The sequence below is a fragment of the Mycolicibacterium tusciae genome, assembly GCF_002086795.1.
In the GTDB taxonomy this organism is placed as follows: Bacteria; Actinomycetota; Actinomycetes; order Mycobacteriales; family Mycobacteriaceae; genus Mycobacterium; species Mycobacterium tusciae.
Genome location: NZ_MVIM01000026.1, coordinates 1 through 43,704, shown reverse-complemented (window position 1 = coordinate 43,704; position 43,704 = coordinate 1). Strand labels below are relative to the sequence as shown.

Genomic DNA, 43,704 nt, shown 5'->3' with positions numbered 1-43,704 from the left:
ATCCGCGGCAGCGCGTTCTCGGCCATCGGACGTCACCATAAGAGACCAGGCCTCAACCAATTTTCGTCAGGTCCCGTGTCCACCTCGGGGGCTCGGACCCCCGCGATCACGGACACACCTGCTGCTGTGGGCACCACGATCACGCTCGACATCACCCCCGGCACCAGCGCACCCCAAGTCACCGCAGACGCCGAACCGGCGAACCAACCGGGCGCGGCGACCGAGCAAGCATCTGCCCCAAGCGAGCTGGCGGCGTCCACGGCCGACACCATTGAGGACCGTCTTGTTGCACAGCAGACAGGCGAGGGTTCCGGGGACGCCGATGCGCGCGAGACCACCAGCACCACAGCTGGAGCCGAGGAGTCCATGGTGAGAGCGAGCCGATCGGGCACGCGGGGAAGCCGCGCCGCAGGGGAGCGCCGCGGGAACACGGCGGCGGATAGGTCGGCCGGCGAGTCCGATACGAGATCGATTCGTGGGGAGCCGAACGCCGAGCGGGATACCAGGACGCCGAAGGCTTCGTTGCGCGCGGACCGTGAGTCTGCGACCACCGACGGACCCACGAATGCGCGTTCGGACGCTGCCTCAGCCAGTGGGTCGCGTTCCATCTCAGGAGACCGCCCCAGAGTTAGAGGCTCAGACCGCGGCTCTGCGGGATGAGCGACTGCGCCCACTGGCGTTCTTGGTCAGTGACCTGTTCTGTAGTGCGTGGTTCTACGGTGTCCAGCAGCAGGGCAGTGAGGCGGCCGTAGTGTCCGGTGCTGTGCCCGTGGTAGCGGGCGCCGATGAACTCTTCACGCCGTGCAAGAAGTTGCACGCCATCGAGTGCGTAGCCGTACTTGCGGCATACGGTGGCCATCAGCATGGTCTGGCTGCGGGTGTTGCCCTCGCGAAAGGGGTGGACCTGATCCAGCTGGCCCCAATGCTGGGCGATCGTCGGGATAAATGATTGCGGGGCAAGGTTTGCCGGGTCGCTCAACGCCTGCTGGAGTCGGGCAAATACAGCTGTGGCTTGTTCCTCTACGAGGCGTCCCGCTGGGTACCGATAGGTGATCCACGGGGCGGACCGGTCGTCGGGTGCAAAGTTGACGACATCGCGCCACTGCTTTGCCATCGCATTTTCTGGAACGACGCGGGTGGTGCCGGCCCACGGGTAGACGTCTTGGAAGAGGCGATGGTGCACGCGTCGGTAGTAATCGAGGTCGACGGTCGCGGGAAGCGTGGACGGGTCATCGAGGATAATTCCGCGCATGCGAGGCGCTACAGCGTGTGCTTCGGCAACCGCTAGGTCGGGGTAGTTCTTGATGCCGAATTTGTTTTTGAGTACACCTGGTGCATCAGGCCAGAAGTAACTATCCCACGTGTCGTAGGACGTCACCTCTCACAGAATCCCGGCTGGGTGAAGCGCGCGACCACCTCTGCGGCAGCCTGCTCCTCGTCAAGTTCGCCACTGTCCATACGGGCCAGGAGTTCACGAACCGAGTCGCTGTCGGGGAAGCCCGCGAGGCCGGCGGCCGCGATCGCCAGAGACGACGCTTCCTCGGGTGTGTAGGACACCGGTCGGCGCTGGAGCTGGCTCATGACAGTCATTGTAGATTCTCCAGTTCGGTCGGGGTCAGAACAGCCGGTGGTGTCCGACTGCGGGGCGGATCGCTGCCCGTAGGCCTGCCGGGGTTAAGGCGTAGTCGATAGGCGAGTCGGGGTGCTCGTCACTGAGGGTGTAGTCGATCGGGGAGTCAGCGGACGGGTATGTGTCCATGGGAGATAGCGCCTTTCGCGTGGGAGGGGGACCTGGTGACCGCACATAGCGGTTGGCTATAACATACCATCGATGGTAGGCTATGACCACCACTCCCTAGAAAGGTGTCGCCTCGTATGTCAACCAGTGAGCCACTGAAATTGGACCTTCCTGAGGTGAATCAGCCCATGAGTGTTGGTGCGCCCTGCTCGGCGTGCGAAGCGCAGCAGGGGACAGGCGCGCTCAACATGTGCAGCCGCTGCGCGAACGCGACATGCGACCCAACCGACGAGAGCACCTGGCACAAGCCCTGCTACGCGTGCGGACATGTCCCCGGTTGCGCGTGGATGGACGACTGTGGGTATGCCTGCTGCCATGAATGCGGGGCGGACTGATGGGTTGGGTCCGATAGGCACCAGAGAGGACACTGCGCCCGCTTCCGACCTAGCGAGCTAGCCGCTGCGCAGGATGTCGGTGACGCGGTGCTGCACGGCGGTCCAATCCTCGGGTGAGAGGGCGGCGATAGCCGGGGTCCATCCGCTGTTGGGGTCGATGTGGTGGCGCAGTTCGGTGAAGCACACGACCTGGGGCAGCGCTCCAGTGGCGGTCAGTTCGCGGATGCGGGCTACAACGCCACGGGCGTGGTGGTCGATGTGAAGCCAGTAGGTCACTGGCCGGTGGGTGACGGCGGCCAGGTCATCGTGGCGGACGTGGTGCCAGCTGAGGTAGGTCAGGCCGTTGGTGAGGCGCACTCGGGCAACGGGGTGGTTGTCGTCGGCGCTGACCGCGTGGAAGGGCCGCACGGCCGCCACGTAGGGGGGAGAGCTGGCGGGTACCTGAGCGCTGCGGTCTGGCGGGGAGTCGAACGGGTCCATGTTGTTACTACCGTTTCGTTCGGGGACCGCGACCGCGCTGGGGCGAAGTCAAGAGTCCTGGGACGGCATGGCCATCGCTTGCTCGATGCCCCTGGTTAATGCAGCCACGGTGGTCTGCAGGGCCGGTGCGATCTTGGCCAGAAACACCACGGTGGGAGTGCGTTCGCCGGCTTCCACGCCGCGCAGGAAAATGCGATCAACGCTGGCCTGCTCACTGAGGGCGCGCTGGGACAGACCGAGTGTCTCTCGCCGCTGTGCGATGTTGCGGCCGACCACGGGCATGATGCGCGCCAGGAGCGCGCGGTCGGCTTGAGCTTGCAGTTCACGTGCGACCACGCCGGCGCGTTTGCGTTCCTCGGCGGTGGTGCTGGCCTGGGTAGGAGACATCGGCTGTGGTCCTTTCACTCGCGGTGATGACGCCGCGACTTCTTGCCGACAGCATACGCGCGGTGGAGGGCGAAAGGCTACCAGAGTGCGTGCGTGAGCCACGGCCTTCCCTTACTTGGGCTGTTGTCTTTCCAGCTTCGTCTCGGGTCCACCAATCACCCAGTTGTACACGCATCAGAAGTCCCAATCATCTTGGTGGGGTTCGGTGTTCGATGCGGAGATGGCCGGGTCGCATCCGCAGGTGAGCGGGTGCATCTCTCCAGACCGCTGGTAGTCGTTGATGTTCGCGACTTCGTCGTCGGTCCACGGAGGCAGATGCCATTCGGGTTCGGAGGTATACGTCATGTCGCGGCGGATGCTGGCTGGTCGATACACATCAAAAGCCTCCATTCCATATTTGTTGGCTATAGCCTACCGCCAGTGGCGGTGTATAACCACCCATGTTGGGTTGGTGCGCGGCGTTTGGTGATGATCACGCTGGGCAGGTCTCAGGTGACCACAGTCCACGGGATTCATCGGCAGCGGCGCTTTCGGCCGCTCGAAGTTCCGCCTGGTAGCGGTGGGGTGTCCTGTACGTGTATTCGTTGGCGTAGCCCTCGGCGATGAGGTCGAGATTGACAAGTCGCTCGGCGGTCGTCCAGACATACGCCAGGCCGCGCCCGTAGCGGTCGATACGGTCTTGGGTGGGGTCGTATTCCAGGTAGACCGACTGGCCAGTGAGCAGGGACTTGGTGTACTCGGATGCCTCACGCGAGAAACACTGAACCGGCTTTCGCGGGTCAAGGAGTTCGGGTGTGTCGACGCCGATCATGCGGATAGTCGTTGGCGTACCGTCGATTTCGACCACGATCGTATCGCCGTCGATAACGCGTACCACAGGAAACGGACCGTCGATCACATCCGTGGCCGGCATCGGCGGATAAGTGGCGGTAGTGGCAGTGTGCGCCGTCCACGATGAAGGGCTGTGACATCCAGCGAGCACTATCGCGGCCGCGCCCAGGAGTGCAGCAAGTGCGCGGCCGGAGGCAGATCGGGCGGTCATGAGGGCATGGTGACCGTTTCTGACGACGGATTCCAATGGATAGGCAGAGCGGTCAATCATGGTGTCTCCTAGTACTGTTGTCGCGGCGGGCGGTATCTCGTTGAGCGCGGGCTTTTCAGCGACACGTGATGCACCCGCGGTGGTCTTCGGATGGCTGGCAGTCATCACCCCACTCGCTTCCGGCGTGCAACCCCTCCATGCGGTCTGCGCACCCGCCGCAGCACCCGGCCCAGCCCTGCCCGTCGTCAAGGGATTCGCGACAGCCTTCATCGAACGGGTCGCGGCACGCAGCGTCGTCGTCGCTGATGTCGAATCCGTCGATGATCGTTGCTATGGCATCGGGTATCGATGAATGCGGGATGGCCGCGGAAAGGCGTTCGAGCTGACTTGACGTGAGCCGGGAACCGGCCCAGTCGTCGGCTTGATCGTGTGAAATCAATTGCAGGACTGTCATATCCAATGAACTCATAACAATTAGTGTAGTCGATAAATACGGGCTGTGTGAACGGTTTCGCGACATCATGTCGAATGACGCAGCAAGAGAACGGGTTCGGGGGCTGATTCGTTTGCGGCCGACTCCAGCCCGGTGACGGTTGCAGGAGGTATGCTCGGTGCGTGGCCCTGGTGCTTCATAGTCTGCGGGGATTTCCCCATACGGATATTGCTGCACGCCTGCCGCTGGAGCTGTCGGTGGCCGGACGGTTGCGCTCAGATATGCCGGGTCGGTTTTGGTTCTGCCGGGTAACGGCTGAGGTGTGGTGCCGGCTGGATGACTCCACGGAGCGGCGCCATATCAGTGATGCCCTCTTGTCCGAGGATGGTACTTCGTTGCGCGTGAGCGCACTGGTGGTGACTCCAGCGGCGAGTAATCAGGTTCTACAGGCCGGGATTCAGAACCTTGCAGTGCACGCTGGGGCGGTCCTCGACCCCGTTCTGGGCGAGTCGGGGGTTTTCAACGCCGCGCAGGTCGGTTACCTGGGCTGCGGACTGTTGGACGACGCGACGCAGGTGCCACCTCGGGTCTGAGTGGGTGATCCCGCGCCTGGTCAGGAGTGGCTTGACCACCAGGTATAAAGCTGTTCCAGAGTGGGTGTTTGCGGTGTGTCGGCGTGGATCGTCGCCAGCACGAGTGTCGATGCGGTGGTCCAGGCGACCATGGGTTGACCGGCAGGGTTGGTGCCACACAGCAGGGTTCCGGCGACACGTTCGGGGCTGGCGTTACGACGCCACGCGCCCGGGGACTGGTAGCCACCTGGGCAAACCTTCGCGGTGGTGGAGGAGGTGACTTCGGCGAACGCGGCATCGAGGTCTGTCGTGGCGTCATAGAGCGTGTAGTGCGCGGTGGTGGCCTCGGCGATGGCGGGGTGTGGTCCGCAGCGCAGGCCAGCCAGGGTTGGCGCGGGCTCCACGGTGGGAGTGCAGTCGGATGGTCGATATCCAGGTGGCAGGTTGCGGCGCAGGAGTTCCACAGCGACCGTCGTGGTGTCGGTGGCGGTGTCCGGGGCGCTGGTGGTCTGCGGCGGTGCTGGTGATGGCCATAGAAGGATCACCCACAGCACGACCGCGATGGTCGCAACAACGGCAAAGATCGACCACAGGATAACCAGAGGTCGTTGCATACGCGGTTGGCGTCGGTTCGGGGTGATAGCGATCGTGTGGTCGAAGCTCGCGCCCAGATGTGAGTCCTGGGCGCTGACGGATGTGCCGTGGGCGGCAGCGCTCACGCCGAGGTCAGTGGCCGGCGGCGGGTACGGGTGTGGGTCGTCGGCAGCAGACCAGGTGAAGAACTGGCTGAGTTCGGGAAGGGGACCAGTGGGCGCGTCGTCGGAAGTTGGTGTCATGAGTGCTCGGTTCGGTGCGCGGCAGTGCTGGCTTCCGCGCATGCCCGCTTGAGTAGATCGGCAACGTCGCCGTCGCCGCGTCGGCGAAGGATGTGCTCAGGGCTTGCTTGCGGGTTATCCAGTGCGGCGGACATGGCAGCGTTGGGGTCTCGGGGATCGCGCCCGGTGAGTTGAGCGATCTGTTCGGTGGCCGGTGCTGTCGGATCGAGTGTGGCAATCGAGTATGTGCGGCGGTGAGTGTTGAAGGTGATGATCAGTGTGTCCCCGAGCGTGGCGTTCAGCTCGTGGGCGTGGGTGCGGAGCGAGCCGATGCGTGCGTTGTTGCTCGCGTTGGTAACCCAGGTGACGGTGATCGGGCTATGGCGTGGATTGGTGAAAGTCTGGTGCCCGCCGAGAGTGATGTGCGCGGCCCGCGCGACGGACACGGCAATACCGCGGCCAGACCCCCGTTGTAGATCGGTGGTGACCGGTAGTGCAAGCCGGATGACTTGAGTGTTGGTGCGGTACACGCCCCGGGCCTGGTTGAGGGGTCTGCTGGATGGGGCAGGGTCGTCGGCGGTGCGGCGGCGGCTGTAGCCGTCTCGGGTGATGTATCGGGGTGTGGCGAGGTAGGTGCGCAGGGATCGTGCGCTGATGTCGGGGTATGCGGCCTGGAGGTCATTGAGTAGCTCGGTGGTGGGGACGTGCCCGCCATGGTCATCGATGTATCTCGCGATGGCTTCGTTGATGCTGGTGTACTGGGGTAGCTCCCATGCGCGCAGCGCCCAGGTGGTGCGGCTGGCCCGCGCGAATTCCTTGTGGGCCGAGAGCACGGTTGTCACCGAGCCGGGCGAGGCGGGAATGCCGATATCAGCGCGGAGCTCATCGACGGTGAGTGGCCGTTGGTGTGCGTGCAGTACCGCCGCCGCCATCTTGGCCGTGGTCTCTGCGGTGTGGGTGATGCGTCGGCCAGCGATGGTGGTGTGGAGGTAGGTCTCATCGAGGTAGGCGTCGATCGCGTCAGGGTGCATCCCCGCGGCCTGCAAGATGGCGGTCAGTTCGGTAGTCCGCAGCGCGCCTGCACCTGTTGTAAGGGCTTGCGCGGCAACGCGATCAATGGTTTCACGGCCGCAAAGTCCGGTGTTCTCCAGCCATTGGCGATGGCGGCGGTACGGTCCGGCGACGTACAGCAGCAGCGCTGTGGTGTCGGACGCAAGTGACTGGTCTGACTGGCCAAGTTCCTTGGTGGCCAGGTGGGCGGGCACATAGGGGCCAAGTCGCTGGGCGAGCAGCTGCGCGTGGCGGTGCAGGGGTTCGTGTTCGGCGTGCTCAAGGAGTCCGGTGAGTTTGCGTTCGGCCCGCCGAGTCCGTCGGGAGACGCTGGCTTTGGCGCAGCCCAGCATCGCTGCCACCTGCCCGGTCGACTGTGGATCGAGTGGAGTGACGCGGGTAGCGACGATGGTGCGGGTCTCGGGGTCAAGTTGGTCAAGCAGCTTGGCCGCCGCACCAGGGGCGGTATCGGGGTGGCCGGCTGTTGCGCTGCGAATCGCGCGGCGGGCAGCGCCGACGATCGCGTCGAGAGCACTGGCCCCGATGGCCGGTTGCGCAGCAAGGTGTTTGACGGTGTGAGCACCGATATCACGCCACGTTGGATACATCTTGGCGTATGCGGCCAGGCGTGGTGGAAGCTGACTGTAGGGAATCAATTGGTCAGCGATCACGTCGAAGTCCTCAATGAGCTCGCCCAGCGGTCGCGTCGAGTCTTCGACTATGGGTTGGGACATGCGGGAACCTGGCTATCGTGCCGGATGAGATTGCCCGACATGGAATCTAGGCATAGGACGCCTTTGAGGGAACTGGCCGCACGGTCGGGCCTACGATCGATGTTCGTGGGCCTCGGGCTTCCAGCGCATGGAGCGCCAGATGCGCCGCAAGGAGCACAGCCACAAAAATGCGACCATGGTAACGGTCGCAGCGATCATGACCACTGGGCTCCAGGCGCCCTTGTGCGTGCCTACAAACGCTATCGCCCATGCCGTGCACATCGCGAGGAGAAATAGCGTTCCGATGCGGGTAAACATCCAACGCTGCGTCCAGCGTTCCGCTTGATCCAGCCCACGCGTGACCGGATTGCTAGCCATTGTCGGCACCCCTCTGTGTTGCGGTGGGGTCGAACCAGCCCAGGAAGTCAGGCCCTGAGCTGACGCTCTCCAACGGCTGTTCCTGACCTGAGACCAGCACCTTGCCGTTGCCCAAGGCCATCACCTGGTGGTCCTTCCACATACCGACATCACCGGCCTGCAACTTCGTCGGCGGGATCGGCTCCGTCACCGGAGTCCCCGCAGGAGGCAACGTAACCCCAGCCTTCTGATACGACTCAGACACCGACGAACCCGCCAACGCCGCCCGCACCGCCTCGGCACCCACAGGCGACCGCGCCTCGAATACTTCACCGGCGACGTGCGGTTGTTTGCTGCTCTGATTGTCCATGTGACTTTGTCCCTTCTGCTCTGCTGCGAGGTGTTACGGATGAACGGTAGCGGTGTCGTCGGGGCCGCCTCCCGAGCTGGCCAGATCTCGTTGTCGTTGACGAATCCGCCGACGGACTGCCATCGTTCCCATGCGGCTGGGGTCGCTTGCTGAGGAATCCATTCTGATTACCGTTATCGTGTGGCCGCCCTCAACCCATGAATGCGTAGTCGTCACCTGCTCGATCAGCGGTGCAAACTCACGCGCGCGTTGCTTGGTTTCATTCTCGCGGTCACCTGCAATGGCGCCAAAGTCGTGAAGTGCCAGCGCGAGCCACCGGGCGGCGGACTCGGCTTTCACCCATTCCTCGGCCGGGGTGTAGTACCCGCCTGGGTATCCTGGACCTTCAATTTCGAACGTCCACAGTGACGTAGCTCCGTCAGCTCCCATGTCACTCTGTCTCCTTGTATCCGTTGGGTATTGAGTCGCGGTGTCGGTACCAGGCATGGCGCAGGAACCGTTGTGCGGGGTTACCTGCTGATCTGGGTGAGCCCACCGCGGCGTAGCAGTGTTTTCACTGCCTCGTGTTCGTTGTAGAGGTAGGCCCTGGCCAGGAGGTCGTTGAATGCTCTCGCTACACCTGGGTCGTTGTCATCGACCGGGATCGTGAGCAAGACACCGGCATCGGCGCCGATGAGCAGGCTGTTGGCGACAAACACGGCCGTGCGTTTGTTACCGTCCTCGAACGGCTGCGCTTTAGCGAGGTTCACGAACAAGTCCAGTGCGTTTTCTTCGGCGTCGGGGCTGCGGGTCGCGTTGTCCAGCAAGACTTGGAGCTGATCTTCGGTGAGCGCGTCGGGGGCGTGGCGACCGTAGGACGTAGTGACACCGATGGCCTGTTCCTGGGTTCGTAACCGTCCTGGATGCAGGGCTGCGCTGCGGGTGAGGGTGGCGTTAATGGCCTGCACGAATCCGGCGTCGATTCGATGCGCGGCGTGGTCGATGACGAACTGGGCCGCATCGCGTAGATCTTCCAGGAGTGCCAGGTCAGCGCGCGATGCCACGCCGTCAAGGCTGCCGGTCCGCAGGAAGTTCTCAGTGTCCAGCCGGCCGGTGGACAGTCCGTCGAACACTCTGCCCGACGAATAGACCACACCGGCGAGGTCAGTCACGGTGAGTCGACCCACGGCACGGTCGTCTTGGTCGGCTGCGTTCATGGCTTTTAGTGTAGTCGATTAATGAAGTCGGCGGATAGGGATTGTGTAGTCGATTATCATCGACGTATGCCGTCTCCCGGAAGACCGCCTTTGAAGGCGGGGCAACGCCGAAGCGCTGCCGTGCCGGTCCGGTTCACCGAGGAAGAGCGCGAAATCATCGACTCCGCAGCCGAAGCCGACGGACAGGCCGTATCGGCATGGGTCCGCGACCGCGCACTTGCCGCAGCTCGCCGGCGTTCTCGGGGCCGAGGAGAAGAGGGTTAGTTGCGCACGCCTGAGGGATGTGGGCCGTCGAGTTCGGCGTGCGCGGCGGTGATGTGGCCGACAGCTTCGTCGGCAAAGACGGTGGCAGCGTCGAGTTCAGAGGGTTGGGCATCGTCGGCCTCATTCACCATGACGTACATGGCGAAAGTCCAGGCCCTACGGGCGTGGACGATCCGCAGTCGCGGTTGAGCCATTGCCCTCACCGAGGCATGCAGGTTCGCACGGGCCTCACCGAGCCACACGCTGGGCAGCTGATTCGGGATCATGTGCTGTTTCTCACGCGCCTTCCTTCGGCAGGGGAGCAGTGCCGGTAGCTACTCGCGCGGGGCCTGCGGGGCGGGCGTCTTCTTGCTCGCAGGACGTTCCCGGGGTGCCTTCTTCTCGGGGCTGGCGGGGCCATCGCTGCTGGCGGTTCCGGTCGCTTGCCGCGCGAGGGTGAGCGCGTCGGTGAGGGCTTGCACTCTGTCATCTGCGCTGCGCTGTACGAGTGCGAGCTGCTCAGCGTGGGCAGTCTGCAAGCGTTCACGTTCGGATCGTTGCTCGACGCGGACACGATCAAGTTCGGCGGTAAGGGTGGACACTGTGGCGCGCTCGGTGTCTGCGGCTCGTTCTGCCGACTCGGCGCGTGCCTGAGCTGTAGCGAGTTCGACGCGTAGCGCCGCAGCGTCTGCCGTGGCCGCGCGGACTTCCTCGCGCGCAGTGTCGATCTGGCTGCGCAGGGTGGACTGCTTTTCCTCGGAATCCGTTCGAGCTTGGTCGAGTTGGCCGCGCAACTGCGCCGCGGTCTGCCGTTCACGCTCGGCCGATTCATTCGCCGCGGCCAGTGCTGCTTGGGCTGCGCTGGCCTCGATTTGTGCGGCTTTGGCTGCCTCGCGGGCGGTCTCGACGTGGCGGTCCCGTTCTGCGAGTTGCTCGCCGAACCGAGCGCGAGCATCGGCAAGGCTGGCTTCTGCCGCTGCGACAGCTGAGTCGGTCTGCGAGCGCAGTTCGGCCATTTCAGCCTCGGTAGCGTTGCGGAGTCGCTCAACCTCGGTGAGAGCGTCTTCGGCGAGCGCGTCGGCTTCCTCGCGTTCCTGGTGTGCCTGCGCTGCTCGCTCGTCGGCGGCCCGCGCGGTGCGCTCGGCAGTGGTGGCACGGCGCTCGGCTTCGGTGACTTTGGCAAGGGCGTCACGGTGGGCGTCCTCGACCTCGGCCCCGGCGGCTTCGACATCGCCGGCCGCGCGAATCCCGACCAGCACGTCATCGAGATATTGGCGGATCTCAGACACCCTCTGAGGGAACTCGGCAAGACGTTGTTCAAGGGTCGCCCGCGCCATCGAGACCGGTGCATCGGCTTGCTCGGTTTCAGTGTGTCGCGCTTCGCCCGAAGGGGCCTGCGTGCGGCGTGCCTTCCATGCGTTCGCGCGGTTGTGAACCGGCCCGCCACTGTCGTCGGCCCGCTCGCAGTAGCGAGAAGGACGGCCAGTGGCCGGGTCTGGGCGGCGAGGACGAGAGCAACCGGGGTAGTGACAGCGGTCAACGGCCGTCGCCGCGGCTGCGTTCGCATCAGTCATACCGCCATCTTATCACTTTCGTCACCGAATAGCACATAACGAAAGACGAAACGGAACGTAACGAAACGAAACATGGGCAGCCAGCGATTCGCACCTTTGAGCCAGGTACCAGGAACCAGGAACTACGGGGGGGCAACGTGGAAGTAGCGGTGGTGGCCTGGCTTCAACGCAGAAGACTCGCCGCCGCAGGTTTACGTGCAGGAATGAGATTCGGTGTCGTTTGATCGCGAAGTTTAGGGGTACTGAACTGTTCGTGAGAATGTGAGTATTCGTGATCGAATGTGTGTTTTAGTGAGTGTGTGAAGTTGGCTGAGTGGGCGCGTGCGAGTGGTGTGCATCCGCAGACGGCGTATCGGTGGTTTCGTGAGGGTCGGATGCCGGTGCCTGCTCGCCGGTTGGAGTCGGGGACGATCTGGGTCGATGCTCCGGCCAGCCGGGTGGCTGGCCGGACTGTGGTGTATGCGCGGGTGTCGTCGCATGATCAGCGGGCCGATCTGGACCGCCAGGTTGCACGGCTGACTGATTGGGCTACGTCGCACGGGTATGTGGTCGGTGAGGTCGTGACCGAGGTCGGGTCCGGTCTGAACGGCAAGCGGCCCAAGTTGCGTAGGATCCTGTCAGACCCGTCTGCTTCAGTGGTGGTCGTGGAACACCGTGATCGGCTCGCGCGCTTCGGGGTTGAGTATCTCGAAGCCGCGTTGTCTGCGCAGGGCCGCACGATCATCGTCGCCGACCAAGGCGAGACCGTCGATGATTTGGTGCGCGACATGATTGAGGTGCTGACCTCAATGTGCGCGCGCCTGTACGGACGCCGGGGGGCGCGCAACCGTGCGATGCGGGCGGTGACGGCCACCAAACAGACTGAGCCTGTCGGGGTGGTTGGTGGTGGCTAAGTTCGAGATACCCGAGGGTTGGACCGCGCAGGCCTACCGGTACGCACTGGATCCGACACCGACACAGTTGCGGGCGTTGGCTTCTCATGCTGGTGCTGCGCGGTTTGCCCACAATCACATGTTGGCGTTGGTGAAGGCAGTGATGGATCAGCGGGTCGCCGAACGCAGCTACGGCGTCCCTGAGGATCGGTTGACCTCGGTGTTGGGGTGGTCGTTGCCGGCGTTGCGCAAGGTGTGGAATCAGCGCAAACCGTCGTGCGCGCCATGGTGGGCCGAGAACTCCAAGGAGGCCTACAACACCGGCCTGGATGGGTTGGCCCACGGTCTGGACGCGTGGTCGAAGTCCCGAAAAGGTGAGCGGGCCGGCCGCGCAGCCGGTTTTCCGCGGTTCAAAACGGCCCGCGCCCCGCGCTCGGTGCGGTTCACCACCGGTGTCATCCGGTGCGAGGCCGATCGTCGCCACATCACGTTGCCGCGACTCGGCGCGGTCCGCAGCCATGAATCGACGCGCAAACTGGCCCGCCGGATAGAGGCCGGGACGGCGCGGATCTTGTCGGCCACCGTGCGCCAAGACAGTGCCGGACGCTGGTACTGCGCTCTGCAGGTCATCGTCGCGGTCAAGGCCCGGCCCGCGCACGCGCGGCGGTCAATCCATCCGATTGTGGGTGTCGATGTCGGGGTGAAAGCCGACAGCCTGCTCGTCGTGGCGACCCCCGGGGGGACCGAGATCGATCGCGTTGCTGCGCCGAAGTCGCTGACCGCTGCGCAGGGCCGGTTGCGGGCGCTGCAGCGCCGCGCCGCCCGCCAGCACGGCCCCTACGATCCGGCGACCAAGACCAAGCAGGTGCCGTCGAAGCGGTGGCGGCGCACCCAGGCCCGGATCGGCCGCACACACGTCCACGCCGCGGCCGTGCGTCGCGATGTCCTGCACAAGGCCACCACTGCACTGGCTCAGCAGCACCAGGTGGTGGTGGTCGAACTCTGAACGCCGCGGGCATGCGCGCCAAGGGCGGGGCTCGCAAGCGCGGGCTCAACCGCGCCTTGGCTGATGCCGCCCTGGCCGAGATCCGGCGCATGCTCGGATACAAGACACGTTGGTACGGCAGCCATCTAGTGGAGGCCGATCGGTTCTACCCGTCATCGAAGACGTGCACGGCCTGTGGGAGGCGAAAGTCAAACCTCACCCTGGCCGATCGAGTCTTCGAATGTGACGACTGCGGTATGCGGATCGATCGCGATCTGGGTGCCGCGACCAACCTCGCCCGACTCGGCGTACCCACACATCAGGGTGAACAGAGTCCCGCCGGGAGTGGCCCGGTGGCAGGACGTGGAGCCACGCGTGAGACCGAACCCGCACCAGCGGGCGACGCAGCGGGCGATGAAACGTCAACCCCGCACCACCACCCGGTGGACCAGACGGGGACCGCCTCACCGCAAGGCGAGGCTGCCTAATGAACGAGCACACTCACATTCGCTCAACAAAAGGCAACGGCAGGAACTGCCGGGCTCTGTACTTAAAGCGCTACTCAATGCGAGGGACGTGCCGCGGTGGCCGCGGTCCGTGCTCGGGTGGCATCGCGGCGCAGCGCCTGGGTTAATGCGTCGTTGTCGGTCAGATCGGCTGCGGTGGTCAACGTCCGCGCTATGCGGGCAAGCAGCGCCGGGGGAGCGGCGATGGGACCTTGGGTGTGCTCGGCTTGAATCATGCCTGCGATGGACAGCAGTTGCGCCGTCTCGCGTTGGCGCGCGGCTCGTTCTGCGGCGGTGGTTGCCGTCGTGCTCTGGTAGAACAGCAACGTCTCGGCCAGGCCGCTGATCAAGCGTCCGAACACCGACACGCTGATGTGCACCGTCCGGGCAAGGGCGAAGAGATTCTCGCCCGGTTCCTCATCGGTGAATGAGGCGACGATTTCGTCGGCGAGAGCATCGAGGGCGGCGTGATCGAGTAGAGGCTGTGCGGACCGTTCGCTGATACCTAGCTGGCTGGCCACGGTGGCGTGGCGCTCAGCAAGGAGCGTGCAGGCCGCCTCGTGGGAGAGCACCATGCCACGATCACTGATGCGGGCAATCAGGACCGCCGCGCGTTCATCTAGCCAAGCCTGTTTGTCCGGCAACGCGTTCCGCCTTTCAGATTTCCCAGGGGTCCTCCCCACGGCTAAAGCCGGGGGGATTCCAAGCACGGTTCATACTGCGGGTACAGCAGTGGTCTCCGAGAACATCCACGCACTGTCGGTCGGGCATTCCACGTGCGTGACCTTGCCTGCGAGGTCGAGAGTGGCTGGGCATTTGAAGTCGTGAAAATAGGTGGACGTCCCGCCGGGAGAGTCGACCGTCGCGGTGAACTGACATGTGACGAGCGCTCCGCCAGCGGCGGGGTCTAGGCAGGAGACTCTGCTGATCTGGATGTCGCTTCTAGTATTCGCCGACATCCACTCAGCGAACTGGGCCGGCAGCGACGGGCTAGGAGGCGATGTCGTGGTCGTGATCCTCTGAACAGCGACTACGCCGCCGAGCGCCACCACAAACACGGCGAGGGCAAGAATGGCCCACTTCGCCGGTGCACCGAGTCGCTGCGCCCGAGGCCATGGGCTCGGGCGTTCAAGTCTCATGTTTGACGAATCTCCTTGCTCTGCAACCAGGTCGGAATAGCCGAAGCGCAACCGCCCCTGCTGCTGTGGCAACCTCTCCGATGCAGATTCACACCGCCCACTGTCGAAGCCGGATCCAGTCATGCACGAATTCCGTTCTCTCCGTATTCTATTGCGGGCTGAGCGGGGTCGTCGCCCGAACACGGAACCTGAGGCATCGGAGGCATCGGCGCCGCGCCTTGTGTCTTCTCGGTCTCCCTGTCTTCGTCCGCCTGGCGCGCCATCGCTTTACGCAGCTTTTCGCGGTATTGCGAGGCTGCGGCTATTGCGGTCAAACGTGGCTCCACGGATGGCCGCTGGTTGAGAGCAACACAGATGGCGGCGAGCTGCGCGTCGAGCACGCCCTCTACATCGGGGACGAGCGTGTTTCTGTTGGTGGAGGTCGTGCTCATCTCAAACTCGATTCGGTCCTCATTGTTCTTGTCCTCACTCACCTATCGCTCTCTTCCTCTTGGTACGTTTCGCGGACTATGGCTTGCCGACGAGGGTGCGCAGTCGCTCGACTTCATCCGCCAGCTCCAGGTGCAACGCATCCCCGCCGCCCCACTCGTAGGTGTACCGAGCCCGCACAACCATGTCGATGTCCTCGCGCCGCTGGCCCGCCTCAAGTGCACGCTCGACCGTCGCCCTAACGTCGGGGTCTTTCACGAGTTTCCCGCCTTTCTCGTCTCCGGCTCGCTGCTCATCGTGCGTAGCGACGTATTGGGCGATGGCCTCGCGCATGAGATCGCTGGCGCTTCGGTTCTCGCGGTCGGCTAGCTGGTCGACACGCTCGCTAAGCGCACGGGGCAGCCGAACTTGCCGGCGTGGCGAGACTGCTCCCGGTTCGGAGGCGGGGTCAACGCTGGGCCGACCACCGGCCCGGCGGATCAGTTCACGGCTTGATCGCGTTGCCTCAGTGCCCGTTTCGCCGCGCTCGGGATGAATGCCGCGGTCGGCACTTTCGGCCCAATCCGCAAGCTTGTTGTATCGGTCCTCCTGGTCGATGTTCATCGGTCGCCCTCCTTTTGATCGAGTCGGTCGAGGAACTTCACGCGAACAGCCATGACATGGAAGATCCTCACGGTTGACGGCGGGATGACCTCTGCCATGACTTCAATCAGCGGACTCTCGGTGAACTCGATGGCCATACCCAGTAGTGTACTACACAACCGTGTAGTTGTGTAGTACATATCTCGGGTCTCGGGTTCGTTTCCTTCACCCACCCCCAGTTAACGCCGCTGCGTTGAGGTCTATGCCCTGGACGCTGTGCCACCCGCCAACCACAGCCGGTCAACTTGGCTGGCACCGGGTAGGGGAGTGAGAACTCGCTAAAACCATTGGCGCGGTGCCATATTGACGCCACCGAGGTCTGACATCGCGTGCTTGGCGGGCGTCGCGCAGCATGAGTAGTCCCCATGTTGGAAAAGTTCGGCGGAGAGTCCCACCGCCACGGATCGTTGAGCGCTCCATCGTGCACTCAATGTGTGCACTGCAAACGCTTGGTGCATTGCATCTAGTGTGTGCTTTCATGGTTGGTGTGGAGAACACAGACAAGCGGCGGACGACAATGATCGACCAAGCGCGGGATGTTTTGGCCGAAGCTAAGTATCGCGAAGAGCTCGCACGGACTGCGGCGGGTTGCATCGCTGGCGCCCTGGCGTGGGGCCTGCGCGAACAGGGCCTCACCGATAAAGCGATCGGTGAAACTCTCGGCGTTTCGCGTAATCGGGTGGGCGATCTCGTCGACGCGGGCATGTACCCGACGATTTGCTCGGACATGCGGCTAGGTGATGACCGTCAGCGTGAATACGTCACCGCTGAGGTAGAAGCTGTTTACGGCCCGCTGGCACGGCCAGCGAGTGGGTGGACCCACACGAAAACTGCTGCGAGCGGCACGGTTGCCAAGACTAACGGCATCCCCCTACCAGCGACTGTCCGTGACCCGGAGCACCTCAGCCTGTCCGGCGCCCAGTTCGACAACCTCGACACCGGTGAGCGAATCCTCGTCTACACGTTGGACCGCCACTACGGCCAACCGCTACTTGATGCGAACTTGCGCCGGGTGGGGGCAGACCACCGCGGTGAATATCGCATCGACCTGTGGTCGTCACCCGGCGGGGTACACCCGTACCCGCTGGAAATACTGAACATCCAGGCCGCAGATCTACGTTTCGGCAAGAATTGGGATTCGCCCAAAGAACGGCGCACCGACGAGCAGGCCTACTTGAACGCCATTCGAGCAGTGCGCCGGCACTACGGGATTTGGCCCCGTCCAGGGCTTACCGAGCACGCTGAGGACCTGGCCACGTAACCCGACCCCGCGACCGCGTCCTACCGACACCGCCAGCCCCCGTCGTAGAACCTGAGCGTGAGCGTTCCGGGGGTTGGCGTCGAGCCTGTTGCGGTAGCCGGTGGATCGGCGGCGGCTGTCTGTTCTCAACAGACCTGGCGGCCTGATGCAGGTACGCCAGCTCGCCTGAGGCGCATACCTGGGTCGCCGTCTCATCTGAGATGGCGGATCGAGCCCGCGTGTCGGCGTTAGTCGCCCTGGATGGATTGGATGTAGGCTGGCCAGCTCTCGGTGATTGTTTGAGTAAGCCCGAGTCGGGTTGTGTTGCGGTCGGCTTCTGTGAGCTGTTCTCGGCTCTCGGGGTAATGGATGACCATGCCTTGGCGGGAGGCGTCGCAGACAATGCAGTACGAGCGATGATCAAGTCCTAAGTAGAGCCCGGGTAGCACTTCGGTGATGTCGTAGAGAGCCTGGTCAAAGTCGATTCCATCCGAGGACCACGTGCGTCCAAAGTGGTCGAGCCAGCGAGTCAGCTCGGCGAGGAATACAACGCGGTATTGGCTGTGGCTCGCGAAGTAGCGCGCGAGGTCCAAGACCTGGCGTGTCGGCGTCCTGAGCAGTTGGACTTGCAAAGCGTCTGGGGCGATAGCGATAGCCGATGGAGCTCCGCTCAGTGCATCGCCCGACCAGGCTAAGCCTGCGACCAGCCAGAAGGAGGGTCGTAGCACTGACGAAGACAGGGTCACCACGTACGCGATCATGACACTACCCACCGACAGCGCAACCGAGACGGCTGCTGCCCATGCCGAAGGCCGGCCCTGCCAACTCGAATCGAGACACCCGCCTCATTTCCGCGACCGCCAGGTTCATTGCGAAAGCCGCCAGATGCAACCGAGTCCGGACAATTATTGTTGTTGCCGCGCGAATTCGGGTGTCGGACATGGGGCTATCTGACAGGTTGACATAATCTAAGTTATCGGCCAAATATCAGGCTAGTCACAGGCCAGAAACCTGGCTATACTCGACGCATGAGGAATGTACCGCTGAGTGAAGCCAAAGACAAGCTGTCGGCGCTCGTAGAGGAAGCCGACACGACGCACGAGATCATCCAGATCACGCGTCACGGACGGGTCGCGGCCGTGATCATGTCTGCCGACGACCTGGAGTCACTGAATGAAACCTTGCACGCGCTGCGCACACCTGGACTGGTCGAGGAACTTCGACAAGCCGATGCCGACTATGCGGCCGGCAACGCCGTGTCAGGTGCGGACCTGCGGCAACGGTACGGGTTGCGGTGAGCGAACCACAGCCATGGTTGGTTCAGCTGTCGCCGGGCGCGATGCGCGCGTTAGACCGCCTGCCACACAAGGTGTCCGCAGCGATGGCCGAGTTCATCACCGCCACGTTGCCCACAGATCCGTACCTCATGTCCAAGCCCTTGCGGTTCGAACTGGAAGGCTGGCGTGTAGCGCGGCGAGGAAGCTACCGGGTGACGTTTCGTCTACTCCCCGACGACCACACGCTTTACGTCGGCCGGATCGAGCATCGCGCACACGCCTACCGCACGCACTGAAACTGGGCCAAAACGTCACAGTGACGCAACGTCCGCGGGGGCGGCGCGAGCTGTCGGCATGGCGGACATGCATGCCCGGTCGCCCATCTGCCCGGGGGCCTTCTCGCTACGCCTGGGGACAGCATGGCTTTCTCATTTGATCTGATGCAGATTTGTCGTTTACCGAGGTCTCGGGCTCGGTTGTCGGCAACGACCACTCCGAGTGGAGGACACACTACAACGTAGTCGCACAATTGTGGCGCACAAATGTGTTTAGCTCTATACTTGGCCCATGAAGAATTATTTGAGCAGCACGCAAGTAGCTGATGAGCTGGGGATTAGCAGGGATGCACTCAACTCGGAGATCAGGGCGGGCCGTTTTGTTGCCCCGGATGCTGTCGTCGGTGGACGCTTTCAGGGATGGAGTCGCGAGACAGTGGAGCAGATCCGCCGAGATCGCGAGGGTGGGAATGTCATTCGGTGTGACGTCGCTGGTGTGCGATACCTGATCGCTGAGGTGCGAGAGGCGGCCGAAACGGTTCGGGCGTATGGCTTTTCACCTGAAAATGCCGTCAGTGACGTCTATGTGCAGATTCCGAGAACCTTGCTGATCCTCGTCGCGCGGATGGAGTCCGAGATGCGGCGGCTGATTGTCCTAGATCACACCTATGCACGCATCATCGCCGGTAGTGATGACCCTCGGCATAACGAAGAGACGCCCGTCGAGTTCGAGGTGGACCCGGTCCACAGCCTCGTATTCCCGCTAGAGACCGACCCGCGGATGCGCTCATACCGGCTGCGCAACGCTGCCGAGCAGTTGGGAGCCGTGGTGACACGGATGCCCGAAGTCCTCAAGAGCGCGGAAGCCCGCGCCGTGATGCGGGCGCTGGGCGCGGAGCGCGACAAAATCACCGACTACGCCGACGAACTGGAGCAGGCCCTCGACGGCTCCACCGCATAGCGCCAGATTAGGCAGTCGATGAGGTATCTTGGCAGGCAACGCCATTGCGCGAAGGCGGACTCCCCCGGTCGCGTCGCAGTTCCGCCCACATCGGAATTGCCACCGAACCGAACTACTTTCCGGGGACCAGACTCACCGGGTCACGCGCTCCCGACAAAGATCGTGCGTCGGTTGATGTGGGCAGCTACGCACACGTGTCTTTGAAGGGATTCGTGATTTCATGGCGTCATCGAATGCACGCAAACGCGCAGCGCGCGACCATCAACGACGGTTCCCGGGTACGCCGTATCCGGTGGCTCTGCGTGCCGTCACTCACGCTGACAGCGCCCTCCAGGTCGTGATCGGCAAGGCCGCTGGTCGTCCTTGCTGGGTTGGTATCGAGGAGATGGCTGCCGGGGGGGACGGTCCGCACGTGGCGGTGATCGGTGCGTCGCGGTTCGGTCGTTGCAGGGCAGTCGAGCTGATGGTCGAGTCGCTGGCCGCACGGCCTCCTCGGCGTGGGGTTGAGGTGCTGACCACACAGGGGGAAGTTGGACAGGTCAACCACCTGATCGAAGAGCGAGCGCGTACGTTATTGCAGGCTGGGGCAAGGGATTTCGCTGAATTGCACAGACCGCGCGCCGGTGAGCAGCGCGACCTGGGCGAGAACGTCCCTGCGGTAGTGGTGGTTGTCGACATTGACGATCACCTGATTGACGGCTTCCCGCCAGTTCTAACGCGCGAAGGCTATGTGGCACGAGCGGAGTCCGAGGAGACGGTCTCCATGTTGAATCGTTTGCTGCGGCAAGGGCGGAGCTTGGATCTGCACGCTGTCCTCAACGTGCGACAAATGGAGGGACCGTGGCTTTCGGCCTTGTCAGGGCAGATCTCCAGCATCTTGGAAGTGAACGCTGACAGCATGACTGCGACCTGGCGAACGCACGATGGCTCTCCTGTCGATGTGGTGTTGCCGGCGAAGGTGGCCAGCGGAAAGGGGTCGTGATGTCCATGCCGTCTCCGGGAATGTCGGATGCCTCCCAGCAGGTCGGTGCGCAGTATGCAGCTGTGCTGTCACATCGCGTGGGCTGGAGTCGCATCCGGTGTATCTTCCCGAAGGTGGGAACCGCTAACTAGGGGTGGTCTTCGTAGTGCAGCAGCACGACAGCGGTCGGGGTTTCCACGACGTGAAACTGAGGGCTGGCGGTTGGTAGTTCCTGGGCGCAGCGCTCGGCTTCTGTCCAGGTGCTCACGCATGCGGGGCAGTCGTGGTGGGCAAGGTGGGCCAGGCTGACCAACCACGCGGTGGCGGGTTCGGGGTCGAGCATAGTGTCGAAGTGGACTGTAAGCAGCGGTAGTTGGCTGACGCTGTATGGGTGGTGGTAGAGCGAGGCCTGCGCGGCGGCCACCACAGGGTCAGCTTCGGCGCGAAAGCCGGGAATGTAGAGCGGACGCCCGTCGGTGAGGTGGTCGAATCGGGAGCTGGCGTAGCGACCTAGCTCGGCGGCGATGACCAGCGGCGGCAGGGTGCGGGTGCTCATAGCTCCAGCCCGCCCTGGGAGCTGTGGTGGCGGCTGTGGCGGGGGCGGTGACGCTCCCACCAGGCCTGCTGCTCGGCGGTGAGACCGTCCTCGCTTGCAGCAGCGGGGCGCTCGGCGGCCTGCTGGGGTGTGGTGGTCTCCTGGGATGCCTGGCTGGGCAGCAGGGCGGCCAAGCGGGGGTCTTCGTGCCATCGGTCCCCGTAGACGGAGTGTCCGACCCAGAGCGCGATAGCAGGGACCGCGGGCCCGGCTAGTTGCAGTGGCGGTGTGTGGTCGTCGGCGAAGGACATGGTGACTGCCCGGCGGTGGGGATCGGGGTAGAACTCAGCCATTTCGCTGTACCAGAACGATGTCCACCCGCCTTGGGGGCGGCTGCACATCAGCCGCTGGTTGGTGGTCAAGACAGCGGCGTCGCGGTAGTTGGTCCATTGGGGTTGACTGCTGCGGTCCGCGTCACGTCGTCGTCGGCTGTTGACGACACCTTGGCCGGCCATGGCGGCGGCCATCAGGACCGGGTTGACCATGAACGGTGCTTGGGCGCGTTCATAGTTGCCGTCGCCGGCGGCGAGACGGCTGTAGGTGGCGGGGCTGCTCAGTCGGGCGACCTCGTTGGAGTTCAGGAATGGGCCGTGTACAGCCACGGTCGGCGGTTCCTTGCCTGACCGTAGGGCGGCGGCGGTTCCGACCGCGTAGCTCCACCATGGATCTGCTGAGGGCGGCGTTGGGGCGCTCACAATGTCCTCCCATCGTCACTGCGCTCTTGGTGGTCCTCACGCTGGGCGTCTCGGTACTCGCTGGCGCGGGCCTGTTCAGCGAGCCCTTGCGCGAACCGGTATTGGTCGGCGGTGGCGAGCCCGGATTCTCCGATCAGGAATGGGGTGGGGTTCAGGTGCAGTGACCAGCCTGGTTGGCGGCCGGCGGCCAACAATCGCTGCTGTGCTTCGGCGGCCTTTGCCTTGGCTGCTTCGGACTGGGCCTCCAGTTGCAGCAGTGTGGTCAGGGTGGTGTGTTCTTCGCGTTTGGCGGCCAGCTCGTCGCCGCGGTCGAATGGTTCGACCTCGGTGTTGGTGAGATCGGTGAGTGCGTGGGTGAGGTGGTCGTGCTGGAGCTGGAGTCGATCGCGATGGGCGGGAAGGTCTTTGTAAAGGTTTTCCACTCGGGTCAGCAGGCCGCGCGCTTTGGCGCTGCTGGCCCCGTTGGTCTCCCCTACCTTGGGTGCGCTGTCGTGCAGGTCTTGGATGGTGAACGCGATTTCTGCCGAGGGGCCTTCGAGGGTGATCCAGAGCCGATCGCCCACGTGGTCGCGGCGGGCGTGTAGAGCCATGCCGTTGATCGCGGTGTTCAGGGGCTGGCTATCCCAGGATGCCGAGTTGTTCAACGAGCCGTACACGCGGCGGCAGACTTCGGCGAAGGGGGCGGCGCAGTCTTTGCGTTCTGGGTAGCGACGTCCTTCGACCACGATGTCGACGGGGGCGTCGGCGGGCCGGGACGCCATGGCGTCCACGGTGGGTGTGAGGGCGTCAAGTTGGGAGGTGGTGATGTCCAGTTGGCGCTGGCGCTGTCGGATATCGCGGTCGCGGGCCGCCATGCCGTCGTGGTAGGCCCGTTCGAGAGCGGCGAGGTGTTCGATGTCGTCTTGGAGCTGGACCTGGCGGACGTAGCGGGGGTCTCCGGTGGCCAGCGCCTTGGTTTCGGCGGCCGCGACAGTCATTTCGTTGCCACCGATGTCATCGACTTCATCGACGCTGATGTCGGCACGTTTGACCTGCGCGATGAACAGTGATTTGGCTTCAATTTTCTGCCACATCACCACGTCATAGGAGCCTTCTACGACGTAGTTGAAGATGCTGACGGTCTCGTTTTGGTTTCCTTGCCGGATGATGCGGCCTTCGCGCTGTTCGAGATCGGCCGGCCGCCATGGAACATCGACGTGATGCAGTGCGACAGCGCGGGTTTGGACGTTGGTTCCGGTGCCCATTTTCTCGGTGGAGCCGATGAGCACCGAGACCTGGCCGCGGTTGCAGTCATCGAACAAGCGCAGCTTGTCTTCGGCTTTTTCGGCGTCGTGGATGAAGCGGATCTTCTCGGCGGGCATCCCCCGGGCGATCAGGTCGTCGCGGATAGCGCCGTACATGTTGAAGTCGTTCTTTTTCTTGCTGCCTTTGCTGGGGGTGCCGCGGTCGCAGAAGACGATTTGCAGCCCGCCGGGTGTGGGCATGTCGTGACCGTATTGGGGGTCTTTGTAGATCGTGTCGGCGTACTGCTGGTGCACGGCCATGATGTTCTCAGCGACTGCGGCGGTCCGAGAGTGGGTTGGTTCGGGCAGGTGGACCATGCGCGGGTCGAGACTGGCTTCGCGGCCATCGTTGGAGATTTTCAGGATGTTGTCGCGGGCAAGGTTTTTCGGATCGAGAGTGCCGGCTCGGTAGCCGAGGTCGGTGATGAAGTCCCGAAGGGTTTGGTCGGCGGGGATGCTGACGATGGTGCGCTTGCCGTCGTTGCTGAGTTCGGGCAGTTTCAAGCCGATTTGGTCGCGGGTGATGACATCGGTGAAGACCGACGAGATACGCAGCAGCTCTTGGAGGTTGCAGAATTTTCCGACTCGGGTGACTGGCTTGAGCTGTGTGCCGGTCGCGTTGACTTCGACGGTGTTGACGGTGGCGGTGAACGTCGTTGCCCAGTCGTTGATGTGCAGCACTCCGGCGTCTTCGAGCAGGTCGGGGCGTAGGTAGCGTTGCATGACGTATAGCTCGCCGAGGGAGTTTGCGATCGGGGTTCCGGTAGCGAAGGTGGCGACTCGCTCGTCGGCGGGGGTGGGTGTGCGGCCGGCGGCGATGGCGTCCTCGCGTCGGCGGTTGCGTAGGAGTTCCATTTTCATGGCCAGGTCGTCGGCGCGGTCGGAGCCGTCCGGGCAGGCGAGTTCCTTGACGGGGCTCAGGCGGGTCCGGTTTTTGTACATGTGGGCTTCGTCAATCATCAGGTAGTCACACCCGGTGTGTTCGAACAGAAGTCCGGTGTCTTTGCCTTCTTGGTCGGTGAGTTTCTCGAGCTTGGATTCGTAGCGTTGCAGTGCCGCCTCGAGCCGTTTGACGGTGGCGGCGGTGGCGTTATCTCCGGTGATGTTCTCCAGTGATTCGCGCAGCATCTTGGATTCTCGGGCGATGTAGTCGCGCTGGGCGTCGTGGCCGACGGGGATACCCATGAACAACGACTCGGGGGCGATCACCATATCCCAGTCCGAGGTGGCTGATTGGGCCACGAATCGGCGCCGGCCTACTGCATCGGTTCCGGGTGTGCCGAGCAGGATTTCCGCGCCGGGGTACCACCACTTGGCTTCCTTACCAACTTGTTCGATGATGTGGTTGGGGACCACGATCCAGGGTTGGCGGGCCAGTCCGAGGCGGCGCAGTTCCATGGCTGCCATGAACATGGTTCCCGATTTCCCTGCTCCCACAACGTGATCGAGAAGAACGTTGGGCTCTGCGATGATGCGGGCTACCGCGTCGCGTTGATGGGTGTGTGGGGTGAACCGGTGTGACAGACCGGGCAGCGTTAATGCTGCTCCGCTGTACTTGGGTGCGCGCAGGCTGTTGAAGCGCTCGTTGTAGGTGGCAACTAGTTCGGTGCGGCGGGTGTCATCGGCGAATACCCAGTTCTGGAACGCATCGCTGATCTTGGTGGCTTTGGCTTGCGCGGCGACGGTGGCGTTGCGGTTGACACCGGTCCGGCCGGTGGTTTCGGTCTCCTCTTTTGTGTATCGGATGGCGATTTCTTGGTTATTGCAGACCATTTCGAGCAAGGAGATGGCATCGCGTTTAGGGAACCGGGTACCCCAGGTCTCGGTCATGGCGGCAGTGTTTCGGCTTTGGCATTCGATCGACCAGACTCCCTGTACGTGGTCGGCCTTGACGTCCACTGGTGTCGCGTCAGCGGCTTTGAAGGTCTCGCTGGCGAACTGGGCGATGTACTTGGCGTCGATCCAGGGTGATCCGGGGCGAGCGCTGATTTGGCTGGCTTCGCGGTCGACTGGCTGGACTTCGCGCAGCGCAGCGACGTACTCGTGGAAGCGCGGGTCGTGTTCGGCGGCTGCCTGTGCTTGTCGTAGCTGCTGGCGGACGTTGCCGGATAGTGCCTGCGTTGCGGGGATGAGAATGTCGGGGTCGCGCAGGGAGGGAAAGACCAGACCACGCATCTTTTCTCGCGCGGCAGCAGGGTCGATGTTCAGCAGGGCGGCGATGTGCAGGATGTCCACGCCACCGTTTTGATCCAGGCTGATAGCGAGGGCCTCTTCGGCGGTCTCAGCGCGGTCTCGGACCTGCGGTGGGCTCAGCAGGTCTACCGAGAAGATCGGTGCCTTGCGTGTCTGTCCGGTGAGTTCGTCGTAGCCCTCTAACGCCAGAACTGTGGTCCAACCGGGGTCGTTGCGCAGCGCGGTGACGATGTGCGGGCGCATCTTGTACTGGCTGGGTGTTTCCCATGCCTGCTCGTCCCACGTTTCGAGGAGCTCGGCGGGCACAGTGTGCTGCTCGGGGTTTTTCTGCCGCCACCGTTCGATGGATTTCGCTAGCGTCTTGTCGTGGCGGTCCTGGGTGATGACTGACGGCTTGCTCCACTTGAAGCGTTGGATAGGTCCGTGTTTGGCGACGTAGGTGTCATAGAGCCGGTTGAGTTCACCGCGCAGTTGTTCACGGACATCGCTGGGCTGGCCCGCGCGTTGCGATGAGACGACCGCGTTGGCGACGTCACGCAGCTTGAGCAGGTGGATGGTCTCCTGCTTGCGGGTGTTGAAGACCTTCGCGGTCTTCCAGGTGTCCTCTGTCCAGGTCTGGAACTCATCGGATGCTTCATCGAATCGCAGGGTGTCGCGCGCCGGGAGCCTTGTGGTAGCGGCGGTGATGAGGCCGGGATCGAAACTGACGTCGTTGACCTCGGTCAACGTGGCGGCGGTGGCGGTGAGCCCTTGGCCGCGATCCAGTGCACCGTCGATGATGGCGCGCAGGCGGTGCCCGACTTGCAGGGCCAATGGACTGGATTCGTCGGCAGCCACGTTAAGGGTCTGATGGCCGTGGATTCCGTGGCCGAGGCTGGGCTGGCCGAGGATGTTGTCGGGGTGGCGGTGAAAGTAGGCGTTGATGTCGATTTCGGTGTCGGGGCCGTCATCGGCGGCCACGGTCAGCGGTGCAGTGTGTAGCCAGTCGTCAGCGCCGTCTTCGATAACTCGGTCGGCTTCGCGGCGGCGCAGCACGAGGATGTCGGTGACTACTTCGGTGCCCGCCACACGCCGGAAGGCGTTGGACGGCAAACGTATTGCTCCGAGGAGATCGGCGCGGGACAGGATTTCGCGGCGCGCTTTGGGATCGGCGTTGTCCATGGTGAAGCGGCTGGTGAGAACGATCTGGTAGCCGCCGGGGGCCGTGAGGTCCAGGGACTTGACGATGAAGTGGTTGTGGATGGACAGTCGGCGAGGGTTGTAGGCGGGGTCGCGTAGGGCGAAGTTTCCGAACGGGACGTTGCCGATTACCGCGGCAAAGGAGCCGTTGGGGACGTTGGTTGTTTCGTAGCCTTCGGCTCGGACTTGAGCTGAGGGGTAGAGGTGGGCGGCGATGGCGGCGCTGATGGGGTCTTTCTCTACGCCGACCATCTGCGCCGCCTCGGGCGCCAGGCCGATGAACGTTCCCGCGCCACACCCGGGCTCCAGGACCCGGCCGCCGGTAAATCCGGCGTGCTGCAACGCTTTCCACATCTGCTCAGCGATGGCGGGGTCGGTGTAGTGGGCATTGAGCGTACTTCTAGAGGCAGCCTGATATTGGTCGGTGCCCAGTGCCTCTTTGAGGTAGTCGCGCTGGGCCGCGTAGGTGTCGGTGCGGGTGTCGAAGACCTCGGGGATCGCGCCCCACCCCGACCAGCGGGCCAAGGTGTCTTGTTCGGCGGCGGTGGCGTGGCGCTGTTGGCCTTGGAGCGCGATAAGCGTGTCGATGGCGGCAAGGTTGGCGGTGAGCCGGGCCTTGGCGCCTGACGGGACCGCGATGGTGGTGCCGGGCCGGTAGTCGATGGCCGGCGGCAATGGCAATGCGCCCGTCTCGGGGTCACTGACGGTCGCGTCGCTGGCGGCGACGGTAGGGGTTGCGGGAGGCTGCGCCGTCGCGGCCGGGGCGGTGGCCAGTGAGGCAGCGGTGAGCGTAGTGGCGGTGGTGTCGTCGCCGATCGGTACGGTGCGTGCGGGCCGCTTGAGGGTCAGGGCATCGATAGCGGCTGAGTGCCCGTGGTCGGGTTGGGCGCTGTCCTGGTCGGGTGCTGCCGGTATGAGCGGCGGCAGTGGAGCGCCACCGGGGTCGATGATGCGCGGATCGGTCGGCAGGTCGAAGGAGTCCTCGGCGAACAGCGCAAGTTGCGGATCGTCCTCGGCCAGAGGTTGAGCTTTACGCCTGCGGGCTACTCGCCCGGATACCCCTCGGCTGTCATCGCTTCGGCGACCTCGACTCCCAGGTCGTGGGTCAGGCGCTGGCCCGGGGCGGTGGGAATCGCCCGGTTTTCTTCCAGCCGGGTTGCTAGCAGAAATGCCGCCTTGACCCGGAACATCGCGCTGCGGTCCGGCCACAGATGGTCTGCGAGTTCCTCGATCTGCTCGCTCGGCTCGGCCCGATAGATCAGATGCCGCCACCGTTGAGTCCAGGGAATATCGGCCGGTGTTGGCGGCGGGCTGTCGCGTCCCTCCGGTGGCTGCGGAATGAGGTCGTACAGGCTCTGGCGCACGATCGCTTCGCGTGCGTTCTGTAGAGCCGTCTCGTGCAGGCCGACTGTCGTCTCGTGGTCCGGCTGGCCGTTGTGCTGCTGGGTCCAGCTCTGCACCGCCTGCTCCCCCAGCTCCAGTGCCAGGGCCGCGGCCTGATCGTCCAGCCGCTGGGTCACCAGGCTCAGAAACAGCTCTGTCTGCTCCGGGGACCACCCCGGAGGTGTCCCGATCTGTTGGCGGTACACCTGTTCGACGGCTTGGCGCATCCACTCGGTCACTGTGACTGTGCTCCGATTCCTCGACGCTGAACAGACCCTGGTCCTCGGTGTCGGCCATAGTCGGCGCTCCCCTACTGCAATACCGCTAGTCATGGATTTCTCCCGTTCCTGCGGCATCACCCTGTTCGGGGTCGCCCATCTCCGACAACAGCAACGCATCAAGGCGTTCTCTGTCACCAAGTTCACTGATCGCGACGCTGACACGCTCCAGCGCCTCGTCTACATCCGAATGTAGCTGAGAAAGGCTCTGACTCTGGCGGGTCAGACGCACCTTCACAGCATTGAGTGTGTCCAGGGCACCGTTGAGCGGGACCAGTGCCGGGTTCGGCGCCACCTTGGGGCCTTTGCGCACCGGCGTGCCGCCGCGAAGAGCTGTGAGTGCAGATCCACGCTCCCACAGCAAGAATGTGTCGATCCGATCAAGGGTTTCTGCGCTCGGGCCAAAGCCCCGCTTACCTAGAGTCGCCAGCGTCGCGCGGGCCGGTCCCCCAATGGCGGCGAACTTGGATTTCGTCATGTTGAGTTCGCGTAGGCGCTGATCAATCCACCGGAGCAGGTGGTTATAGTCCCAGCCGGCCGGGTCCTCGAAACTCGTGTCGAAGACATCGTTGAGCGCTGCCGTCGCCGCGGCGACGTCCTCTTCCGGTGCGTCGGTAGGTGGGGCCGGCAGTTTGCCGTAGACGCCGTCCTCGCGCGGTACCGGTTCTCCGCCATGCAGAGCCCGCTCTGCTGATCCAGGCTCCCAGCTCAGCAGGTCATCGAGCTTGGATAGCGTCCGGTAGCTCGGCACCCGGTCGGCACCCTGAGTGATGGCCGTCAGCGTCGAGCGCGACAGGATTCCATACTCCGATGCGGCGAGCACCGACATTCCCTGCCGACGTAGGCGTGCTTTGACGTGGCGTGCGAGTAGGGCGACATCGGGGTCGCCGGGGTGGTCCTGGTCCACGACGGCCGTAATGATCGCCTCCCAGTCCCCTTGCGCAGTGGTCACTTAGTGGACGTGGTGGTGAGTGCCCGCGCCGCCACGTTGCCGCAGAGTTTACATGCACTGTTGGCATACATATAGCGCAACAGTGCACAATGGATGATCGTGGCGCGTCGGCGAGTTCTATCGATAGAACGGTAGAGCGATTAAAGGCGGATTCTCCCCTGGTTGGACGTTTCGGGCGCAGCTTCGCGGATCGCGGCGACAACCTGTTCGGGAGTCATGTGTTCGGCCAAGTGACGCACCGCATAGCGGATGACCGCGCTTGCCGAGGTGACCTTGGGCTTGCCGTATCGCCCGGCTTCAAGCGCACGACGTATGTACTTGTCCTCTTCCAGTTCCAGGTACGCCGTTGTCGGGTAAAGCTCGGAGCTGTTGCTAGCTGGCTGGCTCGGCGCAGCTTTGTCCGACTTGTCCCGTGCTGCTGGACGTTTCGCCTTGGCGCTCGGCGTCACGGCAGGCTCAGTCGACGGGGCCGACAGTGCCACTGACGAAGCGGGCGTTTCCGTCGCCGCCGGCACAGACGGCGACGTGGGCTCCCCCGCCCCTTCACTCGTGACAGGGATGCTCACCGGCGTAGCCCGGGGGCCGTGCATCGGCTTGGGCATCTCGTTGCCCACCGACTTGCGTTTGTCCCGCTGCGCCTTGAGGATGTCCATCCCGTTACTCATTCACGTACTCCTTCACGAATTCGCACACCAGTTTGTAGCGCTCAGCCAGGAGCCGGAACGGCTTAGCGGGCGGCTCTTCAGACGTGATAGCAATCCGCTTGGTTCGTTTGGGCAGGTCGGCGACCAACGGGATCGGCGGTGCGATCTGAACGGGAGTTCCAGCGGTGATCTGCTCAAGCTTCTTCAGCCCGACTGCGGCCGGGACTGCGCGGACCTTGGTCGGCAGCACCACAATCGGGTAGTCGACCATCTCGTCCACCAGCTGCTCCAACCCTCGAAGATCCAGGAGATCTAGGGTTGTAGGCGCCAGGACGACATCTGCCACAGCAAGGGCACCATGCGTGTGCTCACCGGCCCCCGGATGCGTGTCGACAACGACCCAATCGGTGTCCCACTCCGCCGCCCATTTCAGCAGGGCCTCTGACATCTGCTCGCGGCTGGGCGCTTCCTTGTCAAGGTGCGGGTGCCCTGGCACAAGCCGAGGCTTGCGGTACCCCTTGAGGGGTTTCGGGGTCCGGCCGGTCGCAAGTGCGTCCAGGATTGGAACCCTGGCTCGGTCGAGTGGCCGGTCCCCCCATATCGACGTGACGCCGGCGATGTCGTGCTCGAGGTCCACCAGGACGGCATCGAGCGAATATGCGACTTCGTACGCGCTGGTGCTTTTTCCGACGCCACCCTTTCGTGAGTGGGTGACGAGAATCTTCGCCATTGGTTTGTGTCTTTCTATCGAAGCATTGAGATACCGATCAAACGCTGTACCGATCAAACGCTGTACCGATCAAACGCTGTACCGATCAAACGCTGTACCGATCAAACGCTGTACCGATCAAACGCTGTAAGCCTATCACAGTTGAAGACTGAAACGATAGTACGTTGGAAGCGTTAAATAATTAACGAATGTATCGTACAACCGTTCTAGCGTTCTAATGTAGAATGGCTGTACGGCACGGTGAACAGCGACTACCAGGAGATATGCCGCTGGCAACAGTTAGCTAGCGCGGCTTACGTCACAGTGACGTTAGTAACGAGTATGGAGCGATGCGAGCCTAGTGCAAAGCGATGACGTGGCCCTATAGCGCCTAACCCGTTGCCTACCGGTGTGCGACGGAGGATTTTGATAGCGAAGCTGTTTAGGTACCAACCGAGAGCGAAATCGGGGGGGAACCTTCTGCTGGGGTGGGGGGTCAACGTGGCCAGAGATGGGGACGCACGACTTGCTGGTTGAGCGACCGATGGTCAAGCGCCTCCAGCGCCCCATGCGGCGAGGTTGGCGGCCCGGAGGCGTCCACACCGGCGGTGTCCAGCCCCAAGGTCGCCCCGATCATAGTTCGGCCGATCCGGGGGGGCTCCGGGCGAGACCTGGGCCCCGTGCGCGACATGATCGAAGGTTGCTGATCCTCGATGCCCCGGCGCCCGCACGGGGGGGAGGGCCGGACAAGCTCTTCGGTCGCTTCCCCTCGGTTCCCGTCCGCCCGGGACGCCCGAAGAGCAATTCGACCGCCATCGACGGCTTATGTCAGCCTGCCGTCGGTGGGTGGCCAGGTCCGCACGCAACGAGTCGACCTGCAAGCGGAGGGGCCAGGCCTTGGCTGAGCTGGAGGTGAACCACCCACCTCAGCGTGGCGCTTGGTTCGCGTGGCTACAGCCGGCCGAAGTCCCATCTGCACAAAACTAGGCCGGTCGACCCGTCTGCGGCGACTTCTGGTCTCGCCGCAAATCCGTTCATCTGGAGCGTCCAATAGTGGGAATTCTGCGGTGCGTAGTCAGCAGCGCCAGGGAGCGCTATCAGGGATGGCAGCGACCAGAGCATCCGGTCCGCAAAGAGTCGACCGGCTGGCTCGTTCGCGATGAACTCCGCGACACCCAGAACGGCGGGCCGTAGTCGTATGACGGCATCGCGGGTCGGGTCTTCGTGGCGCGCGCGAACAAGTTCGCCTGACTCGACCCACGACTCCCAGAGGGTCACGACTTCATCGATGGGCTGGTCCAAGAATGCGAGACAAAACGGCATCCCGACGGCGATCACGATGGTGTCCACTGTGAGACCCCCTTTCCCCATTTAGCATTTAGCTTCTGGCGCTCATGCTCGCACAGGCGTCCGACAAGCCCATTGCGCAGTCGCATGCCCTCGCCTCGTGATGGTTTGGGCACGTCTATCTCCAAGGGCCGCGTATCGTCACTGTGACGGTTTCGGCGGGGCTGCTGCGCGTCGAGTGAGCAGTGTTGCCCCCATGATGGTTTCGATCAGGCCGATCGCGTGATCTTCTAAACGTTCGATGTCCTCTGGAGGTCCGGTGCGCAGAACTGACTCCAGGTAGTCCTTAGTGTCAGCGAATGCGTTGTACGGCGGAGATGATTGGTCTGCGTCGCCTCCCGGTGCGCTCGCAGCGGCGAAAGAGACGTCCGCGTTTTTCAGGCGTTCCCGGATATCGAGCCATTGTTGCCATTGCGCGCGTTGTTCACGGTAGGTCTGTTGGCGTTGTTCTCGTAGGTGGGGGAGTTGATGTGCTTCGGCCAGGGTGTGGGGGGTGATTGGCCCTGGCCCAAGCATTTTGGGCGCTGTGGCTGCGATGAGTCCGTGGATTTGTAGTTGGCGCACCGCGTCGTCTCCGGTGCTTCGGGATACCGCAGCGGCGGCGTAGATGTCTTCGCGATGGGTCAGGCCGTGGTGGGCGATGAGTTCGTAGATTCGGCGTAAGTGGTGTCCCAGGATGTGCCATATGTCGTGGACTGCTTCGATTCGTACACGCTCGCAGTGGTGGTTGAGGCCTCTGATTACGTTGTTCTGGCTGGTCAGAGCGTAGTAGTCGGCCTCTAGACCCATGTGGCTGCGCACGAGGACGATCGGTGATCCTTGACGGTCCCTGAGATCTCGCAGGACTCGCCACACAGCGTCGGGGCTGAGTAGCCCAGCGCCGAGGGAAAGACTTCGTCCTCCGACCCCTACCACCCAGGTTCCCGTGCTTTTGTCGCCGGCTTTGAGGGCGTGCACGGCGAGAGTTTGCAACACAGCGTGCACGGTCCAGCGGTAACGCTGCCCAGCATATTCAAGGTCGGCCCATCTGAACGCGTTGGCCAGCCAGTGGCGTAGCTCGGGGGGGCCTGTGAACCCGCTCTTGTGAGTAGCTGTTGTTAAAGAACCCCCCTGTGTGTACTTCTGCTTGTGCTGCGGGCGTCGGTATAGAAGGGGGTTTGCGATGAGCCAGTCGAAGGCGCGGTCGATGTCGCGGAGTAGGGCTCGGTCGGCGCCGTGGCCGTAGCGTTTGTAGGCGTGTCCGAGGCCGTCGTGCCATGGGCCGTCGGGGGCGATGAGGTCGCGCAGCGTTGCCGCGGTGTGGCCGCGGTCGAGTGCGGCCACGACGGTGGCGAAGCGGGCTTCGCTTGGACTTTTCCAGTGGGGGCGATCGGTGGGGGCGGTGTCGCCGCGGGTGGCGAAGGCGGCGATGCTGTCGGGTAGGGGGTCGGTGCGGGTGTAGGCGGGGGTGAGGCGGCGGTCTTCACCTTCCCCGGTGGTGTAGCCGGCCGCGCTGGCGTCGTGTGGCTCCTCGGGAGGTGACGGGTCTGGGGTGGCGGGTTTGAGCATGCCGAGGAGCTGGTAGAGCCGGGGGAGCATGCCGGGTTCTGAACGCTCGATGAAGGCTGCTCGGGCGGCGGTGAGGGTGCCATCGAGATGGCGGTAGCCGCCGCGTTTGGTGAGGGTGCCGGGCAGGCTGATGCAGCCTTGGGCGGGGTTGAGGGCAGGAGCGATGTCCAGGGTGGGGAGGTGGCCGGCGAGCACGCGCATGAGGGCGGTGACTTCGGGCAGTGAGGCGGTGGTGCCGATGGCGAGGGGGCACAGCAGGTGGCGGCCGCCGTCGTCGGTGTAGTCGGTGACGACGCGGGCACCGCAGCGGATGAGCCAGTTTTCGGCGGTGCGCAGGTCGCGTTCGACGGCGGCGGCGTCGCCTCGGCTTGTGTCGAAATCTAGCGCTAGAAGGACGGTTGTTGCGTTTGCTGAGTAGAGGTACACGGCCGCTGGCTGAGTGGGCCATTTGGCGGTGAGTTTGGCGGTCTGGGAGAACTTGCCGGTATCGGGGGTCCACAGGCGCATTTGGTGGCGGCCTGGAGCCGCAGCTAAAGGTGCCAGACCAGCCCATACCTCGGCGGGGTGCACCTCTGCGGGAGTGGTGTGTAGCGCAGCGCTCATAGTGGCCGCGCATCACCGGCCGCGGGGCGGGTGGGTAGCTGGCCAGTGGGGCTGATTTTACGAAGATCACGATTTGCCAACGCAGCCTGTGCCGGGTCTGGCACAAGGTCTGGATATGCGCTATCGTGAGACGAGTCCATCAAGACTAGTCCCTTCCAGAGGGGATGTGGATATCGGTAATCCGAACCGAAGCTGCACACTTCGGTTGAAACCGGGACAGAGCCCCTTCGGGGGCTTTTGTCATTTCCGGGGGTTTACCGCGATCCGGTATTCAGATGTTCGGGTGTAGCCCCTGTTAGCCGGCCACGAGGTTTCTTTAGTCAGGGGCTGGGTGTGTTACATCGCCAGCGGCAGGCCCTCCTCGCGTCGGCGGCCGTGGGTGCGCCGCAGCTCTGGGTTGTCCAGGGCGCGGGCCAGGATCTGGGCGACGTCTTCGCCGTCGAGTTCGCGCATGAGTTCGGGGTGGCCAACGATGGCTGCTAGGAGGTCGGCAACCCACTGGGACATGGGTATGCCGTCGGCTCCGTACTGACCGCTGTTGGCGGCCACTGCGTCGTAGACAACCCGATCGACGCGGGGTCCGAGTTGCGCTCGGTCGCCCTTGTGTGTGCTGCGAATCGCCATAAACTCAGACTCTTTCAGACCGGAGCGGTGCTAACTGTTAGCGACACGCGGAAAGGGTTGCACTTACTCAGACGTACCGTACACAATGAGTCAGTACGTGAACAGTTCTATACATTCATGTGTGACAGGAAGGTGCTCAGATGGCCAACAGCGGCGGCGAAGCAATCGCCCTCGACACCGACGCGCAAGCACAACTGGCGGCGCAGTGGGAGGAGTACGCAGACGCGGTGGAGGCCAGCGGCCAGCCACCTGTGCAGCCCGAGGCGCTGCGCGAACAACTCGGGGCGATCTACGAGCCGTTCGTGCAGTCCAAAGCTGGAGAGAACCTGGCCCGCCAGCAGGCGTATCAGCGGGTGGCCGCCGAAGCGCGTGCACACGCGGCCAAACTGCGCAACCATAAGATCGGCTTTGAGCAGCACGACGACGATGTGGCTCGGCAGATCTCGGCGATCACCGGCAACGGCTAGGGCCCGCGCGGATAGGGGTGGTGGCGGTGCGATCCGATAGCGGAGCGGGGGACTGGTAGTGGCGAAGGTGGCTGTTGATCCGGGGGCGCTGGCATCGCATGGCCGCGCGCTTGCCGGTCACGCGCCGGGTGCGCAGTGCTCCCAGTGTCAGCCGGCCGCCTCCGATACCGTGTCCACTGCGGTGGCCGCGTCCTTCACGGCGTGGGCGAGCGGGCTGGACATGCTGATCACCCATGCAGCCTTGCAGCGTGCCGCTGGCGGTCTCGCAGTCGATCTCACCGGGGCAGCGTTGCAACAGGGCGACCAGGAGGCCGCAGCGCACATTGCCAGCGGTGGGACAGCCCCCACGGCCAGCGCAGCGCCGAACCTACCCCGCGAAAGTGGCGGGGCGCCGTCGTTACCTGTGGCGCCGCCGGTGCCGGCGGTGCCTGATCCGAGCACCGGGGAAGTGTGGTCCCGCACGATTCACGGCGGGGCTGGTGCTGAGCCGCTCAGGACGCTGGCAGGGCAGCTACGCACAACGGCCCAGAACCTCGCTACCGTCGCAGGAGACATCGAGCGGACCGGCGCGGGTGTCGATTCCGCGTGGGATGAGGGTGATCAGCCCGCCGGGGAGAAGATCCGGCGTCACGCACAGTGGTTGAACAGCGCCGCTGACTATGCCCGACAGCTCGCAGCATCGGCTGAGACCGCCAGCGCAACCGTGGAGACGGCGCGGAACGAGACGCCCACACCGGAAACGTTCACAGCGCTCAACGCGCAGTATCGCAAGGCGCAGCAGACGTACGCCTCCAGCGGTGGGACTGTGACCGAACCCTTGATGACCGCGACGACAAAACTTCAAGAGGCGAAAGCCGAAGCGCTGGCGGCACAGACACGTTATGCGGCCGCGGCCAACGTCGACAGCACGACAGCACCTGACCCACCGCCGGCCCCGCCGCCCATCGTCGGTGGCGGGCCGTCGAGCGCTGACCAGGACAACAACAACCCGGCCGAGACCAGTGCTGACAAGAAGCGAGAGGGCGCTGACAAGGACGGCAAAGGCGAGGGGTCCGACAGCGAGGAGGATGCAAAGCTCGCCGCCGATTCCACCGAGCAGCAGCCCCTGGACTCCAGCAGCGGCACTGACGAGCCGGGTCCACCCCCTGCCGAGGCGAAGCCCCCGGTCGAGCCGCTGGCGTCGGCTGTCGATCCGGCTGCGAACACTGCCGGTGAAGTGATGGGCACGATTCTGGGCACAGTCGGTCAATCCGCTGGAGCGGCATCGGGATTGATGCCCGGCAGTGGTGGCGGTGGACTTCCCATGTCGGCACTGTCAGGGCTGCCGTCGATCCCAGGCCTAGGTGGAGCTCCCTCGATGAGTCCGCCCGAACTGGGCTCTGAGGAAGACGATTTCGATTTCGAGGACACGTTCGGCACGACCCCAGCAAGTTCTGGCGGCAGTGGCGGTGGCGGTGGCGGTGGTCTTCCTGCGGCTCCGTCGGTGTCGTCGCCTGCTGCTGCGGCTCCTGGTATTGCGGCGATGCCACCAGCTCCACCCACGGCTGCCGGATCAGGTGCTGCTGGCGGCGCGGGGGCACGTATGCCGATGGGCGGCATGATGCCGCCGATGATGGGCGGCTTGGGTGGCGGCCAGACCGGCGAACGAGATAGAGATCTCCATCCAGATCGACGGGTGGTACACCGGCACCCTGCCAATACCGAGGCAGTGTTCGGTGAGTTGGAGCAGTTGAGGAAGCGTCCAGGCCGCCGCAGGGCGGCCGCGACTCAGGAGGAAACAACCGGTGACAACGCCCACGACGACCGCTAACCCAGCGGCAGCGGCGGCTCTCAAGGCCAACGACGCGATGCTGGGACTGATCTATGACTGGATCGAGGAAGCCGAAGAGTTCTTGTCCAGCGGCGACGATGACGACGACGTGATCGTGGTCCACGATTCCCGCGGCAGGTTGATCGACCTCGATGTGCGTGAAGGCCTTCAACGTGAACTCACCGTGGATGAACTCAACGATCAGATCAACGCGGCCCTGGGCGACAACGCTGAACGTGCCCGCAAGGGAATCGATGCCATCTCCGAGCGCCTATTTCAGCGCTGCGCTGAGCTGATCCCCGAGGAACTTCGCAAACATCCTGTTGCTGACCAGCTTTCAGCAGCCATGAAGGGGCAGAGGGGATAACGATATGCCAGCAGTAACACCGTCGGGTGGCTCGGGAGATCTCATCAAGGTCGACCCGATTGCTCTGCCTGCATCTGGCGCGACGACCGGCGCGGAGGCCGCAACAGTCGCTGCTCGCGGCGCCACCGGAGCTGCGCAGGGTGTCGGGAGCTTGGCCAGCGGGGCGGCACAGCCCGATGGGGTTTCACTGGCAATCAATGCCATCACCAGCACATGGCCCGCCCAACGTACGACGTTCTTGGCGGACATGAGCCGGGCGGCAAGCACCGTTGCCACCGGGGACGTCGGCAGCGCGACACAGTTGGAAACGCAGGACGCTGAGAACGCAGCAGACATAACGGCCGTCGCGCCGGCAACGATCAGCGTGTAGACCAAAGTGGGTGGGCGTTGGTAGGCTGTAGACAACCGTTATCGGGATCGCCGCAGGGAGGCGCGACAACATGAACCACCCAGTGATGCACGACATGCGCACCAATCAGCAGTACAGCGCTGCCCCTCTGCCTCCTGCTCCGGGCCAGTATGGCGCGCTACCGCCGACACCACGGCCTGGAGAGGCTCTGCCGTCCGCATCATCGCGACGTCGACCTTGGCTGATCCCAGCTGGCGTTGCTGGCACCGCAGTAGTCGCACTAATCGCTGGCGTGACACTGGGAGCTGTCTTCGCGAGCAGCGGAAGTGACTCCGGGGCCAGCGACGCTGCGCCGACCGCAGGCCTACCAACCAATGCGCCGGGTGGTGTCACCCCGTCAGCGGCGGAAGTACACGCCCAAGACGTGTCCCTGTGCACCAGCTACGCCATCATCAATAGCGCCATTCCCAGGCCTGATCGAGTTGGCTCTGACCTTCTTCCCGCGGTGACCGCTCTGAAGGTTGCACTGGCCGAGAATCCTGACGCCAGCGCACCTGTGAGGGTTGCTGTCACTGACATCGCCTCGGTGTACCAAGCCCGTGTTGCGGAACATGGGAAGGTCCGTACCCGTGGGCTGGCTGAGCCCCCGCCGTACAGCTTGGATGCAGAAAAGAACGCCGTGGACCAGGTGTGGACGGCCTGCGGTTTGGATGAAGAGTAGGCCGGAGAGGTTTCAATGGCGGCGGTAGTCGGAAACGCAGGGGACATACAGCGGCCGTCAGGGCGAGCATCGTCACTGACTGTCCTACCTTATTGGCCGTCCATCAGCGAAACTGATTTGCAGGCACTGGCCGACGACGAAAGAGCCATGGCCACATCGGTATCCGGATACGCCGACACCGTGCAAAATGAGATGACCAAAGGCGCGAGCCTACTGGTAGGTCAGGGCGGCGAAGCCCGCATCGCGCTGATGCGCAAAATGGTCAACCACGCCGATGGCGGCGCCAACCACTTCAAATCCACTGCAACGGCAGCAGATTCATTCCGCGCAATCGTCTCCGGATTGAAGACCGACCTCAGCCGCGTCGCCGACGCCGCAGCCGAAGCATGGGACACCGCCCAATCCAGCGGCGGCACCTCGGCCGCAGTGTCAGCCATGGCCCCGTTCAAAGCCGAAGCTGCCAGCCTCTACAGCACCGCACTCGAAGACATCGCCGCCACACCCGCCGTCCTACCCATCCCCGAAGCACCAGTCGGCGAAACACCCGACGCACCAAGGGATAACGTCGCAGAGCCAGCCAGCAACACTGAGCAAAAAGAAGCTGACGAGAAGCCGGTGCCAGATTCACCCGGAGAGGAGGCCCCCGCAGACGGTGATTCTGCGGGGAAGGATGGTGGCGACGTAAAGCAGCTCGGTACCGAACCGGACGGCACCGCAACCGACGTCCGAGAGACGACGGACGGATCCCCCGTCGCACCAGGAACCGCGACCGGGCTTCCGTCTACTACGACAGGGCTGCCAGCGGCAGGATTGCCGATGGGCGGTGCAAGTGGCGGCTCTGCGGGTGGGGGCATGCCATCGGCGGGTTCGGCGATGGGTGGTTTGCGGCCGCCGCAGATGCCCTCCGGGCTCAGCAATCCTTTGGGCAGTGGGGGCAAGTCACTGTCGGATGCGTTCACTTCGCCTGCGTCGGCAGCAGACTCGCTGGGTAGTGGCGGGTCATTGACGAGTGCGGCGTCGAGCTTCAATTCGGGGTTGGCGTCGGGTATTGGTTCTTCGGGTGCGGTGTCGCCGCCTCCGTTGGAGAAGTTCGTAGCCCAGCATCCGGGTGCGGCGCCTGCGGTGGCAGCTCCTTTGCAGGGTCCGGTGCAGCCGTCGGTGGCGGCTGCTGGTGGCGGTTCTGCGGGCCCTGCTGCGGGACCGATGGTTGGTGGTGGCGGTGGTATGCCGATGATGGCGCATCCGCCCGCGGCTGGAGGTTCCGGTGGTGGCCCGCTGGCCCCGTTTGTTCCGCCTGGGGGTGGGTCGGCGGCGAGCCCGACGGCTGCGGGACCGACGGCTCCTGCGTCGGCGGCGGCCGCGCCGGCTTCGGCGGCACCGTCGGGTCAGCAGGGCGGTGCCGCTCCGGTGATGGCGGGCACGTCGGGTGCGGCAACAGCAGCGAGCATGCCTGAGCCCGAGGTGAGCGCGGACATGATGTTGGCTCGGCAAGTGATCGACGGGTTGGTTCGCGGTACCGATGCCGCGTGGAACACGATCGATGCCGGGTTTGTGAATTGGGCTGTGGCCGTTGTGCGTACGCATCTGGGTCCGCAGCTTGTCATTGGTTCTAGTGCTGGTGGTGGGGTGTATGTGCCTGCTTCGGTGTTCGTTCCGACGACGGCGCGGTTGGCCCCCATTGATCCTGCTTTGCCGTGGAGTTGGGCGTCGGGGTTTTTGGGTTGGCGGCGACCGGCGGATCTGTTGACTGCGCATGCGGATGTGTTGTCCGACAGAGTATCTGGGGTTGTGCGCAGTGCTTTGGTGACCACTGCGGAGGGTCCGCGTCCGGCGGGGTGGTCGGATTTCGAGACGGTGACGCTGCGGTCGATTTTGCACTCGCCGGGGTCTGTGCCTGTGCTTGATGGTGCTCATCAGCATCGGTTGGCGACGATTGATCCGGCGCTGGCTCAGCAGATTGCGTCGGTGGGCTCGGGTCCGGCGTCGATATCGGTGGCTGCGGTGATCACTCGGAGTGTGGTGGAGTCGGCGGTGGCCACGGCGGGTGCGGTGGGCCCGGATGGTCCGGTGCGTGGCGCGGATGGACCGATTCACGTTGCCGAGGCGGCGGACCTGACGTTCTTGAATCAGCTGAGCCAGGGCGCCGTGGACTGGGATTCGTACGATGCCGAGGTCGCTCAGCGTCACGACGGCAATGCGACCAGTCCGCATATGAACGGTCCGCTGGATCTGGATGATTCGGCGGACTCGCTGCGTCAGCGTCTGCTGTACATGGCGTTCTATCGGACGGCGTTGATTGCGGAGCTCATTCGTTTCTGGCGGCAACCGGCCTCGCCGGCGTTGGCCGATATCGTGTACTGCGCGGTAGCGGCGGGCTTCAAGCCTGTCGTTACCTCAACGTTGAACTCGATCTGACGATCTGCCCGCCATGAAATGGCGGGGAGCGGTGTGCGACTGTTGGGCGCTGTCTTCCGTAAACCTGGAAATTAGTGGTTCGGCACGAGTGGCGATCCCGGCGAACCTGCTCCTTGGACCGATACCGTCACCGCCCATGAGTCCGTTCGATGCCTGGATTGATGAATCGGGGTCTAATCAACGTGTTGATCCCGGTACGTACATCCTCAGCGCGGTCATCAGCGAAGCAGGCCGTGCTGAGCATGCGCGGGAGGCGATGCGGGCGCTGCTCGTAGGGAGTCGACATCGCAAGCTGCATTGGCGCGATGAGGACCGCGGCCGGCAGCGCACGATTGCCAAGACCGTCGCAGGGCTCGACGTTGAGCACCTCGTGGTCGTCCGATCCCGGCCTGGCATCACCGAGCACCCGGAACGTCGGCGCCGGATCTGCATGGAACTGCTACTGCCCGAGCTGGTGGCCTTGGGTGTCGCGCAGGCGATCGTGGAATCCCGCGGCCCCAAGGACGACCGGGAGGACCAGCGCACCTTGGACTACCTGCGGCGAAAGCGCGCTCTAGGGGGTCGGCTGCATCTCGATCACGTTGGCGGCCCCACTGAGGCGATGCTGTGGATACCCGATGCTTGCTGTGGCGCGGTGACCCAACTCCGCAGCGGCGACCCCGAGCACTTCGGGATCATTGAGTCGAAGGTAACCATGCTGGAAGTGCCCCAGAAATGACGCGGCCCCAGGCCCTGTCTTCCGGCAGGAACTCCTGGGGTCCACTTCCGATGACACCACGATGCATCGGCTCACCAGTAAGTCTAGGTAAACCGCACCAGCCGTGCAAGGCTGCTGTACTACACGCGTACGGCTGGTGCCAGCTCTGGTGTGGTGTTATAACTGGCGGTCAGCGACCCGATATCTCGGGATATCATCAGTGTATGAGTGATGTCTTGATTCGGGACTTGCCAGATGACGTGTTGGCTGGCATTGATGCGCGGGCGGCCGAGGTGGGCCTATCGCGCGTTGAGTACATTCGTCGGCGCCTTGCCCAGGATGCGCGGGTCACCCGCAGTGCGGTCACGCGCGATGATCTCCAGCGCCTCGAACAAGCCGTTTCCGGCCTCGCCGACGCAGAGTTGATGCGTGGGGCGTGGGGGTGAGCGAATGGTTGATCGACAAATCGGCCTTGGTGCGACTTTCGTACAGCGACGATGTGGACCAATGGGTCACCCGCATCGAGCGGGGGATGGTTCGGATCAGCAACATGACGCGACTCGAAATCGGGTACTCGGCTCACTCGGGCGAGGTCGGACGCCGCGAATTCCGGGAGTCACCGCTGGCTGCGATGCCAGTCGAGTATTTGACACCGAGAATCGAGGACCGCGCGCTAGAAGTCCAGTTGCTGCTTGCCGATCGGGGGCAGCACCGTGGGCCGTCAATTCCGGACCTCATCATCGCCGCCACCGCGGAGCTCTGCGGGCTGGCGGTCCTGCACGTCGACAAGGATTTCGAGACGATCAGTGCGATCACCGGGCAATCTACGGTCCGGCTGGCACTGCCTGGTGGAGCGGCGCCCGCTTAGCTCATTGGAGGACGCCGCCTGCCGGTGTTGAAGTTGGAGATGGGCATGCACGCTGTCACACAAAGTTGATCACTGATTGTTCACGTGATTAGTCAGTATGTGTAATATGTCTATCAGTGCGTAGAGCGGCGCAGCGGCGTTGGCCGGAAGGGGACCGATGACCAAGCATCTGAGTTCGCAGACTGATGAGCTGATGTCGCAGGTGGCGGCGACCGCTATGTCGTCTCGGCGGTCTGTGGTCGTGCGTGTCAATGCGATGGGGTTTGTGCGCTATGTGGCGTTGAGCAATGAAGCTCGCCAGTGGGATTCGGTGACGCTGAACAAGCGGTGTCGGGCGGTGGCTGCGGTGGCTCATGATCGATGGTTGGCCAACCATGGGGTTTCTGATGGGACGTTACCGACGCTGGAAGCGGTTGCCGCTGCCGAGCGTGCATTGAACTTCTAGTCGCGTAAGGAGCGATGCATTATGTCGTGGGACGTGTTCGGTTTGGCGATTAACCAGGTCGTGGGGAACGCGTTGAAGGCGTTCGCGGGTCCGGGTGCTGTTCCGTTAAGTACCGGAACGGGGGCCGCTCCATTTCCGCTGGATTATCCTCAGCAGCCGCCTGTGCCGGCTCCTCCTGGTCCGGTTCCGAGCCCTCCGCCTGCACCTCCCGGTCCGGAAGGTCCACCTACGACGACCACAACCACACAGGGTCCGCCCGGTGCGCCGACCCCTCCTGTGGGGCCGCCACCGCCTCCTCCGGCTACTCCTGAGGTGGGTGACGGCGGGCCGGCTGCTGAGGCGGCGAAGGAGAATGCCCGCAAGATTGGCATGATGCTGGAGACCCTTCATGATCTGGATTCCGCCGGTATCAGCGCCGATGAGATCGCCGCGGCCGGGGAGGCCGGTCGTGCGGAGCTGGAGAAGATCAACGCTGATGTGCAGGCCAAGATTGCCGAGCTGAAAGCCAGTGGTGCGCTGTACACCCCGGAGGGGCAGCAGGCCCTGATGGACTACAGCAAGACGCGGCTGGAAGAAGCGCGTGGGGTTATCGAGAAGGCCGCGGCCGAGGCTGAGGACAAAGCCAAAGACACCGACAAGAACACCGAGGCCTATGAGGGTGTCGGTGGCCAGGGTAGCGGCAGCGCTGACGGCGGTGCCGGTGGTGGAGAGGCTGGCGGCAGTGGCGGCGAGGCTAAGCCTGCTGAGGAGCCGGTGGCGGCGGCTGGGCAGCCGGGTCTGGGTATGGGTGGCATTCCTGGTATGGGTATGGGCGGCGGCATTCCTGGGCTAGGTGGTGGCATTCCGGGGTTCGGCGGCGGGGGTTCTCCGTTTGGTGGTG

Annotated in this window: 50 protein-coding genes; 21 read left to right on the top strand and 29 right to left on the bottom strand. The window is 63.9% G+C overall.

The window, feature by feature from the left end; translation table 11 throughout:
- Positions 1–628: 628 nt before the first annotated feature.
- From BST47_RS28425 to BST47_RS28400, 7 genes are all read right to left on the bottom strand, one after another.
- The gene (locus BST47_RS28425) at positions 629–1,378 is read right to left on the bottom strand and encodes a Fic/DOC family protein (protein ID WP_068920339.1); all 750 of its coding nucleotides are present in this window, start codon (positions 1,376–1,378) and stop codon (positions 629–631) included.
- On the bottom strand, positions 1,375–1,581 hold the full coding sequence (locus tag BST47_RS28420) for a hypothetical protein (RefSeq protein WP_125939772.1): 207 nt from the start codon (positions 1,579–1,581) through the stop codon (positions 1,375–1,377). Before BST47_RS28420 ends, BST47_RS28425 begins: the two co-directional genes overlap by 4 nt.
- Before the next feature lie 609 nt (positions 1,582–2,190).
- A complete protein-coding gene (locus tag BST47_RS28415) occupies positions 2,191–2,613 on the bottom strand; it encodes a hypothetical protein (protein WP_070354488.1) in 423 nt (140 codons plus the stop codon).
- A gap of 48 nt (positions 2,614–2,661) precedes the next feature.
- Positions 2,662–3,000, bottom strand: a complete 339-nt coding sequence (locus BST47_RS28410; RefSeq protein WP_083129153.1) for a helix-turn-helix domain-containing protein — start codon at positions 2,998–3,000, stop codon at positions 2,662–2,664.
- A 174-nt stretch (positions 3,001–3,174) separates the two neighbouring features.
- A complete protein-coding gene (locus BST47_RS30845) occupies positions 3,175–3,345 on the bottom strand; it encodes a hypothetical protein (RefSeq protein ID WP_165799862.1) in 171 nt (56 codons plus the stop codon).
- Positions 3,346–3,472: 127 nt separating this feature from the next.
- The gene (locus BST47_RS28405; RefSeq protein ID WP_234809912.1) at positions 3,473–4,207 is read right to left on the bottom strand and encodes a thermonuclease family protein; all 735 of its coding nucleotides are present in this window, start codon (positions 4,205–4,207) and stop codon (positions 3,473–3,475) included.
- Entirely contained in the window at positions 4,158–4,511 is a 354-nt protein-coding gene (locus BST47_RS28400) for a hypothetical protein (RefSeq protein ID WP_125939774.1), read from the bottom strand. The genes BST47_RS28405 and BST47_RS28400 overlap by 50 nt, the downstream gene beginning before the upstream one ends.
- Before the next feature lie 146 nt (positions 4,512–4,657).
- Between BST47_RS28400 and BST47_RS28395 the strand changes: the two genes are divergently transcribed.
- Positions 4,658–5,068, top strand: a complete 411-nt coding sequence (locus BST47_RS28395) for a hypothetical protein (protein WP_176749603.1) — start codon at positions 4,658–4,660, stop codon at positions 5,066–5,068.
- A gap of 20 nt (positions 5,069–5,088) precedes the next feature.
- Here BST47_RS28395 and BST47_RS30840 read toward each other — a convergent pair whose 3' ends face one another.
- The 5 genes from BST47_RS30840 to BST47_RS28375 all read right to left on the bottom strand — a co-directional run bounded on the left by BST47_RS30840 (position 5,089) and on the right by BST47_RS28375 (position 9,548).
- Positions 5,089–5,883, bottom strand: coding sequence for a hypothetical protein (locus BST47_RS30840; RefSeq protein ID WP_165799860.1), 795 nt, complete (start codon positions 5,881–5,883; stop codon positions 5,089–5,091).
- A complete protein-coding gene (locus BST47_RS28390; RefSeq protein ID WP_083129151.1) occupies positions 5,880–7,646 on the bottom strand; it encodes an RNA polymerase sigma factor sigma-70 region 4 domain-containing protein in 1,767 nt (588 codons plus the stop codon). The genes BST47_RS30840 and BST47_RS28390 overlap by 4 nt, the downstream gene beginning before the upstream one ends.
- Positions 7,647–7,995: 349 nt before the next feature.
- On the bottom strand, positions 7,996–8,352 hold the full coding sequence (locus BST47_RS28380) for a hypothetical protein (RefSeq protein ID WP_068920347.1): 357 nt from the start codon (positions 8,350–8,352) through the stop codon (positions 7,996–7,998).
- Positions 8,353–8,385: 33 nt separating this feature from the next.
- Entirely contained in the window at positions 8,386–8,781 is a 396-nt protein-coding gene (locus BST47_RS30530; RefSeq protein WP_133056253.1) for a hypothetical protein, read from the bottom strand.
- Positions 8,782–8,861: 80 nt separating this feature from the next.
- Positions 8,862–9,548: a Fic family protein gene (locus tag BST47_RS28375; protein WP_070354493.1), complete on the bottom strand. Its 687-nt coding sequence runs from the start codon at positions 9,546–9,548 to the stop codon at positions 8,862–8,864.
- Between the two features lie 66 nt (positions 9,549–9,614).
- Here BST47_RS28375 and BST47_RS30425 point away from each other — a divergent pair, with 66 nt between their 5' ends.
- Positions 9,615–9,812, top strand: coding sequence for a plasmid mobilization protein (locus BST47_RS30425; protein ID WP_159229547.1), 198 nt, complete (start codon positions 9,615–9,617; stop codon positions 9,810–9,812).
- Here the strand turns inward: BST47_RS30425 and BST47_RS28370 are convergent.
- Together BST47_RS28370 and BST47_RS28365 are read right to left on the bottom strand one after the other, a co-directional pair.
- A complete protein-coding gene (locus BST47_RS28370; RefSeq protein WP_083129150.1) occupies positions 9,809–10,078 on the bottom strand; it encodes a hypothetical protein in 270 nt (89 codons plus the stop codon). The genes BST47_RS30425 and BST47_RS28370 overlap by 4 nt on opposite strands.
- 48 nt (positions 10,079–10,126) lie before the next feature.
- Positions 10,127–11,080, bottom strand: coding sequence for a coiled-coil domain-containing protein (locus BST47_RS28365; protein ID WP_200845888.1), 954 nt, complete (start codon positions 11,078–11,080; stop codon positions 10,127–10,129).
- A gap of 584 nt (positions 11,081–11,664) precedes the next feature.
- Between BST47_RS28365 and BST47_RS28360 the strand changes: the two genes are divergently transcribed.
- Genes BST47_RS28360 through BST47_RS31375 form a run of 3 tightly spaced genes read left to right on the top strand, consistent with a single transcriptional unit; the run spans position 11,665 to position 13,710 of the window.
- Positions 11,665–12,258, top strand: a complete 594-nt coding sequence (locus BST47_RS28360) for an IS607 family transposase (protein WP_083129149.1) — start codon at positions 11,665–11,667, stop codon at positions 12,256–12,258.
- Positions 12,251–13,243, top strand: a complete 993-nt coding sequence (locus BST47_RS28355) for an RNA-guided endonuclease TnpB family protein (protein WP_234809911.1) — start codon at positions 12,251–12,253, stop codon at positions 13,241–13,243. Before BST47_RS28360 ends, BST47_RS28355 begins: the two co-directional genes overlap by 8 nt.
- Before the next feature lie 11 nt (positions 13,244–13,254).
- On the top strand, positions 13,255–13,710 hold the full coding sequence (locus BST47_RS31375) for a zinc ribbon domain-containing protein (RefSeq protein WP_234809910.1): 456 nt from the start codon (positions 13,255–13,257) through the stop codon (positions 13,708–13,710).
- A gap of 74 nt (positions 13,711–13,784) precedes the next feature.
- On the opposite strand, the gene BST47_RS28350 is transcribed toward BST47_RS31375, so the two are convergent.
- From BST47_RS28350 to BST47_RS30830, 5 genes are all read right to left on the bottom strand, one after another.
- Positions 13,785–14,303, bottom strand: a complete 519-nt coding sequence (locus BST47_RS28350; RefSeq protein WP_070354495.1) for a hypothetical protein — start codon at positions 14,301–14,303, stop codon at positions 13,785–13,787.
- Positions 14,304–14,441: 138 nt separating this feature from the next.
- A complete protein-coding gene (locus BST47_RS30835; RefSeq protein WP_165799861.1) occupies positions 14,442–14,867 on the bottom strand; it encodes a hypothetical protein in 426 nt (141 codons plus the stop codon).
- Positions 14,868–14,986: 119 nt separating this feature from the next.
- Positions 14,987–15,340, bottom strand: a complete 354-nt coding sequence (locus BST47_RS28345) for a hypothetical protein (RefSeq protein WP_083129147.1) — start codon at positions 15,338–15,340, stop codon at positions 14,987–14,989.
- A 34-nt stretch (positions 15,341–15,374) separates the two neighbouring features.
- Positions 15,375–15,899 carry a CopG family ribbon-helix-helix protein gene (locus BST47_RS28340; RefSeq protein WP_083129146.1) on the bottom strand — a complete coding sequence of 175 codons (525 nt, stop codon included), beginning with the start codon at positions 15,897–15,899 and terminating at the stop codon, positions 15,375–15,377.
- Positions 15,896–16,036, bottom strand: coding sequence for a hypothetical protein (locus tag BST47_RS30830; protein WP_165799859.1), 141 nt, complete (start codon positions 16,034–16,036; stop codon positions 15,896–15,898). The genes BST47_RS28340 and BST47_RS30830 overlap by 4 nt, the downstream gene beginning before the upstream one ends.
- A gap of 332 nt (positions 16,037–16,368) precedes the next feature.
- Between BST47_RS30830 and BST47_RS28335 the strand changes: the two genes are divergently transcribed.
- Positions 16,369–17,199 carry a hypothetical protein gene (locus tag BST47_RS28335; protein WP_133056252.1) on the top strand — a complete coding sequence of 277 codons (831 nt, stop codon included), beginning with the start codon at positions 16,369–16,371 and terminating at the stop codon, positions 17,197–17,199.
- A gap of 227 nt (positions 17,200–17,426) precedes the next feature.
- Here BST47_RS28335 and BST47_RS28330 read toward each other — a convergent pair whose 3' ends face one another.
- Complete coding sequence (locus BST47_RS28330; RefSeq protein ID WP_083129144.1) at positions 17,427–17,939, bottom strand: hypothetical protein; 513 nt, start codon at positions 17,937–17,939, stop codon at positions 17,427–17,429.
- A gap of 267 nt (positions 17,940–18,206) precedes the next feature.
- Between BST47_RS28330 and BST47_RS28325 the strand changes: the two genes are divergently transcribed.
- From BST47_RS28325 to BST47_RS28310, 4 genes are all read left to right on the top strand, one after another.
- Complete coding sequence (locus BST47_RS28325) at positions 18,207–18,476, top strand: type II toxin-antitoxin system Phd/YefM family antitoxin (RefSeq protein WP_039584126.1); 270 nt, start codon at positions 18,207–18,209, stop codon at positions 18,474–18,476.
- The gene (locus tag BST47_RS28320; protein WP_039584124.1) at positions 18,473–18,751 is read left to right on the top strand and encodes a type II toxin-antitoxin system RelE family toxin; all 279 of its coding nucleotides are present in this window, start codon (positions 18,473–18,475) and stop codon (positions 18,749–18,751) included. Before BST47_RS28325 ends, BST47_RS28320 begins: the two co-directional genes overlap by 4 nt.
- Positions 18,752–19,022: 271 nt before the next feature.
- Positions 19,023–19,691 (top strand): hypothetical protein, encoded by a 669-nt coding sequence (locus BST47_RS28315; RefSeq protein ID WP_133056251.1) that lies wholly within the window; start codon positions 19,023–19,025, stop codon positions 19,689–19,691.
- A 220-nt stretch (positions 19,692–19,911) separates the two neighbouring features.
- Positions 19,912–20,673 carry a hypothetical protein gene (locus tag BST47_RS28310; protein ID WP_133056250.1) on the top strand — a complete coding sequence of 254 codons (762 nt, stop codon included), beginning with the start codon at positions 19,912–19,914 and terminating at the stop codon, positions 20,671–20,673.
- Between the two features lie 127 nt (positions 20,674–20,800).
- Here BST47_RS28310 and BST47_RS28305 read toward each other — a convergent pair whose 3' ends face one another.
- From BST47_RS28305 to BST47_RS28295, 3 genes are read right to left on the bottom strand one after another with little or no spacing between them, the layout of a single operon-like run.
- Positions 20,801–21,208, bottom strand: a complete 408-nt coding sequence (locus BST47_RS28305) for a hypothetical protein (RefSeq protein WP_083129141.1) — start codon at positions 21,206–21,208, stop codon at positions 20,801–20,803.
- Positions 21,205–21,942, bottom strand: a complete 738-nt coding sequence (locus tag BST47_RS28300) for a hypothetical protein (RefSeq protein ID WP_234809909.1) — start codon at positions 21,940–21,942, stop codon at positions 21,205–21,207. Before BST47_RS28300 ends, BST47_RS28305 begins: the two co-directional genes overlap by 4 nt.
- A complete protein-coding gene (locus BST47_RS28295) occupies positions 21,939–27,278 on the bottom strand; it encodes a helicase-like domain-containing protein (protein WP_234809908.1) in 5,340 nt (1,779 codons plus the stop codon). Before BST47_RS28295 ends, BST47_RS28300 begins: the two co-directional genes overlap by 4 nt.
- Between BST47_RS28295 and BST47_RS31370 the strand changes: the two genes are divergently transcribed.
- Positions 27,259–27,624 carry a hypothetical protein gene (locus BST47_RS31370; protein ID WP_234809907.1) on the top strand — a complete coding sequence of 122 codons (366 nt, stop codon included), beginning with the start codon at positions 27,259–27,261 and terminating at the stop codon, positions 27,622–27,624. The genes BST47_RS28295 and BST47_RS31370 overlap by 20 nt on opposite strands.
- Positions 27,625–27,640: 16 nt before the next feature.
- Here BST47_RS31370 and BST47_RS30825 read toward each other — a convergent pair whose 3' ends face one another.
- From BST47_RS30825 to BST47_RS28260, 6 genes are all read right to left on the bottom strand, one after another.
- Positions 27,641–28,219 (bottom strand): hypothetical protein, encoded by a 579-nt coding sequence (locus BST47_RS30825; RefSeq protein WP_159229546.1) that lies wholly within the window; start codon positions 28,217–28,219, stop codon positions 27,641–27,643.
- Between the two features lie 85 nt (positions 28,220–28,304).
- Entirely contained in the window at positions 28,305–29,210 is a 906-nt protein-coding gene (locus tag BST47_RS28285; protein ID WP_068920380.1) for a hypothetical protein, read from the bottom strand.
- 140 nt (positions 29,211–29,350) lie between these two features.
- Positions 29,351–29,863, bottom strand: a complete 513-nt coding sequence (locus BST47_RS28280) for a ribbon-helix-helix domain-containing protein (RefSeq protein WP_083129139.1) — start codon at positions 29,861–29,863, stop codon at positions 29,351–29,353.
- A gap of 4 nt (positions 29,864–29,867) precedes the next feature.
- A complete protein-coding gene (locus BST47_RS28275) occupies positions 29,868–30,584 on the bottom strand; it encodes a ParA family protein (protein WP_083129138.1) in 717 nt (238 codons plus the stop codon).
- 1,467 nt (positions 30,585–32,051) lie between these two features.
- Positions 32,052–34,061, bottom strand: a complete 2,010-nt coding sequence (locus BST47_RS28265; RefSeq protein WP_083129136.1) for a hypothetical protein — start codon at positions 34,059–34,061, stop codon at positions 32,052–32,054.
- A gap of 336 nt (positions 34,062–34,397) precedes the next feature.
- A complete protein-coding gene (locus BST47_RS28260) occupies positions 34,398–34,685 on the bottom strand; it encodes a hypothetical protein (RefSeq protein ID WP_068920385.1) in 288 nt (95 codons plus the stop codon).
- A gap of 140 nt (positions 34,686–34,825) precedes the next feature.
- Between BST47_RS28260 and BST47_RS28255 the strand changes: the two genes are divergently transcribed.
- The 10 genes from BST47_RS28255 to BST47_RS31365 all read left to right on the top strand — a co-directional run.
- Positions 34,826–35,152: a hypothetical protein gene (locus BST47_RS28255; protein WP_068920386.1), complete on the top strand. Its 327-nt coding sequence runs from the start codon at positions 34,826–34,828 to the stop codon at positions 35,150–35,152.
- 67 nt (positions 35,153–35,219) lie between these two features.
- Positions 35,220–36,962: a PPE domain-containing protein gene (locus BST47_RS28250; RefSeq protein WP_234809906.1), complete on the top strand. Its 1,743-nt coding sequence runs from the start codon at positions 35,220–35,222 to the stop codon at positions 36,960–36,962.
- Positions 36,937–37,329 carry a hypothetical protein gene (locus BST47_RS28245; protein ID WP_234809905.1) on the top strand — a complete coding sequence of 131 codons (393 nt, stop codon included), beginning with the start codon at positions 36,937–36,939 and terminating at the stop codon, positions 37,327–37,329. The genes BST47_RS28250 and BST47_RS28245 overlap by 26 nt, the downstream gene beginning before the upstream one ends.
- Positions 37,330–37,333: 4 nt before the next feature.
- Positions 37,334–37,699: a hypothetical protein gene (locus BST47_RS28240; RefSeq protein WP_083129134.1), complete on the top strand. Its 366-nt coding sequence runs from the start codon at positions 37,334–37,336 to the stop codon at positions 37,697–37,699.
- Positions 37,700–38,546: 847 nt separating this feature from the next.
- On the top strand, positions 38,547–40,814 hold the full coding sequence (locus BST47_RS28230; RefSeq protein ID WP_133056249.1) for a hypothetical protein: 2,268 nt from the start codon (positions 38,547–38,549) through the stop codon (positions 40,812–40,814).
- Between the two features lie 136 nt (positions 40,815–40,950).
- Positions 40,951–41,532, top strand: a complete 582-nt coding sequence (locus tag BST47_RS28225; protein ID WP_083129131.1) for a hypothetical protein — start codon at positions 40,951–40,953, stop codon at positions 41,530–41,532.
- 203 nt (positions 41,533–41,735) lie between these two features.
- Positions 41,736–41,957 carry a type II toxin-antitoxin system VapB family antitoxin gene (gene vapB, locus BST47_RS28220; protein ID WP_068920390.1) on the top strand — a complete coding sequence of 74 codons (222 nt, stop codon included), beginning with the start codon at positions 41,736–41,738 and terminating at the stop codon, positions 41,955–41,957.
- Positions 41,948–42,379: a PIN domain nuclease gene (locus BST47_RS28215; RefSeq protein WP_068920391.1), complete on the top strand. Its 432-nt coding sequence runs from the start codon at positions 41,948–41,950 to the stop codon at positions 42,377–42,379. The genes vapB and BST47_RS28215 overlap by 10 nt, the downstream gene beginning before the upstream one ends.
- Before the next feature lie 157 nt (positions 42,380–42,536).
- Complete coding sequence (locus BST47_RS28210) at positions 42,537–42,824, top strand: hypothetical protein (RefSeq protein WP_083129130.1); 288 nt, start codon at positions 42,537–42,539, stop codon at positions 42,822–42,824.
- A gap of 372 nt (positions 42,825–43,196) precedes the next feature.
- Positions 43,197–43,704, top strand: a 508-nt coding sequence (locus BST47_RS31365) for a DUF4226 domain-containing protein (RefSeq protein ID WP_234809904.1), incomplete at its 3' end; no start/stop codon positions are given.

Coding starts and splice junctions, on each gene's coding strand:
- BST47_RS28420 (WP_125939772.1), bottom strand. CDS start 1,581: ATGAGCCAGCTCCAGCGCCGACCGGTGTCCTACACACCCGAGGAAGCG.
- BST47_RS28415 (WP_070354488.1), bottom strand. CDS start 2,613: ATGGACCCGTTCGACTCCCCGCCAGACCGCAGCGCTCAGGTACCCGCC.
- BST47_RS28410 (WP_083129153.1), bottom strand. CDS start 3,000: ATGTCTCCTACCCAGGCCAGCACCACCGCCGAGGAACGCAAACGCGCC.
- BST47_RS30845 (WP_165799862.1), bottom strand. CDS start 3,345: ATGACGTATACCTCCGAACCCGAATGGCATCTGCCTCCGTGGACCGAC.
- BST47_RS28405 (WP_234809912.1), bottom strand. CDS start 4,207: ATGACTGCCAGCCATCCGAAGACCACCGCGGGTGCATCACGTGTCGCT.
- BST47_RS28400 (WP_125939774.1), bottom strand. CDS start 4,511: ATGAGTTCATTGGATATGACAGTCCTGCAATTGATTTCACACGATCAA.
- BST47_RS30840 (WP_165799860.1), bottom strand. CDS start 5,883: ATGACACCAACTTCCGACGACGCGCCCACTGGTCCCCTTCCCGAACTC.
- BST47_RS28390 (WP_083129151.1), bottom strand. CDS start 7,646: ATGTCCCAACCCATAGTCGAAGACTCGACGCGACCGCTGGGCGAGCTC.
- BST47_RS28380 (WP_068920347.1), bottom strand. CDS start 8,352: ATGGACAATCAGAGCAGCAAACAACCGCACGTCGCCGGTGAAGTATTC.
- BST47_RS30530 (WP_133056253.1), bottom strand. CDS start 8,781: ATGGGAGCTGACGGAGCTACGTCACTGTGGACGTTCGAAATTGAAGGT.
- BST47_RS28375 (WP_070354493.1), bottom strand. CDS start 9,548: ATGAACGCAGCCGACCAAGACGACCGTGCCGTGGGTCGACTCACCGTG.
- BST47_RS30425 (WP_159229547.1), top strand. CDS start 9,615: ATGCCGTCTCCCGGAAGACCGCCTTTGAAGGCGGGGCAACGCCGAAGC.
- BST47_RS28370 (WP_083129150.1), bottom strand. CDS start 10,078: ATGATCCCGAATCAGCTGCCCAGCGTGTGGCTCGGTGAGGCCCGTGCG.
- BST47_RS31375 (WP_234809910.1), top strand. CDS start 13,255: ATGCGCGCCAAGGGCGGGGCTCGCAAGCGCGGGCTCAACCGCGCCTTG.
- BST47_RS28350 (WP_070354495.1), bottom strand. CDS start 14,303: ATGGTGCTCTCCCACGAGGCGGCCTGCACGCTCCTTGCTGAGCGCCAC.
- BST47_RS30835 (WP_165799861.1), bottom strand. CDS start 14,867: ATGAGACTTGAACGCCCGAGCCCATGGCCTCGGGCGCAGCGACTCGGT.
- BST47_RS28340 (WP_083129146.1), bottom strand. CDS start 15,899: ATGAACATCGACCAGGAGGACCGATACAACAAGCTTGCGGATTGGGCC.
- BST47_RS30830 (WP_165799859.1), bottom strand. CDS start 16,036: ATGGCCATCGAGTTCACCGAGAGTCCGCTGATTGAAGTCATGGCAGAG.
- BST47_RS28335 (WP_133056252.1), top strand. CDS start 16,369: ATGTGTGCACTGCAAACGCTTGGTGCATTGCATCTAGTGTGTGCTTTC.
- BST47_RS28330 (WP_083129144.1), bottom strand. CDS start 17,939: ATGATCGCGTACGTGGTGACCCTGTCTTCGTCAGTGCTACGACCCTCC.
- BST47_RS28325 (WP_039584126.1), top strand. CDS start 18,207: ATGAGGAATGTACCGCTGAGTGAAGCCAAAGACAAGCTGTCGGCGCTC.
- BST47_RS28315 (WP_133056251.1), top strand. CDS start 19,023: ATGAAGAATTATTTGAGCAGCACGCAAGTAGCTGATGAGCTGGGGATT.
- BST47_RS28310 (WP_133056250.1), top strand. CDS start 19,912: ATGGCGTCATCGAATGCACGCAAACGCGCAGCGCGCGACCATCAACGA.
- BST47_RS28305 (WP_083129141.1), bottom strand. CDS start 21,208: ATGAGCACCCGCACCCTGCCGCCGCTGGTCATCGCCGCCGAGCTAGGT.
- BST47_RS31370 (WP_234809907.1), top strand. CDS start 27,259: ATGGCCGGCGGCAATGGCAATGCGCCCGTCTCGGGGTCACTGACGGTC.
- BST47_RS28280 (WP_083129139.1), bottom strand. CDS start 29,863: ATGGACATCCTCAAGGCGCAGCGGGACAAACGCAAGTCGGTGGGCAAC.
- BST47_RS28275 (WP_083129138.1), bottom strand. CDS start 30,584: ATGGCGAAGATTCTCGTCACCCACTCACGAAAGGGTGGCGTCGGAAAA.
- BST47_RS28265 (WP_083129136.1), bottom strand. CDS start 34,061: ATGAGCGCTGCGCTACACACCACTCCCGCAGAGGTGCACCCCGCCGAG.
- BST47_RS28260 (WP_068920385.1), bottom strand. CDS start 34,685: ATGGCGATTCGCAGCACACACAAGGGCGACCGAGCGCAACTCGGACCC.
- BST47_RS28255 (WP_068920386.1), top strand. CDS start 34,826: ATGGCCAACAGCGGCGGCGAAGCAATCGCCCTCGACACCGACGCGCAA.
- BST47_RS28240 (WP_083129134.1), top strand. CDS start 37,334: ATGCCAGCAGTAACACCGTCGGGTGGCTCGGGAGATCTCATCAAGGTC.
- BST47_RS28230 (WP_133056249.1), top strand. CDS start 38,547: ATGGCCACATCGGTATCCGGATACGCCGACACCGTGCAAAATGAGATG.
- BST47_RS28225 (WP_083129131.1), top strand. CDS start 40,951: ATGAGTCCGTTCGATGCCTGGATTGATGAATCGGGGTCTAATCAACGT.
- vapB (WP_068920390.1), top strand. CDS start 41,736: ATGAGTGATGTCTTGATTCGGGACTTGCCAGATGACGTGTTGGCTGGC.
- BST47_RS28210 (WP_083129130.1), top strand. CDS start 42,537: ATGACCAAGCATCTGAGTTCGCAGACTGATGAGCTGATGTCGCAGGTG.